Source organism: Alkalibacterium sp. m-11 (genome assembly GCF_054658155.1).
The window spans coordinates 1-46428 of the sequence record NZ_BAAGIR010000005.1; the positions used below are offsets into that span (position 1 = coordinate 1).

Annotated in this window: 39 protein-coding genes and 1 pseudogene; 17 read left to right on the forward strand and 23 right to left on the reverse strand. The window is 43.0% G+C overall.

The genetic code is table 11. The features are described 5' to 3' along the window. Nucleotides 1–788: 788 nt before the first annotated feature. The 6 genes from ACYQ2O_RS01190 to ACYQ2O_RS01215 form a co-directional block, all read right to left on the reverse strand. Nucleotides 789–1598 carry an MBL fold metallo-hydrolase gene (locus tag ACYQ2O_RS01190; RefSeq protein WP_459795844.1) on the reverse strand — a complete coding sequence of 270 codons (810 nt, stop codon included), beginning with the start codon at nucleotides 1596–1598 and terminating at the stop codon, nucleotides 789–791. Between the two features lie 101 nt (nucleotides 1599–1699). Beyond that, nucleotides 1700–2548 carry a two-component system regulatory protein YycI gene (locus ACYQ2O_RS01195; RefSeq protein ID WP_459795836.1) on the reverse strand — a complete coding sequence of 283 codons (849 nt, stop codon included), beginning with the start codon at nucleotides 2546–2548 and terminating at the stop codon, nucleotides 1700–1702. Beyond that, entirely contained in the window at nucleotides 2538–3854 is a 1317-nt protein-coding gene (locus ACYQ2O_RS01200; RefSeq protein ID WP_459795837.1) for a YycH family regulatory protein, read from the reverse strand. The genes ACYQ2O_RS01195 and ACYQ2O_RS01200 overlap by 11 nt, the downstream gene beginning before the upstream one ends. Then, on the reverse strand, nucleotides 3851–5716 hold the full coding sequence (walK, locus tag ACYQ2O_RS01205; RefSeq protein ID WP_459795838.1) for a cell wall metabolism sensor histidine kinase WalK: 1866 nt from the start codon (nucleotides 5714–5716) through the stop codon (nucleotides 3851–3853). Before walK ends, ACYQ2O_RS01200 begins: the two co-directional genes overlap by 4 nt. A 6-nt stretch (nucleotides 5717–5722) precedes the next feature. Then, nucleotides 5723–6436: a response regulator YycF gene (yycF, locus tag ACYQ2O_RS01210; RefSeq protein WP_091267093.1), complete on the reverse strand. Its 714-nt coding sequence runs from the start codon at nucleotides 6434–6436 to the stop codon at nucleotides 5723–5725. 118 nt (nucleotides 6437–6554) lie between these two features. Continuing rightward, nucleotides 6555–7067: a PTS sugar transporter subunit IIA gene (locus ACYQ2O_RS01215; RefSeq protein WP_459795839.1), complete on the reverse strand. Its 513-nt coding sequence runs from the start codon at nucleotides 7065–7067 to the stop codon at nucleotides 6555–6557. Nucleotides 7068–7244: 177 nt separating this feature from the next. Between ACYQ2O_RS01215 and ACYQ2O_RS01220 the strand changes: the two genes are divergently transcribed. Further along, the gene (locus tag ACYQ2O_RS01220) at nucleotides 7245–7745 is read left to right on the forward strand and encodes a hypothetical protein (RefSeq protein WP_459795840.1); all 501 of its coding nucleotides are present in this window, start codon (nucleotides 7245–7247) and stop codon (nucleotides 7743–7745) included. A 9-nt stretch (nucleotides 7746–7754) separates the two neighbouring features. Further along, complete coding sequence (locus tag ACYQ2O_RS01225; protein ID WP_459795841.1) at nucleotides 7755–8162, forward strand: hypothetical protein; 408 nt, start codon at nucleotides 7755–7757, stop codon at nucleotides 8160–8162. A 525-nt stretch (nucleotides 8163–8687) separates the two neighbouring features. Here the strand turns inward: ACYQ2O_RS01225 and ACYQ2O_RS01230 are convergent. Then, the gene (locus tag ACYQ2O_RS01230; RefSeq protein ID WP_459795842.1) at nucleotides 8688–10142 is read right to left on the reverse strand and encodes an alpha-amylase; all 1455 of its coding nucleotides are present in this window, start codon (nucleotides 10140–10142) and stop codon (nucleotides 8688–8690) included. A gap of 237 nt (nucleotides 10143–10379) precedes the next feature. Between ACYQ2O_RS01230 and ACYQ2O_RS01235 the strand changes: the two genes are divergently transcribed. Both ACYQ2O_RS01235 and ACYQ2O_RS01240 read left to right on the forward strand, forming a co-directional pair. Further along, a complete protein-coding gene (locus tag ACYQ2O_RS01235; protein ID WP_459795843.1) occupies nucleotides 10380–11768 on the forward strand; it encodes a TrkH family potassium uptake protein in 1389 nt (462 codons plus the stop codon). A gap of 12 nt (nucleotides 11769–11780) precedes the next feature. After that, nucleotides 11781–12449, forward strand: coding sequence for a potassium channel family protein (locus ACYQ2O_RS01240; RefSeq protein ID WP_459768764.1), 669 nt, complete (start codon nucleotides 11781–11783; stop codon nucleotides 12447–12449). 63 nt (nucleotides 12450–12512) lie between these two features. Here the strand turns inward: ACYQ2O_RS01240 and ACYQ2O_RS01245 are convergent, their stop codons facing one another. From ACYQ2O_RS01245 to rpsF, 8 genes are all read right to left on the reverse strand, one after another. Further along, nucleotides 12513–13808 (reverse strand): adenylosuccinate synthase, encoded by a 1296-nt coding sequence (locus tag ACYQ2O_RS01245; protein ID WP_459768766.1) that lies wholly within the window; start codon nucleotides 13806–13808, stop codon nucleotides 12513–12515. Between the two features lie 198 nt (nucleotides 13809–14006). After that, nucleotides 14007–14234 carry a hypothetical protein gene (locus tag ACYQ2O_RS01250; protein ID WP_459768768.1) on the reverse strand — a complete coding sequence of 76 codons (228 nt, stop codon included), beginning with the start codon at nucleotides 14232–14234 and terminating at the stop codon, nucleotides 14007–14009. A 387-nt stretch (nucleotides 14235–14621) separates the two neighbouring features. After that, nucleotides 14622–15986 (reverse strand): replicative DNA helicase, encoded by a 1365-nt coding sequence (dnaB, locus tag ACYQ2O_RS01255; RefSeq protein ID WP_091266698.1) that lies wholly within the window; start codon nucleotides 15984–15986, stop codon nucleotides 14622–14624. 188 nt (nucleotides 15987–16174) lie between these two features. Continuing rightward, nucleotides 16175–16624 (reverse strand): 50S ribosomal protein L9, encoded by a 450-nt coding sequence (gene rplI / locus ACYQ2O_RS01260; RefSeq protein ID WP_459768770.1) that lies wholly within the window; start codon nucleotides 16622–16624, stop codon nucleotides 16175–16177. Nucleotides 16625–16647: 23 nt separating this feature from the next. Next, the gene (locus ACYQ2O_RS01265) at nucleotides 16648–18642 is read right to left on the reverse strand and encodes a DHH family phosphoesterase (RefSeq protein WP_459768771.1); all 1995 of its coding nucleotides are present in this window, start codon (nucleotides 18640–18642) and stop codon (nucleotides 16648–16650) included. Between the two features lie 180 nt (nucleotides 18643–18822). Further along, entirely contained in the window at nucleotides 18823–19056 is a 234-nt protein-coding gene (gene rpsR / locus ACYQ2O_RS01270; protein WP_091266708.1) for a 30S ribosomal protein S18, read from the reverse strand. A 25-nt stretch (nucleotides 19057–19081) separates the two neighbouring features. After that, on the reverse strand, nucleotides 19082–19597 hold the full coding sequence (gene ssb, locus ACYQ2O_RS01275) for a single-stranded DNA-binding protein (protein ID WP_346025586.1): 516 nt from the start codon (nucleotides 19595–19597) through the stop codon (nucleotides 19082–19084). 55 nt (nucleotides 19598–19652) lie between these two features. After that, a complete protein-coding gene (rpsF, locus tag ACYQ2O_RS01280; protein WP_091266714.1) occupies nucleotides 19653–19952 on the reverse strand; it encodes a 30S ribosomal protein S6 in 300 nt (99 codons plus the stop codon). 277 nt (nucleotides 19953–20229) lie between these two features. Between rpsF and ACYQ2O_RS01285 the strand changes: the two genes are divergently transcribed. Continuing rightward, nucleotides 20230–21714 (forward strand): carbon starvation CstA family protein, encoded by a 1485-nt coding sequence (locus ACYQ2O_RS01285; protein ID WP_459768773.1) that lies wholly within the window; start codon nucleotides 20230–20232, stop codon nucleotides 21712–21714. Between the two features lie 171 nt (nucleotides 21715–21885). Here ACYQ2O_RS01285 and gyrA read toward each other — a convergent pair whose 3' ends face one another. The 6 genes from gyrA to dnaA form a co-directional block, all read right to left on the reverse strand. Then, nucleotides 21886–24375 carry a DNA gyrase subunit A gene (gene gyrA / locus ACYQ2O_RS01290; protein ID WP_459768790.1) on the reverse strand — a complete coding sequence of 830 codons (2490 nt, stop codon included), beginning with the start codon at nucleotides 24373–24375 and terminating at the stop codon, nucleotides 21886–21888. 75 nt (nucleotides 24376–24450) lie between these two features. Beyond that, the gene (gyrB, locus tag ACYQ2O_RS01295) at nucleotides 24451–26382 is read right to left on the reverse strand and encodes a DNA topoisomerase (ATP-hydrolyzing) subunit B (RefSeq protein WP_428830628.1); all 1932 of its coding nucleotides are present in this window, start codon (nucleotides 26380–26382) and stop codon (nucleotides 24451–24453) included. A gap of 16 nt (nucleotides 26383–26398) precedes the next feature. After that, nucleotides 26399–27520 (reverse strand): DNA replication/repair protein RecF, encoded by a 1122-nt coding sequence (gene recF, locus ACYQ2O_RS01300; RefSeq protein WP_346025156.1) that lies wholly within the window; start codon nucleotides 27518–27520, stop codon nucleotides 26399–26401. Further along, entirely contained in the window at nucleotides 27520–27753 is a 234-nt protein-coding gene (yaaA, locus tag ACYQ2O_RS01305) for a S4 domain-containing protein YaaA (protein WP_346025157.1), read from the reverse strand. The genes recF and yaaA overlap by 1 nt, the downstream gene beginning before the upstream one ends. A 648-nt stretch (nucleotides 27754–28401) precedes the next feature. Then, a complete protein-coding gene (gene dnaN, locus ACYQ2O_RS01310) occupies nucleotides 28402–29541 on the reverse strand; it encodes a DNA polymerase III subunit beta (protein ID WP_459768775.1) in 1140 nt (379 codons plus the stop codon). Between the two features lie 186 nt (nucleotides 29542–29727). Continuing rightward, nucleotides 29728–31062 carry a chromosomal replication initiator protein DnaA gene (gene dnaA, locus ACYQ2O_RS01315; RefSeq protein ID WP_091266733.1) on the reverse strand — a complete coding sequence of 445 codons (1335 nt, stop codon included), beginning with the start codon at nucleotides 31060–31062 and terminating at the stop codon, nucleotides 29728–29730. A 570-nt stretch (nucleotides 31063–31632) separates the two neighbouring features. Here dnaA and rpmH point away from each other — a divergent pair. The 7 genes from rpmH to treC all read left to right on the forward strand — a co-directional run bounded on the left by rpmH (nucleotide 31633) and on the right by treC (nucleotide 39712). Continuing rightward, the gene (rpmH, locus tag ACYQ2O_RS01320; RefSeq protein WP_034298896.1) at nucleotides 31633–31773 is read left to right on the forward strand and encodes a 50S ribosomal protein L34; all 141 of its coding nucleotides are present in this window, start codon (nucleotides 31633–31635) and stop codon (nucleotides 31771–31773) included. A gap of 317 nt (nucleotides 31774–32090) precedes the next feature. Next, the gene (rnpA, locus tag ACYQ2O_RS01325) at nucleotides 32091–32435 is read left to right on the forward strand and encodes a ribonuclease P protein component (protein ID WP_091266735.1); all 345 of its coding nucleotides are present in this window, start codon (nucleotides 32091–32093) and stop codon (nucleotides 32433–32435) included. 90 nt (nucleotides 32436–32525) lie between these two features. Then, nucleotides 32526–33371, forward strand: a complete 846-nt coding sequence (gene yidC, locus ACYQ2O_RS01330) for a membrane protein insertase YidC (protein ID WP_346025159.1) — start codon at nucleotides 32526–32528, stop codon at nucleotides 33369–33371. 74 nt (nucleotides 33372–33445) lie between these two features. After that, nucleotides 33446–34357, forward strand: a complete 912-nt coding sequence (gene jag / locus ACYQ2O_RS01335; protein WP_459768778.1) for an RNA-binding cell elongation regulator Jag/EloR — start codon at nucleotides 33446–33448, stop codon at nucleotides 34355–34357. A gap of 521 nt (nucleotides 34358–34878) precedes the next feature. Beyond that, a complete protein-coding gene (locus ACYQ2O_RS01340) occupies nucleotides 34879–36156 on the forward strand; it encodes a bifunctional folylpolyglutamate synthase/dihydrofolate synthase (protein ID WP_459768780.1) in 1278 nt (425 codons plus the stop codon). Between the two features lie 270 nt (nucleotides 36157–36426). Next, entirely contained in the window at nucleotides 36427–37884 is a 1458-nt protein-coding gene (gene treP, locus ACYQ2O_RS01345; protein ID WP_346025162.1) for a PTS system trehalose-specific EIIBC component, read from the forward strand. Between the two features lie 175 nt (nucleotides 37885–38059). After that, complete coding sequence (treC, locus tag ACYQ2O_RS01350) at nucleotides 38060–39712, forward strand: alpha,alpha-phosphotrehalase (protein ID WP_346025163.1); 1653 nt, start codon at nucleotides 38060–38062, stop codon at nucleotides 39710–39712. A 156-nt stretch (nucleotides 39713–39868) separates the two neighbouring features. On the opposite strand, the gene treR is transcribed toward treC, so the two are convergent. Next, nucleotides 39869–40594 (reverse strand): trehalose operon repressor, encoded by a 726-nt coding sequence (gene treR, locus ACYQ2O_RS01355; protein WP_346025164.1) that lies wholly within the window; start codon nucleotides 40592–40594, stop codon nucleotides 39869–39871. Nucleotides 40595–40737: 143 nt separating this feature from the next. Here treR and ACYQ2O_RS01360 point away from each other — a divergent pair, with 143 nt between their 5' ends. Beyond that, the gene (locus tag ACYQ2O_RS01360; protein ID WP_346025165.1) at nucleotides 40738–41874 is read left to right on the forward strand and encodes a M50 family metallopeptidase; all 1137 of its coding nucleotides are present in this window, start codon (nucleotides 40738–40740) and stop codon (nucleotides 41872–41874) included. 200 nt (nucleotides 41875–42074) lie between these two features. Further along, nucleotides 42075–42317: a hypothetical protein gene (locus ACYQ2O_RS01365; RefSeq protein ID WP_346025166.1), complete on the forward strand. Its 243-nt coding sequence runs from the start codon at nucleotides 42075–42077 to the stop codon at nucleotides 42315–42317. A 150-nt stretch (nucleotides 42318–42467) separates the two neighbouring features. Here the strand turns inward: ACYQ2O_RS01365 and aac(6') are convergent, their stop codons facing one another. Continuing rightward, nucleotides 42468–42908: an aminoglycoside 6'-N-acetyltransferase gene (gene aac(6'), locus ACYQ2O_RS01370; protein ID WP_459768782.1), complete on the reverse strand. Its 441-nt coding sequence runs from the start codon at nucleotides 42906–42908 to the stop codon at nucleotides 42468–42470. 226 nt (nucleotides 42909–43134) lie between these two features. On the opposite strand from aac(6'), the gene ACYQ2O_RS01375 reads away from it, so the two are divergent. From ACYQ2O_RS01375 to ACYQ2O_RS01385, 3 genes and pseudogenes are all read left to right on the forward strand, one after another. Beyond that, complete coding sequence (locus tag ACYQ2O_RS01375; protein ID WP_459768784.1) at nucleotides 43135–44469, forward strand: FAD-dependent oxidoreductase; 1335 nt, start codon at nucleotides 43135–43137, stop codon at nucleotides 44467–44469. After that, nucleotides 44459–45925 (forward strand): helix-turn-helix domain-containing protein, encoded by a 1467-nt coding sequence (locus ACYQ2O_RS01380; RefSeq protein WP_346025169.1) that lies wholly within the window; start codon nucleotides 44459–44461, stop codon nucleotides 45923–45925. The genes ACYQ2O_RS01375 and ACYQ2O_RS01380 overlap by 11 nt, the downstream gene beginning before the upstream one ends. Nucleotides 45926–46182: 257 nt before the next feature. Next, nucleotides 46183–46428: pseudogene (locus tag ACYQ2O_RS01385) on the forward strand (hypothetical protein); the annotation flags it as partial.

A 46428-nucleotide genomic window follows, 5' to 3' on the forward strand; every position in this document is an offset into this window, starting at 1 on the left:
TTTCTGATATAATTTGATTCATAAGAAGACCTCTTTCTCTAGCGTTGTCGTTATCTCTAGATTAAGGGTCTTCTTTCTTTTTGTCTAGGTCGAATTTCCCCTCTTCCGACATTAATTTTACACATAGCGATCTTTGACGCATTGTTTCCTCCCTTATTATAATAATTTTTCTTCGGTTGGCAAGAGTGATTTTCATGAAAATCACGTCCTTTTTTGTCCTGTTTTTCAGATAGTCAGGCTCACTGTCTGCATGCCCGTCGAATGGAATTGATCCAACTTGTTAACCGCACAGGACATAACTGAAGCTTGTCTAAAAATTAAGGGGGGAAAATGTCAGTAAACTGTTTCTACTTGTAGCTTATCCCCATTTCGATACTCGCAGCTGCCACTAGACCAGGTCTAGTTATACCTTATTCTCAAAAAGGATTCCAAACTGTCACTAGCCCCCTTTTAGCGACACCTTAATCTATCTACGGATCTCAAACTGCAGCTAAACGCGTTCTAATGACAGCTTATTCCTACAATAGATGCTAAACTATCATTAGATTCCCCCTAACGAGACCTTAACAGTACGTCTACCGCCTGAACTATAGCTAGACGACCAACTAACGGCATCTCAGCCAAGCGACTAAATCGTAAACTAAAACTAGCCCGCCCTACACCCACAAAGCCCTTCAAGATTGGAAGATTTGAGGCACTCAAATCTGACCCCTTAAAAAAAGCACTGGACGGCAGGAAAAAAGTCTTCCATATTGTCTGGTGCTCCATAAACTCTTATTCAGTTGTTCCTAAAGGGTGAACAGGTCGCACGGTTCCACCGGATCTGTGTCGAAAAGTCTGAACCGGTCATTGACGCCTGTGTCTTTTCTGACCAGGATGTCTTCTACAGTCGAGTGTGCGATTTCCTTGACGTTGTTTTCTTTGCTTAGATGCCCTAAGTACACGCGCTTGGTCCGGTCCCCGACAATTTCTGCCAGAGCCAGCGCGCCGTCTTCATTGGACAAGTGGCCTTTGTCCCCGATGATCCGCTGCTTCAGCGACCATGGATAACGCCCCATTCTCAGCATGCTCACATCGTGATTGCTTTCAAACAGATACGCTTCTGCATCTTTCACATAGTCGCGCATACGGTCGCTCACGTAACCCGTATCCGTCAGCATCACGAAGCGTTTATCGTCTTTCTGAAACGTGTAGAACTGAGGATCGATGGCATCGTGAGAGACGCCGAAACTGGTGACATCAATGTCACCGAGTGTCAATGTCTTGTCGATGGAAAAGTGATTCTTCTGTTCAACTTTCAGATTACCCAGTTTGGACTCCATTGCTTTCCAGGTCTTTTCATTGGCATAGACGTCCAGGCCATATTTACGCGCCAGGATACCGACGCCTTTGATATGATCTGAATGCTCATGCGTGACCAGGATCGCATCAAGATCTTCCGGTCGTCTGCCAATTTTACTTAATAATTCAATGGCTTTTTTTCCGCTGAATCCGCAGTCCACCAGAAGGCGGGTGCTGCCTGATTCAACGTAAGTGATATTACCGGTACTGCCGCTTGCCAGTACACTGATATTCAAGCCGGATTGTGCTGTTTCCATCATGACTACTACCTCTCCCTGCAAATACTCATTGTCCATCTTACACCATCTGTCAGCATCTAGGCAAGGTCATGCGGGTAGTCGTCACATTAACGTCCAAATTAGTCTTCAGAGTCGTCCAACTCTTCTGGATCGACCGGGATAACCGGTTCTGTTATGATTGTCCGCTCAATGGCATCCACTCTCAGCACACGCTCACCACCTGCATCTACAACTGGAATATACCACATCGGCCCATACATGCTCAAATCTTCAAGATGAAGCGTCCGCTGATAGGATAGAATCGGCTGTCTGACGGTTGTGTTGGAGCTGATAGCATTGTTCTGGAACAGGACTTCCACGGCCTGACGGTCAGTGATGATTTCCATCGGGCTGCCTTGCGTCGTCATGGGCCCGGCATAGCTCTGCTGGTAGGAAATGATGTTGCCGTCACCCCCGTAAAAGAGAGAAATTTCCGACGTACCGTCAGCTACCGGGATGCCTTCGACTATCTGAGCATACACGAATCGGTTCTCAGAGTTATCGTAACGCAGGAAGGTGTACTCGCTCCCGAAAAGGACCGCTCCACTGGTGATGAATTCATCCAGAACGTCATAATCGGCTGCTGTAAAGCCATCATCTGGATTCCCTTCTATTTCGATCGGATCGGACAGGATACTCGTATAAAGTGACCCGTCCTGAGCAATCGATCCGGCCTGGTTTTCGAGCTGATCGATGTTTTCCTCAAGCAAGTTGTTCCGGTCGGCCTGGACAAAGTAGACTTCTCTATCCTCTTCTGTCAAGTTCGGCAGATCGATCCCGATCTGTTCCATTTCTCTAATCAGGTTGACCTGGTCAGGTGCTGTCGATGCGTGCTGCAGATCGCTCCGGTTCAGAAAACTGATCAGCAGGTAGATGTTCAGAAGCATAAAGGTAATGAGAAAGATGTTTTCAATTTTCTTAAAGTCCATTATGCATCTCCTCCTGCAGCTGGATATAACGCGTCAGTTCATACCAGACATTATCTGACTGCACGTACCAATTCGGTTCAAAATGAACGACACGGCTGTCTTCTTCACTCTGGACCCAGGTCAGCCCTTTCCTGATATTCTGTACAGGATCCAGACCGGGGCCAGTATTCTCTAATTGGTCAACGACACTGACTCCACTTGGTAGAGTTTTCGTGGTTTCTCCCCCTAGTGTCAGAGGGGTCTGAACGACCCTCAGCGGCACTCTCAAATTACTCAAGCCACTTTCCACTACAGTAATGAGGACTGATGATTCCAGCTGCTGCGTACTGAAGACTGGATAGCCTTGAATATAGCGCTGAAAAGTTACTTCACTGGTTCCATGTGTGTACTGCTGGTAATGGATCGTTTCTGTCCAGTTCTCGACTTGTCTCAGTTCCTGGAAACTGCTGAGCAGACGCTCACTGAATGTCATCTGCCCCATGTCAGTCCGCTGCCTCAAATAAGTCAACGTGTTTACTGCATCATTGATTCGTACTTCCGTCGTCAGATCAATATAGCGCGTCGTCTGTCCAGTCCGTCTGGCATCGACCTCTGACGTATCCGCAAAGAACTGATTGATATACAGGTTGTTCGGCAGGCGTTCAACCAGATAGTCCTTGTACTCTATTTCTACTTCATCAGCTGATACGTAGGTGAATGAGTCGCCAAGAGCAACAGTTTCCACTTCAATAAACTGATTGTTTGCGGCGAACAGCAGCTCATTGATGATTTCCGAAGTGAAATTCGATTCAGACACTGTGTAGTTGATTTCATTATTGACATCGTAAAATCCGATATTCTCAATATTATCTCGGTTCAAATAGAATCGGTTGAAGATACGGTTCTCATAATCGGTCGGCAGATCATCGAAAGCTTCTTCGAACAGACCGAACGGAATGGGCGCATCAAAGACGAACTCCACCCACTCCCCCGTAGCTAGCTTGTCCTGATAGGCTTCCCGACTAAGGCGCTGAGGGTTGTTTACCTCACCAAAATTCATGGTATTGAAATACTCTTCGATCCACTCCCTTGCATGGAACGCATTGGCTTTCTGTTTGCTTTCATTGATCGAGCGGTGCCAGACAATCTGACTTGGTGCAAAGACCTCTGTCAATGTCCGGTCGACGAGGGAGGCTGGAACGAATCCACTTCCGCTTGAAGCAGGCTCTCTGAGTTCCCCGCCGGCAGTCCATAACTGAAAGCTCAGAAACAGGCTGAGGCCTATAAGTACGGTCAGCAGCACATGTTTAATTCTGGACCAGGTCATACCCACTCATCCTCCTCTTCAAATGGCACATAAGGAAGCGACAGATAAAAGGTCGTTCCTTTTCCTTCTTTACTTTCAGCCCAGATGCGGCCACCATGCTGTTCAACGACCTCCTTGGAAATCGCCAAGCCCAAGCCGCTACCGCCCATTGCGCGGGATCTTGCACGGTCGACACGGTAGAATCGGGTAAAGATCTTGTTCAAGTCGGCTTTCGGAATCCCCATTCCTTCGTCTGAAATGCTGATGATCACTGCATCGTCAGTCTTCTGCATGCGGCCAGTAATGGTTCCGCCATCCGGTGAATATTTGATTGCGTTGTTCATGATATTGTCGAGCACCTGAATCATGCGGTCAGGATCCACCTCAACGAAGATCGCTTCTCTAAGCAGCTCTTTATGAATACGATAATTTCTCGTCTCGTATTCCGCTGAATGGATCAGCATGTCAAAGCGGTTCAGGACATGATCGAGCATTTCAGTGATATCTACGATTTCAAGTTCAAGAGAACTCTTTCCTGAGTCGATGCGAGACAGGTGAAGCAGATCCTGGATCATTCGAATCATCCGGTCTGTTTCATTCTGCGTCACTTCCAGGAACCGCGGAGCAAGTTCAGGGTCTTCCCAAGCCCCATCTGCCAATGCTTCAATATAGCTGCGCATACTGGTCAGAGGTGTTCTCAGCTCATGAGACACATTGGATACGAACTGTTTTCTTTCTTCATCGATACGTTCCTGCTCAGTGACATCGTGTAGCACACAGACGATTCCGCTGATGAAGCCGGACTCTCTCTGGATAAGAGAGAAGGAAGCTCTCAGCAGTGTCGCTACGCCGCCTTCGCTTGCATTGACCAGGACATCATCCTGCTTTTCAAGAATCGTCCGGAGTGTAATTTCTTCTTCAACATTCAATACGGATAATAGATTTTCTCCAATGGCTTCTTCATCCGTTCGTCCCAGCATCGTCTGAGCCATATCATTGATAATGATGATTTTTCCTCGTCTGTCGGTCGCGACGACACCATCAGTCATATGAGTCAGGACACTGTTCAGACGGCGTCTTTCCGCATCGATAGACTCCTGAGCTTCAGCTACATCATCAGACAAGTCATTGATCAGCCCTGCAAGCTGTCCCAGTTCATCTTCGCCGTAGACCTTCAGCGTTCCTGAATAGTCCCCATCAGCGATCTGACGGGTCTGGATCTGCATCTCTTTGATCGGTTTAGTCAGTGCACGGGATACCATATTAGCCAGAACTAAAGATAGAATAATTGCGACTGCACTGGACTGCAGGAAAATCCACGTGATCTGAGAAATCTGTGCATAGACCGATTCGATGTTACTTTCCATTAAAATAGCGCCGATAAACTGTCCGTCATCCGCATCCGAAAAGACGGGTTCAACCACTTTCCATCTCCTGTTGTTCGTTACCGGATCGATCACCTGTCTAAGGACCGTCGATTCAGTAAACAGCGCCTGTCTCAAATCCACATCATCTGACAGCTGCCCGATGATGTTCTGTTGGGTACTGTCACTTGTTCCGACGACGACCAGATCATCCTTGACGACCTGAAGATCGGTGATGCCGCTGCCTGAAAAGTCGGCCAGTAGGCTGTTGATCTCCTGAACCGGATCGACTTCATTGTCCTCAGTGTTATTGGCTTCAAGCTCTAGCAAAGGCAAGATCGCACTTTCCAGAAAGCTCATCTGAACTTGTCTGTCTTCCTGGAAATTGGCGACCAGCTGTCTTTCAATCTGGGTAGTAAAATTCGCCCCGATTAGCTGCAGGGCGAATACAAGTAATAAGACTATAACAAAGACGATCTTTGTATTGATAGACTGATAAAATCTGATTTTTTTCTTCATAAATCACTACTTCTCCTGTTGTTCAGGACTTCTTAAATAATAGCCTACTCCTCGTCGAGTTACTAAGAACGTCGGGTGACTTGGGTTGTCTTCGATTTTTTCACGCAGACGTCTGACGGTCACATCGACGGTTCTGACATCTCCGAAGTAATCGTATCCCCATACTGTTTCCAGTAAATGTTCACGAGTCATGACCTGACCGATATGTCTGGCCAAATAATGAAGCAACTCAAATTCACGGTGAGTCAGTTCGATCGTATCTCCACGTTTGGATACGATATAGGCATCCGGGTGGACAGTCAAATCGCCAACTTCGATGTCATTGGTTTCTTCCTTGACCGGCTCATTGCTCTGAATAGACGACTGACGTCTGACATTCGCCTTTACGCGGGCAACCAGTTCACGGTTGGAAAACGGCTTGGTCACATAGTCATCTGCGCCCAGTTCCAGACCAAGGACTTTGTCGATCTCCTGATCTTTCGCTGTCACCATGATGATCGGCGTGTCTCTAGTCTTGCGTACTTCACGGCAGACTTCCAGGCCATCCATTTTTGGAAGCATCAGATCTAAAACGATCAGATCCGGATTCTCCTCTTCCACTTTTTCTACTGCCTCTTCACCATCATATGCGGTGACGACTTCGAATCCTTCTTTTTCTAAATTAAATTTCACTATATCTGAAATCGGCTTTTCATCGTCGACGACTAATATTTTTTTCAAAGGCGTTCCTCCTCAGAAACATTTTACTTGCTCAATCAAAAACATAGAATTTGTTCCTCTAGATTATACCGCACCTGAAGGTCAGGTTCAATTTAAGGTGAATCATTGATTCATCTGCTTAAACCAGATGAACGGTCAGTGCGACCGAGTCGTTGGCTTTGACCGCTTTTTCCGGTCTGATTTCCAGAGACGCGACAGACGGATGATCAAGAATAATGACCGGAATAACCGGCTGGAACCCTCTATCTTCAATTAACTGCTTGTCGAACTCGGCCAGCTTCTGTCCTTTTTCAACAGTCATATTCCGTTTAACAAACGTTTTAAAACCCTCACCGTTCAGCAGTAAGGTATCGATACCAATATGGATCAGTACCTTGATTCCTTCTTCGGTTTCTATATAATAGGCGTGTTTGGCATCGGCTACTTCGATCAGCTTGCCGCTTACCGGTGCATAAACTGAATCTGATGTCGGGATGATTGCAAAGCCATCGCCGATCATCTTCGCTGAAAACAGCTCATCAGGCACTTCTTCAATAGTGATAACCTCTCCATCGGTTACCGCAGACACGTCCATCGTATGAGCCGATTCACTGATTTCATGTTCTCCATATTCAGCTGGTTGATTCCCCATAGTTTTCTCCTTTTTCATTCAATAACAAACTGCATTGTAGATGCTACTATTCTAACAATTAAAGCCATTTCAAGCAATGTCTTTTGAAAATAGCATTTTGGTTGGTCTTCATTCGTCTTCGTGGTATTCTATTTATATAAAACCGCCGACAGGCAGCATATGCAAAGGAGGGGCAAAATGGATTTAGGATATATCCTTTCTCTCGTCATTTTAGGTGTGTCACTCGTTGTTCTTATCGTCATGGGCTTTTTAACTATGAAGAAAATGAAACCGACTTTGAAAAACATCAAAGACACCAAAGAAGTGGTCAACGGACACATCGATCATTTCACGCGTGAAGCAGAAGTCATGCAGGAAAAAATCGACCATATTATGGCTCGAGTCGATAACACCAAAAATGTTGCAGAGATTAAGATTCAAAATTTTGACGAACTTTCAGACAGTGCAGCCAGTCTTTCCGAATCTCTCATGTACCTGAAAGAGCACGGAGCTGAGTATTCAAAAGGCATCGCTGAAAACAGCTACAAGGAATTGAAAACAGACGGACCCCGTTTAGCCAGAACATTCAAACTGGCTTTCAAGAAAACGGTCGATAAACAGAAACAGCGGCATAAAACTGGACACGCTGATCAGCTGCCCGCTGTAGTCAATCATCAGTTAACTGAATTCGAAAGGTAGGAGACATCTATGCCAAAAGTAAGTTTAACCAAAGCCATATTTATGAGTGCCGCATCAGCCTTTACTGCTCTGCTGCTTGCACCGAAACCAGGAAAAGCATTCCGCCAGGATCTTAAAGAGGAAGCTCTTAAATTAAAGGACACCGGTGAAGAAAAAGCCCACGAGCTAGTGGATGACTTCAAAGCGTCTTACATGGAAGCTGAAAGAGAACTGGAGTCTGAACAAGCTAAACTGGATGCCAAGCAGGCTAAGCTCAGCCAGACGATTGAAGAGATCGAAAGAGATCTGGCTCGAAGTGAAGCTGAGAATCAGGATGACACCGTCGTTGTGAATCCGGCAGCTGCCAGTCATGCGATGTATGCAGATGACAAAACCGGTGACGTGAAGAATACACCGCTTGAACCTGAACAGGATTAGGCTATTCCTAAAGATAAAGTAGATGAAGCTCTACACGACAACTACTTGTCAGACAATGAAGACTTCCAGCTCGATAAAGACAATCTAGCTGACGAAGAAGATGCTTCTCACAAAACAAATCCGAATAACTAATAGAATAGAGTTTGAAATCAGGCACCGGACTGCGGATTACTGCAGTCCGGTGCCTTTTTGAATGTTTCGGGCTGGATTCCTGTATTGTCGGGTATGGTTGGATTTGGGGGACGAAAGGTCCATAAAAAGATATATGGACCTTTCGCACCACACACAAGGACTCCAATGCCTCATAAATCGGTATTATGAAGCACCTGACGAGTATGAGGCGTACCCAACACCTCACAACATGCAGATATGAGTCATTCGACTCATTCTATTCAGAAAACCCAACCAAATTAGGACTGAAAAATTCTCCATGAGATTTTTCTTCAGCCTTTTATGTCCTTGTCCTCTTTTACGCATAAAAAAGCGGGAGAAATCATCTGCTGACTTCTCCCGCTTTCTCTCTTATTATTCTGTTTTTTTGACCCATACGGAAATGGATTCTGCATTGACAGGGAAAGTGGCTTTCCCTTCTTCATCGATTTCGATTTCTTCATCTCTGTTGTTCATCAGGTCGACATAGACCTCATTAGCATGCAGTTCGCCAACAGACATTTCCTTGAATCCTTCGTCTCCATTTGACATGATGACCGCACACCCTTCAGGATGCTCGTCGTTTCCTGTTCGGGTAAAACCGATACAGTTGCCGTGATCCAGGTAATTGTACTGTTCGCCGTACGCGTAATCTTTTCTCGCTTTCAGAAGCAACTCAATTTCTCTGCGACATCCATCGTAGTCAACGTCTCCCTTGTACCCATAATAGTCACTATAGAATACACACGGGTAACCGTAGTAGCTTAATAGAATGAAGCCGTATGCCAGAGGTTTGAACCACGGCTCGACATACGATTCCAGAGACTGCCCCGGCTGAGAATCGTGATTCTCAACAAAAGTGACCGCCTGTTCAGCATTCGTCTTGTAAAGCGTACCGTCCAGAAGACGTCTCAAGTCGAATTCATTGTGCTGCTTGGATGCTTCATGAAGCGCATAGTGGAAACGTACATCCATCATGGAAATAGAATAATCATGTTCTTCCAGATAGTCCTCAAGATAATTAGAGCGCTGATGCCAGTATTCCGCTACGAAGAAGAACTCTTCGCCATGAACCTCTCTGACATCTTCGATCAGTTCTCTCATGAACTGACTGTCTATATGTTTTACTGCATCCAGCCTGATGCCATCGATATTTGTTTCTTCGATGAACCAGTGGATCCATTTTTTCGTTTCTTCAACGACTTCAGGGTGACTGTAGTCGATATCTGCAAACATCAGGTAGTCAAAATTACCGAACTCAGTGGAGACGTTGTCATCCGGTGCCCAGCCTTTGCCTTCTCCTTCGATTCTGTAAATGCCTTGCTCTTCTGTAATCGTGTCTTCTGATACCCCTGAAAAATGGTACCAGTGCCATTCAAAGTCAGAGTACTTGCCTTCCCTGCCTGGAAAGTTGAAATACGTCCAGGACTCGATTTCGCGTGTATCGCCTATGGCATCGTGACGATTCTCCGGATCGACAGGTGTGGCTTCGAACCGTTCAGTTCCATCTGCCCCTGCCTTATGGTTGAGCACGACATCGGCATAGACATGAATCCCCTGTTCGTGCAGTGCCTCAATTGCTTCCAGCAGTTCGTCCTTAGTCCCGTACTTGGTGCGTACCGTTCCCTTCTGATCAAATTCTCCCAAGTCATAGAGATCATAGATACCATACCCTACATCATCCTGACCGACTGATTTAAAACAGGGAGGAATCCATACTGCCGTGACACCAATCTCGCTCAGGTGCTCAGCATCCTCTTTCAGTCGTTTCCAGTGCTTACCATCATTTGGCAAGTCCCATTCAAAGTACTGCATCATTGTTCCATTCATTGTTATGTCTCTCCTTTTAGCTGTCTTCTAAATTAAAGACACACTATCTTTTAATTTTACCTTTGATTTCGATTTTTAACAAATGAAACCCCTTTGTCGCAGCTTTCATTCTAATCTAAAAGAAGTTTGTTAAATCCCTTGTTTTTACAGTAACAGAAAGGTAAAATCAAGCTATTCACGAATCAGACATTGCTCTGTTCTGACACTTATTTTTTTGGCAGGAAGGATTGTTTTTTTATGAGAGCACTTTTAAGTCGATTTTCTAATTGGCCGATTCCAATTAAAATCGTCATTAGTTTTGCATTTGTCATGTTTGCCGGTTCTCTAATCTTGGCATTACCCATCAGTCAACTTGACAGTTCTCAGGCGACTTACTTTGATCATTTATTTGGTGCGATATCAATGGTCGCTGTCACCGGACTTTATACAGTACCTGTTGCCCATACATATAATCTGTTCGGACAAATTGTCGTACTGGCTCTGATCAAACTTGGTGGTCTCGGAATAATCACTATTGTGTCTGCTGTCATTCTGCAGCTCGGGCGACGAGTCAGTATGAAAGAGGAAGTCACTCTTCAGCAGGCGTTGAACAGAAGTGACAGGATGGGATTTAAAAACTTTTTAATATCTGTTGTCAAGTATACAACCCTTATCGAAGCTGTTGGTGCTTTTTTTCTTGCTTTTTATATGATACCCACTTTTGGATGGGGGAGAGGTCTCTTCACCAGTATCTTCCTAGCTATCTCAGCCTTCAATAATGCCGGATTTGATAACTTAGGAACGACCAGTCTGCAGCAGTTTGTCGAAACACCTATAGTGAACATTGTCATTCCTATTCTGATCATTCTCGGCGGGATCGGATTTTCGGTCTGGTTCGATGTAGCTAAACACTTTAAAAAATTCATCGCTGTCCGAAGCTGGATTGATTTCAAGGGTACTTACAGACGCTTGAAGCTTCATACCAGACTAGTTATTAAGTGGTCTTTCTGGCTGATTGTTTCAGCTATGGTCCTATTCATGTTATCCGAATGGAATCATGCTGGTACTTTAGGTAACCTGAGCTTTTTCGGAAAAATACAAGCAAGTTTCTTTCAAGCAGTGACCTTGCGTACTGCCGGATTTGCTACCCTTGACTATACTCAGTTGCACATGTTCACGCTCATATTCTTTACGATCTATATGTTTATTGGTGGATCTCCAGGTGGAACTGCCGGGGGAGCGAAGACATCAACGGTCGCTCTTGTTGTTAAACTGATCAGCTCTGAAATACGCGGGATCGATAATGTGAACTACAAAAATCGCACCCTTCAAATGGATATTGTTAAACGTGCACTGGTCATAGTTGTTATGTTTGTTCTTCTAAACTTTATTGCCCTGGCTCTCATGACAATCTTTGATGAGCATATTCCACTTCAATACTTGTTCTTCGAATCCGTTTCGGCATTTGGTACTGTCGGTCTTTCGGCAAATCTGACACCTGAACTTTCAAGGTATAGCCAGAGCATCATCATGTTATCAATGTTTGTAGGTCGTCTAGGACCAATCACTATCTTTACTGCCCTAGGAAAGAAAGACAGAAAACAGAAAAATATTACGTACGCAACCGGAAATATCTTAATTGGATAGGAGTTTTATAGAATGATAAAAACAGTAGGTGTCCTGGGACTAGGAGTTTTCGGATCTACTATTGCGAAAGAATTAGGTGAGCAGCACTATGATGTTATCGCCGTAGATAAAGACCTCGTCGATGTCAACAGAGTAGAAGAATACGTAGTACAGGCTGTTCAAGGTAATATTACTGATCTTGAACTTCTCGAAAGCATAGGTCTAAGCAATTGTGATGCCGTAGTCATCGGTACCGGATCGAATCTTGAAGCAAGTGTTCTAGCTGTAATGAACTGTAAAAAATTAGGGATTAAAAAGATTATTGCTAAAGCAAAGAATCGCACGCATATGGAGATTCTTCTTGAAATCGGTGCAGACGAAATCATCCGACCTGAAAAGGAAATGGGCGATAAAGTGGCTCGTAATATCATGCGCAATAATATCCTGGATGTCATTAATCTGGATGAGGATAATTCAATCATTGAGTTTACTGCTCCAGAAAGATGGATCGGTCGAAGCTTGAAAGATCTGGATCTACGTAAGAAGTATAAAATCAATGTTATAGGCATGAAATCCTCTCCGGACGGTCCATTGTCAATCAATGTTCCACCCGAGCAGAAAATTGAACCTGACAGTTTCATCGTAGCCATCGGTAAGCCTGACACCTTTGAGCACCTGGACTACACAGATCAGCTAAGATAAATAGACAGAAACAGCCTGTATGAAGGAAAGATGTTCATACAGGCTGTTTCTTTATTATTGTAATTAGTTAACTGGTGCCCAGACATTTTCAAGAATGTTAGTCTGATCGCGATCCGGTCCGACAGAAAATGTAGAAATACGTACGCCCGTCAGTTCAGACACGCGGCGGATGTAGTCCCGTGCATTTTCAGGCAGTTCTTCTAACGTTCTGCATCCAGTGACATCTTCATGCCATCCCGGCAGTTCTTCATATATCGGCTGACATTCACCCAGCTCTTTCAGGCTTGCAGGATAGTGAAGGATTTTCTTTCCATTACGCTCGTATGCCGTACAGATCTTGACAGTTTTCAGTCCTGACAGAACATCGATCGAGTTTAATGAAAGATTGGTAATCCCCGATACGCGTTTTGAATGACGCATGACAACACTGTCAAACCATCCAATACGTCGCGGACGTCCAGTTGTCGTGCCGTATTCATTTCCGGCATCTCGGATCTGCTGACCGATCTCATCATGCAGTTCAGTCGGGAACGGGCCGTCTCCGACACGTGATGTATAGGCCTTACATACGCCAACGACTTTTTCAATTTTAGACGGGCCGACACCACTCCCGATTGTCACGCCTCCAGCTACAGGGTTGGAAGACGTAACGAATGGATACGTTCCCTGATCGATATCCAGCATAACTCCTTGTGCGCCTTCAAACAGCACTCGTCTGCCGCCATCCAGTGCATCATTAAGGACCACGGATGTATCACAGACATACTGCTTGAACTGCTGTCCGTATGCATAATAGGTTTCAAAAATATCTTCAAAATCAAGAGCTTCTGAACCATAGACATTGGTGAAGAATGAGTTTTTCTCAGCTAGGTTGATTTTCAGACGTTCTCTGAAGATATCCTTGTCCAGCAGATCCGCAATACGAATACCAACTCTGGACGCTTTATCCATGTAGGCAGGACCGATTCCTCTGATTGTTGTTCCGATTTTATCGTCACCTTTGGCATCTTCCTGAAGCTGATCCAGTTTGATGTGATAGGGGAGTATGACGTGTGCGCGGTCGGATACTCTCAAATTATCTGTCGAAATGCCTCTGTCATGCAAGTACTTCAATTCTTTAACCAGTGACTTGGGATTGATGACTACACCATTACCGATGACACTGATTTTATCCTGAGCAAAAATACCTGAAGGAATCAGATGAAGCTTGTATGTGACCCCATCGAACTTGATGGTATGTCCGGCATTGTCTCCTCCCTGATAACGTGCAATGACCTCTGCACTTTCACTCAGGAAATCAGTAATCTTTCCTTTTCCTTCGTCTCCCCATTGTGTCCCTACTACTACGACCGATGTCATTTATCCACCTCTTCTATAATTTTCCAACAAAAAAAGAGAATCCCCCGTTCGTCTATTAAAGTATACAAAGAGACTTTCAGCTCAATTGTATCCTTTTTCAACATAGACGGAGGCATTCTCCTAACATTAATTGATTTAGTTTTAACAATGTTCATTATTTTACCACACATCTGTTAAATGTGAACCCTAAATCGTCAATTAAAGTGTAATTTCGAAATCAAGATCGTCGTCAGAAATTACTGTACTCACTAGAATAGCGGAGATGAAAATACCTAAGTTACTAGCCATCGGCATACCGAATACGCCTGATAACTCCGCTGTAGATACGCCGAAACCCATCATGATCGCTCCACCGATCATATTAGACCCAATGATTCTAAAGGGATCTCTGAACGCATAGGGAAGGGTTGATTCTGTGATTCCCACCAAACCTCACAAAATAGAAGTCGGATAAGCCATGATCAGATAAAGCAGCCAGACAAAACTGGTATTAATAAAGTTCTCTTGCTTGAATTGAGAAATAATGGCACTTTGATTTTAGGTAGATACAGGACGAGATAGCCGACGATAAATCCTGTAATGATAGCTGGCTTGTCTGAGAGATCATGCAGTCAATGCGATAGTCATACTAGAAAAGACAATGAACGGCAACATGTAGCACAAGCCGGTCATTATTAGTCATAACGATCACCCCACAAATCAAATGTATGATTTATCATAACAGTTGTTTTCAAATTTGCGTAAATATTTGTTTCAAAAAAACAGATTCCATTCGGTCTTCTGTTCTAAAGGACCGTTTGAAATCTGTTTGACCTATGATATCTGGTTTTCAGGGTAATAAGACATGGAAGAGAACTTGTTGTATTCTTTTATGAACAGCAGCTTGCAGGTTCCCCTGGCTCCCGATCTGTTCTTCTCAAGAATGACTTCAACAACATTATCTTCTGTCTCATCGTCTTCTTCGTCGTCTTCACTTCTATAGTAGTCATCTCTATACAAGAATGCCACGATATCGGCATCCTGCTCAATTGACCCGGATTCTCTCAAATCACTTAAGATTGGACGCTTATCCTGTCTCTGCTCCACTCCGCGTGACAGCTGAGACAAGGCAATGACCGGTACTGAGAGTTCTTTGGCCAGTTTTTTCAGCTGACGGGAGATCTCTGATACTTCCTGCTGCCTGCTCTCTTTTCCGCTGCCTTCAATCAGCTGCAGGTAGTCAATGACAATAAGGCCAAGATCCCCTTTTTCCTGTTTCAGTCGACGACATTTTGCCCGTATTTCAGCTGTCCTGATTCCAGGGGTATCATCAATATAGATGTTAGCTTTAGATAAGCTGCCCATGGCAACGAAGAGTTTCTCGAATTCTTCTTCAGTAAGCTGTCCGGTTCTAAGATTGGAGGCATTGATCGTTCCTTCAGCACAGAGCATTCGGTTTACCAGCTGCTCCGCTCCCATCTCCAGACTAAAGATTGCAACATTTTCATCCGTTTTCGTCCCAATATTCTGAGCTACATTTAAAGCGAAAGCTGTCTTTCCAACGCCGGGACGGGCTGCAAGAATAATCAACTCATCCTCATGGAGGCCTGCAGTCATCTGATCAAGCATCTTATATCCAGTGGATATCCCAGTAATATCATCATCATTCTGAAACAGTTCATCTATATTGTTAATTGTGTCTCTTAAGACTGATTCGATCGAGACGAATCCACTTCGGCTGCGTTTTTCCGATACTTCGAGAATGCTTCTTTCTGCTTCATCAAGAAGATTAGGAACATCATCAGCTTCCTGATACCCCTTCGACGCAATATCAGTTGCTGTCTGGATCAATTTACGCAATATGGAGCGTTCCTCGACGATTTTGGCATAATAGTCCACATTCGCAGCAGTCGGCACCATGCCCGCTATTTCAGCCAAATAGGGGGTCCCGCCAACATCCTCAAGCAAGCTCTTCGTTTCTAGACTATTTGCAATAGTCACAACGTCTATTGCTTCATTTTTTTCATTCAAGTCTACCATGACCTGGAAAATAAGCTGATGAGCGCGTCGATAAAAATCAGACGCTTCAACATATTCCATCGCAGGTATTAATGCTTCCGGATCTAATAGTACGGACCCTAAAACAGACTGTTCAGCCTCTATATTCTGTGGAGGTAAGCGATCGCCTATCATTTCCATTCTTCTGGTAGCTCCTTTTCTTAACTTAACTGTTTCTCTATTTTACATCATATTCATATAATTGTATATAAGGGAACATACGTTTAATATTTAATGTTTCACGTGAAACATTACTGCCAGGTTCCAGATACGTCTTGAACAAAAAAAGATGACCTCAGTCGGGCCATCTTTTAATGGTATCACATGCTTTAGCTTATTGCTGTTACTCTAACTGTCAGCTCAGCAGATACTTTTTTATGAAGTTTAATTTCAACGTGCTGAGTCCCTACAGAACGCATCGGAAGTGACTGATTGATTTTGCGTTTGTCGACCTTTATTCCAAGCTGTTTTTCAAGTTCTTTTGCAATCTGCTTAGTGGTCACTGAACCGAACAGTCGGCCATCATCTGCAGCTTTTTCTTTTATTTCAATCGAGCCGTTTTCAATCGTTTCTTTATCTTTTTCTGCAGCTTCAAGAATTTCCTGTTCTTCTCTTTTCTGAGCTTTCTTCTTCATATTCAGTTCCTGCTTAGCTCCGGAAGTTGCTTCCTTAGCCAGACCTTTCTTCAGCAAAAAGTTATTGGCGTATCCGTCAGATACATTCTTAACTTCACCTTTTTTTCCCGTTCCTTTAACATCTTTTAATAGAATAACTTCCATAGTCAAGTCTCCTTCTCTGTTCTTTAATCGAGTTGAGCATTTATAACTTCTTTTAATTCTTCTATTATTTCTGAAACACTTTTTCCGTCAATTTGTGTAGCTGCATTGGACAGATGTCCCCCGCCACCCATTTTTTCCATGATGATCTGTACGTTGATCTTACCTAAGCTTCTTGCACTGATTCCTACCATATCTTCAGAGCGTCTAGTAACGACGAATGCCGCTTCTACTCCTGACATACTCAGCATCGTATCTGCCGTCTGAGCAGAGGTGACAGTTTGGTAAATCGTCTCGTTGTCTCCGCTGGCAATGGCTACTCCATCTCGAACAAACTCAATTGTTTCGATCAACCTGCTTCGCTGCAGGTACTTCTCAGGGTCTTCTTTCAACAGTCGCTGAATCATAGTAGAATTCGCTCCTACAGACTGAAGATAACTTGCTGCATCAAACGTTCTGGATCCTGTTCTTAAACTGAAGTTGTTTGTATCAACGACGATTCCGCCCAGCATAGCTGTAGCTTCTATTCGATTGATCGGATCACCGTCTGTTGAGACATACTCAAACAATTCAGTGATCAGTTCAGCTGTTGATGAAGCATATGGTTCAATATAAACAAGAAGTGGATTCTCTGTAAATTCTTCTCCTCTTCTGTGATGGTCGATAACCATATTCTTCTTAGTTTTCTTAAGCAGGTTCGGTGCAATTGAGAGCACAGGTTTGTGATGATCGACCAGTACGACCAGATCATTGGGACCTATCCGCTTCTCGGCATCGGCAGGAGAAATGATGTTCTTCTTCACCTGCTCGTGTTTCTGAATCTCGCTCATCAGTTTGGCTACATCATCACTTAAGTCACCCTGATCTACTACGACGTATACCGTTTTCTTAAGCATCATTGCTATCCTGGCAACGCCCAACGAAGATCCTATAGCGTCTAGGTCGGGATTCTTGTGTCCCATGACGAATATCTGTTCACTATCGTTCATCAGTTTCTGCATGGCCTGACTGATCATGCGCGACCGGACACGGGTCCGTTTTTCCATAGGATTTGTCTTGCCCCCATAGTATCTGGGTTCTTCATCTACAGCTTTCACTATTGCCTGATCTCCACCTCGGCCTAAAGCCAAATCAAGATTACTTTGCGCAAGGTCTGCCAGCTTGTCAAAGGTAGCATCCCCGTAGGAAAGTCCCAAGCTGATTGTTAACGGCAAGTTCCTTTTGGATGTGCGATCTCGGATATTATCAATAATATTGAACTTCTCTTTTTCAAGACGTTCCAGTTCTTTTCTGTTCAGTAAGAGGAAGTAACGATCTGAAGATATCCGCTTATAGAATATTCCGTGCTGCCTGCCCCAGTTTGAGAAATATGTGGTCAGCATGCTGTCGAATCCAGATACGCCTCTGTCATCAAGCCCTTGAGTAATTTCGTCATAGTTATCCAGAAATAACCAGCCGACAACTGCACGGGCATCTTCATACTTTTCCTTAATCGTGGCATATTCAGTAATATCCATAAGATAAATCGCATGGATGTCTTTCTGAACAGTAACCTGGTAGATTTTATTTTCCCATTCAATCAGATTATTGTGGTTCGATGAATCGCTGTAACAGTCGAATAATTCTTCATGGATTTCTTCAAGTGTCTCACCCAGAACATTATCAGTCTTTGCCAACTGTGTCTGCATATAGGGGTTCAACCACTCGACCTGATTCTTTTCATTCAATAAAAGGATTCCAATAGGCATCTTAATCAGAGCTTCCTGCTCACCACGCTTAATTCGGTAAGAAAGATTCTTGATGTATTCATTGAGCTCTTTTATATAGATATTCCCTATACGCCAGAAAACTATTAGAGTAATGACAAAGAGAACCAGCATGATTGCTCCAAGCCACAGATACGCGATAAAACTCATTAGCGTCATAATCAATTGTATGGCAAGGGCAAAAAATATAATCAGACGTAATGACGGGTCTTTCAGAAACTTTGGAAGACTGTCTTCCTTCAATTTATTGTTCATAGTTTCTCCTTTTAGCCCATTTTCCTTTATTCTATCATCTTTCGCCCATCTATTCTATATGTGATAAGCATTTGACGAGAATGTGTTTCACGTGAAACAACTTATGCCAACGAAAAAAACAAGAAAAGAAAGAGCTGCAACAGTTATTACACTGTCACAGCTCGATAATGTTAATTTAGTTTAATCTTCAGTTACAAATGGCAACAAGCCCATGATACGAGCACGTTTAATTGCTTTTGTTAATTTACGTTGGTTTTTTGCATAAGTTCCAGTTACACGACGTGGTAAAATTTTACCTCTGTCTGAAATGAAACGTTTAAGCAAGTCCACATCTTTATAATCGATATATTCGATGTGATTTGCTGCAAAGAAATCTACCTTACGGCGTTTTCTTCCGCCTCTGCGTCCAGCCATGTTATAATCCTCCTTTTATCTTGAATCAAAATGGTAAATCGTCATCTGAGATATCGATGGAGTCATTGTTACTTTCAAATGGATCTTCATCGAAGTTAGCATAATTGTTCTGATTATTATTTCTTGGAGCCTGATTCTGGTTGTTTTGTTGAGAATAATTACCGCTGTTATTGTTTGAATAATTTGATGACCCATCATTCTGCGCACGTTTCTCAGTGACAGATTTCGGTTCAAGCATCTGGAAATTCTCACAAACGATCTCTGTTACATAGACTTTTCTTCCTTCGTTGTTCGTATAATTACGAGTCTGGATACGACCAGTCACGCCTACTAACGAACCCTTACGAGTAAAGTTAGAAATTGTTTCTGCTGTCTTTCTCCAGGCAACACAGTTTACAAAGTCCGTCTCGCGTTCTCCTTGAGCATTTGTGAATGGACGCTCTACTGCTACGGAAAAAGTTGCTACTGCAATCCCGCTTCCAGTATAACGCAATTCTGCATCTCTGGTTAATCTTCCCACTAAAACGACATTATTAATCAATCAAAGGTCTCCTTTCATCAAAAGGCAATCATATTTATTGTTTCACGTGAAACAATTAGTCTTCCAGACGTACGATCATATGACGAAGAATATCGTCATTGATACGAGCTAGGCGCTCAAATTCGTTGATTGCAGCTGCATCATTGGACTGTAGGTTTACCAGACGGTAAGTTCCTTCACGGTATCCTTTGATTTCATATGCAAAACGACGTTTCGCCCAGTCTTTTGATTCAGTAACTTCAGCACCGTTATCTTTAAGAATAGTTTCGAAACGCTCAACAAGAGCTTTCTTTCCATCTTCATCAAGATCAGGACGGATAATATACAATAATTCGTACTTAGCTGTTTGACTCATCTTTGACTGTCACCTCCTTATGGTCTTTGGCCCTTTCATTTGAAAGAGCAAGGAGAGTATTCATTTAAGAGTACTCACTCCGAAATATTATAGCATACAGCGACTTACAAAACAAGTCCTTATTGAGGTTTAATGTAAGTATCTACTGTATCTACTGCCTTTATCACTCCTAACCTATTTCTCATTTAATTATAATGAAAAATTAGTATTATATTACGACGATTATAGTAAGCTATGTATAAACCGCTTACAAACTAAAGCAATGGAGGTATTTAAGTTGATAACATTCATATTGGGTATTACAGCACTTATATTGGGTTATATTTTTTACGGTAAATTTATTGAGAAAAATTTCGGAATTGAGCACAAGCGTACCACTCCTGCCTTCGAACTCGCAGATGGTAATGACTATGTCGTTATGGGTACAAGGAAAAATGCTCTTATTCAGCTGCTTAACATTGCAGGTACAGGACCTATTTTTGGACCTATTATGGGGGCTTTATACGGACCGGTAGCATTTATATGGATCATTTTCGGCAATATATTTGCCGGCGCCGTCCACGATTTCATGCTTGGAATGATCTCACTTCGTAATGAAGGGGCTCACTTACCCGAACTGGCTGGACGTTATCTTGGAAAAATGATGAAGCACGTCGTTAATGCCTTTGCTGCTTTACTTCTTCTCTTAGTAGGTACAGTATTCGTGACATCACCGGCGAACCTCTTAGCTAATCTGACGCCTGGATGGATGGGAGCTGGACTTTTAACCATAGTTATATTTGTTTATTATATTTTATCAACTCTCCTGCCAATTGATAAACTTATCGGAAAAATATATCCGTTCTTTGGTGCTCTGCTTATTATCAGTACCTTTGCGATTTTTATTTCATTGCTTGGTAGAGGAGAATCTATTCCCAACTTAACTCTCACTACGCTGAGAAATACACACCCTAGTGGGGTGAGTCTATTCCCTGGTATTTTCTTTACGATTTCATGTGGGGCTATGTCAGGATTCCATGCTACACAAACACCAATCATATCCCGTACACTCGATAGTGAATCAGATGCCCGATTCGTCTTTTATGGCATGATGACTATCGAGGGAATTATCGCTATGATCTGGGCAGCCGCAGCTATGGCTTTCTATCAAGCTCCTGTTTTAAGTGGAGTCATTGCAGAAGGTACAGCTTCTCTAGCGGTTGAACAGATTGCTCGTCATTATTTGGGGGCTGTCGGTGGTACATTTGCAATACTTGGTGTAATAGTCTTACCGATTACTTCTGGAGATACAGCATTTAGAAGTCTGCGAATGATTATTGCCGATTACTTGAATATCTCTCAAAAAGAAATTGCTAAACGTTTAATGATTACTATCCCAATTTTTATTTTATCAATCATGCTGACATTTATGGACTTTAACATCTTATGGCGTTACTTTAACTGGGCTAATCAATCGACAGCTGCCATAGCTTTACTTGTTTCGACTCGTTATCTATTTTTGAAAGGTAAAAACTATCTGGTTACTCTTGTTCCAGCTTCATTCATGGTCTACGCTGTAACTGTCTATATCCTCAATGAACAAATCGGATTAGGTCTAAACTACACACCTTCATTGATTATTGGTCTGATTATTACCATAGGACTACTCGGTCTCTTCTGGTACTCTGGACTTAAACAAAAAGGGCAATTGGACTCTACTCATGTTCTTTTAAACGATCATCTTTCTATTCAGGAAGTACGCGCAGCAAGAGAACGAGTGTAACTCAGTCGACTAAAATAACGAGCTAATTTAACATCAGGCAGTTGCTTTACTTAAGCAGCTGTCTATTTTTTTGCTCATTGACTTATCTAGATATTGATTCTTCGCTCCTATACTGCTGTATCTAAAAAACGCACCCTGGATTCAGGATGCGTCATAAGTCTATTTAACTGCTTAGCTTTTTTCAGACGATTCTTGATCAGATACTTCTTCGCCGTTATCTTCCTCATTAAGTGGTTCGTCCACTTCTATTTCGTCTTCCACTTCAACTTTAGCTAATGTTGAGACGTAATTACCTTCTTCAAGTCTCATCAGGCGAACCCCTTGAGTAGCCCGTCCGGTTTTGGAGATGTTTTTCGCATGGAATCGGATTACTACACCACTTGTGGTGATGAGCATGATATCTTCTTCTCCAGACACTGTCTTCAAGCCGATCAGTGGGCCATTTTTCTCCGTGATGTTGGCTGTTTTGACGCCTTTTCCTCCACGTCCGCGAATCGCGTATTCTGAAGCTTCAGTACGTTTTCCATAACCATTCTCAGTAATGACCAGAACTTCAGACTCAGGACCCAGTATATCTGTCCCCACTACATAGTCATCTTCTCTCAAACGGATTCCCCTGACACCAGACGCCGCTCGTCCCATGCTTCGGACTTCATTCTCATGGAAACTGACAGCATAGCCCTGTCTCGTTCCAATAATGATGTGGTCGTCGCCGTGAGTAACCGATACGTTGATCAGTTCATCATCATCTTTAAGAACGATAGCCTTCAGTCCGCTCGTACGGATATTTTCGAAGTCAGACAATGCTGTACGCTTGACCGTTCCTTGACGAGTAGTAAAGAACAGCTGATCTTTTTCATCTGTTTCGCCTCGAGTGTTTATGATGGCCTGGATCTTCTCATCATTTTCGATTCCGAGGAAATTGATTGCAGGAATCCCTTTAGCTGTGCGTCCATATTCAGGGACTTCATAGCCTTTTGCTTTGTAGACTTTACCGGTATTGGTAAAGAACAGCAGAAGATCATGAGTCGAGCAGGTTAGAAGAGTCTCAACGAAGTCATCCGTATTCGTACCCATCCCTTTAACGCCACGTCCACCACGGTTCTGAGCTTTGAATTCAGAGATCGCCATACGCTTCATGTAGCCGTTATGAGACAATGTGACTGCTATTTCTTCTTCTTCGATCAAGTCTTCATCCTCAATACTCAATGCTTCACCTATAAGAAGTTCTGTTCGTCGATCGTCGCCGTGCTTCTCTGCGATTTCTTCGAGTTCAGTCGCAATGATTTCGTGGACCCGTTCCGGTCTGGCAAGAATATCTTTCAAGTCTTCGATCGTTGCAAGAAGATCCTGATATTCGCCTTCGATTTTTTCGCGTTCCAGACCAGTCAGACGAACCATCCTCATATCAAGAATGGCTTGTGACTGGCGATCACTCAGACCGAATCGCTCCATCATAGCCTGTTTCGCTGCATCACCTGTCTGTGATCCTCTGATGATCGATATGATTTCATCTATATGGTCAAGAGCAATACGCAAGCCTTCCAGAATGTGAGCTCGGGCTTCCGCTTTTTTCTTGTCAAATTCAGTACGTCGTCTAATGACGACTCGCTGGTGCTTGAGGTACTCGGTCAGAATCTCTTTTAATCCAAGTGTCTTAGGAATACCGTCAACGATTGCCAGCATATTGAACCCGAAAGATGTCTGCAGAGGCGTCATTTTATATAGATTGTTCAGTATGACACTCGCTGATACATCTCTTCTGACATCGATAACGACACGCATGCCGTCTCTGTCGGATTCATCATTAAGATCAGTAATACCTTCAATTCGCTTATCTCTAGCCAGATCGGCAATACGCTCAACCAGCTTGGCTTTGTTTACCAGGTAGGGTATTTCGTCTACGATAATGCGTTCTTTTCCATTGGGCTGAACTTCGATACGTGCTTTCGCGCGTATTTTGATCGATCCTCGTCCGGTTTCATAAGCTTTTCTTATCCCAGACTTGCCCATGACCATGGCGCCTGTCGGAAAGTCCGGCCCTGGCAGTACATCCATCAAATCGGCAATGGTCGCTTCTTCGTTCTCCATCAGTACACGGCAGGCCGCGATAACTTCTCGCAGATTATGTGGAGGAATATTCGTCGCCATACCGACTGCAATACCGGAAGCCCCGTTGACTAACAGGTTCGGGAATCGCGCAGGTAGAACATTCGGTTCTCTCTCTGAGCCATCATAGTTGTCGTGATAATCCACTGTATCTTTGTTGATGTCCCGAAGCATTTCCATAGCGATCTTACTCATTCTTGCTTCTGTGTAACGCATAGCTGCCGCGCTGTCTCCATCGACGGAACCAAAGTTTCCGTGTCCATCGATTAGAGGGTTACGGAAACTGAAGTCCTGCGACATACGGACCATCGATTCATAGATGGCAGAATCCCCGTGCGGGTGGTATTTACCCATAACGTCTCCGACGATACGAGCTGATTTCTTGTAAGCTTTGTCAGGCGTCATGCCCAGTTCATTCATGCCGTACAGAATACGGCGGTGTACAGGTTTCAATCCATCACGTACATCCGGCAGGGCACGTGACACGATTACGCTCATTGCATAATCGAGAAACGACTTTCTCATTTCACTCGATAGATTGATTTTGTCCATTCGTGCTTCTCTTTCTTCAGCCAAGTCTTTCTTCCTCCTTAAACTCCCTCAGTGCTCTTTTCTGGTAGGCAGGTATTAAATGTCGATATTCTGAACGTACTGAGCATTTTCTTCGATAAAGTCGCGTCTTGGTTCGACTTTTTCGCCCATCAGCATATCAAAGATCAGATCGGCTTCGATTGCGTCATCAACAGTGACCTGAAGTAGACGTCTGTTTTCTGGATTCATTGTCGTTTCCCATAGTTGTTCGGCATCCATTTCCCCTAGTCCTTTATAACGCTGAATTGATGGCTTAGGCGTCGCCGGGATCTCTTTAAGGTATTCCTCCAATTCCTTATCAGAATCAAGGTAGACCTCTTTTTTGCCCTGTTTAACTTGATACAGAGGAGGCTGGGCAATATAAACGAATCCTGCTTCGACAACTGGACGCATATAACGGTAAAACAGCGTCAGAAGAAGCGTACGAATGTGCGCACCGTCGACGTCCGCATCGGTCATGATGATCAGTTTATGGTAACGGGCTTTTTCAACTTCAAATTCTTCTCCAAATCCCGTTCCCATAGCAGTAAAGAGCGAACGGATTTCTTCGTTGGCAAGGATTCTGTCTAGAGACGCTTTTTCCACATTCAGGATCTTCCCTCGAATAGGCAGAATAGCCTGGAACAGACGAGACCGTCCCTGCTTGGCTGATCCACCGGCAGAGTCTCCCTCAACGATGAAAATTTCAGATTTTTCCGGGTCTTTTGACGAACAGTCCGCCAGCTTGCCTGGAAGATTGCTGATCTCCAGTCCATTTTTCTTACGCGTTACTTCTCTTGCCCGCTTGGCTGCCAGTCTGGCTTTAGCCGCAAGCAGTGCTTTTTCAACGATTTTCTTAGCAGTCTGTGGATTTTCCATCAGGAAGCGTTCGAAATGCTCACTGAACAGACGGTCCGTGATCGTACGGACTTCAGAATTACCCAGTTTGGTCTTCGTCTGCCCTTCAAATTGAGGATCCGGGTGCTTGATGCTTAATACGACGGTCAGACCTTCTCTCACGTCTTCCCCGCTGACATTGTCCTCGTTTTCCTTGATGAATTTGTTTCGACGAGCGTAATCATTGATGATCCGCGTCAATGATGTCTTGAAACCTGATTCGTGCATCCCCCCTTCATAGGTGTGGATGTTATTGGCAAAACTCATGATGTTCATGTGATAGCCGTCTGTATGCTGAAGAGCAACCTCAACAGCAATGCCGTCCTGCTCGTCTTCCAGATAGATAGGCTCTTCATAGAGAACCGTCTTGCTCTGGTTAAGGTACTCGACATAGCTCTTGATTCCGCCGTCGTACTGATACTCGAGACGGACCGGTTCAGCATCTCTCTGGTCTTCGATTGAAATCGACAGACCGCGGTTCAGGAAAGCCAATTCTCTGATACGGGTAGCCAGTTTATTGAAGTCGTAGACTGTTGTTTCTTGGAAGATTTCAGCGTCTGCCTTGAAACGGACCACTGTACCGGACTTGTCTGTCGTACCGATTTCTTTCAAGTCGTACATGACCGCACCGCGCTCATAACGCTGATTATAGACCTTGCCATTTTTATGAACATCCACTTCAAGGAATTCTGACAACGCATTAACAACGGATGAGCCTACCCCGTGAAGTCCACCGGAAACTTTATACCCGCCGCCACCGAATTTACCTCCTGCGTGAAGGATCGTAAAGACGGTCTCAACAGCCGGTCGGCCAGTTTTCGCCTGGATATCGATCGGGATTCCACGACCGTCATCCTTGACCACAATCAGATTGCCCGGTTCAATAATAACTTCGATGTTTTCAGCATGCCCAGCCATCGCTTCGTCAATAGAGTTATCTACGATTTCCCATACCAGGTGATGGAGTCCTTCAGAACTTGTCGATCCGATATACATCCCTGGTCGCTTACGGACGGCTTCCAGACCTTCAAGGACCTGGATCTGACTCGCATCATACTCTTCTCTTAATTCTACTACTTCTTTAGGTGTCAATTGTTCGTCTGCCACTCTATTCACTCTCCATTTCGATTTGACCACTGCGCACATTGAAGATGCGCGGATGATGAAGCAATTCTTTTTTCACGCCGTCCAGACTTGTCGTTGTCAGAAAGGTCTGGACTTTATCTTGTATGGTTTTCAGTAGATGAGTCTGTCGCTCATCGTCCAGTTCACTCAGTACATCGTCCAATAATAAAACGGGGTACTCCCCCGTCATCTCGTTCATTAATTCAATTTCAGCCAGTTTTAGACTCAGCGCAGTTGTCCGCTGCTGTCCCTGGGACCCGTACGTCTGAATATTCTTCTCATTGACGAAGAAACGGATGTCGTCCCGATGAGGACCGTAGAGCGTCGTACCCTGTTCCTTCTCTCTCTGCTCATGCTTTTTATACTGCTTTAGCAGATCGTTCATCAGCTGCTTTTTATCCGTTTCTGATGTCACAGAAAAAGAAGAGGCATACTCCAGCGTCAGCGTTTCTTTACCCTGAGAGATATCTGAATGAATGGGGCGTGCCCAGTTCTCCAGTCGTCTCGTGAAGGAAAAGCGCTGAGCAAGCAGTTCAGCCCCTTCGGCCGCCAGCTGTTCATTCAGGATACTTAAATAGGTCTGGTCCAGTTTTCCGCTTTTTCTATGCTGTTTTAAGTAAGCATTACGCTGTTTCAGGACTTTCTGGTACTCAACGAGGTGATACAGATAAATGGAACTCATCTGACCCATTTCCATATCCAGAAACTTCCGTCTCACAGAAGGGGATCCTTTGACGAGAGACAGGTCTTCCGGAGCAAACAAAATTACATTCAGATGTCCGATATAGCGGCTGAGTTTCTTCTGCTCAAGATGATTAAGCTTTGCCCTCTTCCCTTTTTTTGAGAGGATGATTTCAAGAGGATACTCTCCGCTTGATTTCTCGACCGTTCCGGCTACCCGGGCAAAATCCTGATCCCATCCGATCAGCTCTTTATCGTTGGATGTCCGGTGGCTCCTCGTCATAGCCAGCACATAAATACTTTCCATGATATTCGTTTTTCCTTGAGCATTTTCGCCCAAAAAGACGTTGATCTGGTTGGAAAAAGTTACCTCTGCATCAGAATAGTTGCGGTAACCCTTCAACGTCAGTTTCTTTAAATACATCAGTTATCCTCATTTTGAGCTGATTCTAAAAGATAGGTCCCGAAGCCTTCCACCTTGATGACATCTCCAGGATGCAGTTTGCGGCCGCGGCGGTTATCCGCTTCATCATTGACCCAGACGGTATAGTCCATCAGGAAAGGCTTGGCCATTCCTCCGCTTGATATGATTGTCGCATGCTTCAGAAATTGTCCCAGTGTAATGACTGATTGATTGATTTGTATTATTTCCGGCACTATAATTGGCTCCTTTAAAAAGCAAAGACGCGGATCAGATCATCCACGTTCTGCATAATTTCTCTTCTTATATTATACCTTATTTTGGAGTGTGAAACAAATTTTTATGGGAAAAAATCCGTTCTCATCGATTTTAAGGGTAAAATGACAAATCCTTCTTTTTTATTCAAATTCGCTTAGAGTCTTTATATTTAAATTTTTGGCTTATTTAAGGGGAATATGTATCTGAGAGCCAGCAATAGATCGTTCAATTTTAAAATAAGAGTCAAAATTGCGGAAAATTCCTTTATTTGACCGACTAGCTGGTACTTTATCCAGCTCGAGAGCCACTTTAAAGTTGAGTAGTCATTAAGTGAGACATTATTGACCACTCAACCGATCAATTCATTTGGGTAGACAGAGATTATTGAATTATTGTCCACTCATCCGAATCTACTGCTCCGGGTGGGCATAGATCTGCCAACTTCTGCCCACTCAGATGACTAATCATGGCGAGTGGACACTTGAAGCCAAATAACTGGCATTTTACTTCAATCGTCACTCCTTCTCTTCTAGAACGATCCGCATAAGAGCAAATTTGCCTGTTATATAACAAAAAAAGACCCGACAGCATTGGGTCTTTTCAGCTTTATTCACTTTATATTCATTTTATGTGGATGTACGGATCGGTGTGATCAGCTGAATGAATTCATTCTTGTCTTCACTTGGAACCAGAACAAATGGACGCAAGGTAGAAATCAGCTTAAGTGTGATATCCACAGGCCCAAAAGTTGTCAAAGCAGCTTTCAGATAGTCCGGATTGAAAGAAATCTCCATTTCTTCACCGGAAATTGACTGAGTGGTGACCTGTTCGTTTACTCGCCCGACTTCTGGAGAATTACCGGTGATTTCTACAGTATCATCTTTCACAGAGAGTTTAACGACGTTATTTTTACCTTCGTGGGAAAGAAGAGAGGCTCTTTCCACTGCTCCAAGAAGAATCTGTGCTTCCAAAGTCACTTCTGTAGCTGAACTATCAGGAATCAGACGGTCCGTGTCCGGATAATTTCCTTCAAGCAGTCTTGAGTAGAACAAAGTATCTTCGGTCTTGAAGAGGATCTGGTTCTCAGCGATCGCTACTTCTATTTCATCCAGGCTGTCGTCGAGCAGTCGAGTCAGTTCCTGAAGGCTCTTACCAGGAATGACCAGATTGTAAGACAGGCTTTCAGTTCCTTCAACAGGAATGACACGCTGACTTAATCGGTGACTGTCTGTAGCAACAGCTTTAAGCTTGCCGTCACTGATTGTCAGGTGAATACCTGTCAGGATCGGACGACTTTCGTGAGTTGATACGGCAATAACTGTCTGTTTAATGATTTTTTTAAGTAAGTTGACCGGAAGTGTAAATGACTGGGTCGTATCGATTTCCGGGAGATGCGGATAGTTAGCAGCATCCAGTCCGTTAATGATAAAAGAAGATGATGCAGACGTGATAGCTGTCTGAACTCTGTCTTTCACTTCAACAGTAAAGGTTTCATCTGGCAGTTTATTGACGATATCACTGAAGAAACGTGCAGGCTGAAGCACGATCTGACCTTCTTCTTCTATAGTCAGACCAGACTGTTCATCTGATTTTCTGACGAACGTTTCAATAGAAATATCAGAGTTGCTGCCTGTCAGTTGAATCCCTTCTTCTGAAGCAATAAGTTTAATTCCTGTAAGAATGGGAATAGTTGATCTAGATGATACAGCGAGTTGAACATCTTTTAATTTTTTTAAAAACGCTGATCGATTAACTGTAAATTTCATATGCATCCTCCAATAATAAATTGAGTACCCGTTTATAATTATATAGTAAATAAATTCTTAGTAATAGTAGTAGGGCCTGTGTATACTGTGGAAAACGTAAATTTCATCTGGAACAGAAGGTTTTCCACTTGTGGATAAGTTGTGAATAAAGATGTGCATGACTTGAGACTTTATCCACAAGAGCGATTAGAGACTTTTCTTGATTTCTTCGATCTGGTCTCTCAATTCGCTGTCGTTTTCTTCATTAAGAGCTTTCTTAATCTTTTCATGAGCATGAATGACCGTAGTATGATCTTTGCCGCCGAATTCTTTTCCAATTTTAGGAAGTGACGTGCTGGTCAGTTCTCGTGAGAGATACATAGCGATCTGTCTGGGTAAAACAATCTGTCTGACCCGTTTCTTCCCTTTCAAGTCAGCGAGAGAAATCTGATAGTACTTGCAGACTTTCTGCTGAATGGAAGCAATCGACACATTCTGCTTGGAATCATTCTTGACCATGCTTTTCAGTGCATCGGCAGCCAGACTGGTCGTGATGTCATTGCGCTGGATTGCTGAATAAGCCTGTACGCGGACAAGGGCACCTTCAAGTTCCCTGATATTCGAATCAATCTGTCCGGCAATATAGCTTAAAGTGTCGTTTGGTATTTCCAGACCTTCTGCGTTGGCTTTCTTACGTAAAATCGCGATACGGGTTTCCAGATCTGGTGGGGTAATGTCTACAGATAATCCCCATGCGAAGCGTGATACCAGACGTTCCTGGAGTTTAGGAATTTCGTTTGGCAGCCGGTCACTTGTCAGTACGATCTGTTTCCGGTCGTCATACAAGGCATTGAATGTATGGAAGAACTCTTCTTGAGTCCCTTCCTTGTCAGCAAAGAATTGAATATCGTCTACTAATAATAAGTCCACATTACGGTACTGCTGACGGAATTTTTCCTGAGTTCTGTTCTGGATCGAATTGATGAAATCATTCGCAAAATTTTCACTCGATACATATTTGATCTTTGCATTAGGGTTGATCTGAAGGTACTGGTGGCCGATCGCATGCATCAGGTGTGTTTTTCCTAATCCAACGCCTCCGTAAAAGAACAGCGGATTATAGATCGTACCAGGTTCTTCAGCAACGACTAAGGCAGCAGCATGGGCCATCTGATTGCCTTTTCCGATGACAAACGTATCAAAGGTATATTTACTGTTCAATGTACTTGAAACGGGTTGAGTTTCGAAAGCCTGAACAGTCTGTGTGTCTTCCTGTTCCTCATGGGCTGCCTGCTCCTCTGCTGTGACAAATAAAGGAGAGATTTCACGTCCCAGAAATTCATAAAGATATTCAACGACTCTAGTCGAGAGATTATTCTTCCAATACTCTTTATGTAATGTAGAAGGCACTTCGATCGTGACTGAATTATTCGTTATCCGGACGAGGTTAGCACTATGTATCCAAGTGTCGTAACTGACTTTTGACAAGGTTTCTTTAAATTTTTCCTGTAGATAACTCCATGTTGACTGTAAATCGTCCATTTTTTTCCTCCTCGCCGATAAGATGCTTTTTACAGTTTATCATGTATGATTTAAGTTTTCCACAATAGGTTTTATTTGTTGATAATCTTTCCCCAGGATGTACAAAAAGATATCCACAGACTTGATCCGACTGTGAATAACTGAAAATAAAGCTATACTTTTTTACAGGAAATGTGGATAACTATTACATAATCAAGACTGATATACCAGCTTAAATAAGAGTTATACACAAGTTGTATCTGACTGTGCATGACTCTTATAAACACACTGTGGAACTGTGGAAAACCTGTTGAAAGTGATGTGGGTTACTATTGTGTGGATGAACGGTATCAAGAGGCTGTGGACAAATAATCTGTATAATTAGCTGGCAAAAATCTGAATGTGTGACATAAATGTGTGGAAAAAAATGATTATTATATCTTATATAAAGCAGCAATTGCTCAGAAATACTTGACAAATGGTCAGATGTTTTCTAAAATAACATAGTCTGTCTAGATATTAATGCAGTCACTAACTTTATGCTTATTGATAAGTCAGAGGACAAAGGAAAGATTCAGGAGGTGTTTCTCAATGGCACAAGGACTAACATATCAACCCAAAAAACGTAAGCGTCAAAAAGTACATGGATTCCGTAAACGTATGAGTACAAAAAACGGACGTAGAGTATTAAAAAACAGACGTCGTAAGGGAAGAAAAAGAATTTCAGCTTAATGACGACAGGCGACGGGAGCTTCTTACTGATAGCTATAGTGAGAGCACGTTGCCTTTTTTTATTTAATGTCGAATTGTTTCAAATCGAATGATGTCTAGCTTAACGTGCCAGCCTCTCGAGAAAAAGATAAATTTACCCATTGCGCAGGATGCTCATTCAGGGCAAATTTCCTCTACTCGCTATCGCTCCGGCGATCTCAAGTATATCTGTAAGAGCTGAACCTCAAACAGATACTAAGGTATTTTCTTGTCGAGGCTTAACGGCACGTGAAGCTTTTCTATTTAATCAATGCTTAGCTTAGAAAGATGGGACAGGAATGAAGAAAGCTTATCGAGTAAAAAAGGAAGCAGATTTTCAAAAGGTCTTTCATCAGGGTGAATCCATGGCTAACAGGCAGTTTGTTGTTTACTCTTTAAACAAAGAAAACCAGTCTCATTTTCGTGTCGGGCTTTCCGTAGGGAAGAAACTTGGAAATGCGGTCAAAAGAAATGAGATCAAAAGAAAAATCAGGCACGTGCTTATTGAAATGGATCATGAAGACCTGATCAGACCTGATGTCGACTTTGTTGTGATCGCAAGACAGCCGACAAAGCAGATGTCTTTTAATGAGATGAAAAAAAGTCTGCTGCATGTTATGAAGAAAGCTGGTTTATTTGTTTAGTACTATGCAGTGAACCGGATATGCTTCGACTTTCAAAATAGATGTAATTAGAAGATTTTAGTTATTAGTAGAAGAAGAGAGGGAACATGATTGAATTTTTTAAGAAAACGTAAGCGATTGCTCCTTGCAGTCAGTATGCTTGCTTTAGTTGTATTTTTATCTGCCTGTGGAACGGATCCAGTTTCTGCAGAGAGTACGGGGATCTGGGAAGGTGTCATTATATATAACTTCGCCCGTGCGATTATCTGGGTATCGAATCTCTTCGGTGAAAACTATGGAATAGGAATCATTATTGTTACAGTCATCATTCGTGCAATGCTGATCCCGTTCACGCATTTTCAGCAGAAAAATATGCAGCAGATGAATGACATTAGTCCTCAGATGGAAGAGTTGAAGTCAAAGTATTCAGCTCGAGATGCTGAGACACAGGAAAAGCTGAAAGAAGAGCAGCAGCGCCTTTATAGTGAAGCAGGAGTAAACCCATATATGGGCTGTCTGCCGATGCTGATTCAGATGCCGGTATTCATTGCCCTTTATCAGGCAGTTAACCGTACACCTATCCTGGCTACGGGCGACTTCCTGTGGGTCAACTTAGGTCAACCCGATCCGTATTTCATCTTACCTATACTGGCAGGGGTATTCACCCTTGGACATTCGGTATTGATGAGTATGGGACGCGCGACTGAAGGAAACAAAGTGATGACATACGTTATGCCGTTATTCATCGTCTTCATTACCTTCCGTCTTTCAAGTGCTCTAGCATTATACTTTACTGTATCTAATGGATTTTCAGTAGTACAGACACTTCTCTTCCAGAATCCGTTCAAGATCAGAAAAGAGCGGGCTGACAAAGAGGCTCAGGAAAGAGAAGCGGAACGTCAGAGAAAACGGGCAATCAAGAGGGCTCAGAAGTACGGACGTAATGTGAAAAAATAAAAATCTTCTGACTTATTGTTTCGAATTTGTTAAAATAAAGGAGAAACAGAGATTGTGAATGGAGGATAGCGTTTATGAAGGATAAATACACAGCACAGGCGCCAACCACTGAAGAAGCGATTGACAAAGGACTTAAAGCATTAGGCATCAAGCGAGATAATGCGGATATTACTATTTCACAGGAATCAAAAAAAGGCTTCTTGGGTATTGGACAGAAAGATGCAGTGGTCGTTGTCAAAAGAAAAAATGCAAAGAATCCGGTGGAAGATCTCGTCTCTAAAGAAATCCTGCTTGGAGAGAAAGAGCCATCTACGATCGAGCCAGAAATCAAAGAAGCAGCTGAACCAGATGATAAGGTCAGTTCACTAGAGGAGTCGACTGATCCGGTCGAAGAAGGTGTTGAAGAAACCGATACGACTCATCCTGTACGTGCAGATGATGAAGAAAAAGTAGAAGGCACAATGAAAAAACCTGAGCCGGAAGAAAAGAAAATCATCGAACTGAATGAAAAAGACGAGGCAGCTATTCAAAATGTGGCTGACTATATCAAACGTATCGCAGATAAGATGGGTGTTGATGATGTGTCTGTTACCATTAATAGAACAGATCGTCGCGTTCAGTACATCATTGACACAGAAGATGCCGGTCTGATCATCGGGCGACACGGAAAAGTGCTCAACAGCTTACAGACACTTGCGCAAGTTCAGCTTCATCAGGAAGCAGACAATAAACTGTTTGCTAAAGTAGATGCTGAGAATTATCGTGACCGTCGTCAGAAAACTGTCGAACAACTGGCTTACCGTACAGCTGAAAAAGTAAAGAAGACCAAACGTCCAGTTATTCTGGAGCCTATGCCGGCACATGAGAGAAAACAGATTCATCGTTACCTCAACCAGCATAAAGGCGTACAGACTCATTCTGAAGGGAAAGAGCCGCACCGTTACTTAGTGGTCGAACCTTCAAAGGACAATCAGTTTAAAATTTAATAGACAAAACAAACGAGCCTGCGGTCCCAAACGCAGGCTCGTTCTTCACTATGTCGTAAGTTAGGGCATTAGAGCAAGGAAAAGAGTCTCTGACTTCAGCCAAGGTAAAATAGAATACGGGAATCTGTTAATGAGTCTGGTGGGTGTGGGGATTAAATAATTGAGATAATTAAATCCTTGCTGGAGGTTCAAGTTTAGAAAGAGGGTAAAGAAAAGTAGTGGGAAATCAGACATGAAATAAGAGATACATATGAAGTAAACCATGGGTTAAGAAAAGACTGTATTGGTTAGATTGAAATTGATGGGTGAAAAGAATAAAATGGTGAAGGCAAGTTTAGTCGGGTCAGAAATGGTTGTGAGACCAGCACGTGAGAGTGCTTATAAACGGTGAGAGTTGAGTGATAAGCATGAGGTTGGGTTGAAATCTTACTGTAAGTATAGGGGATTGTTGCCAGAATTGCAACTGGCAAACTTACGCTCTCAATAAAAAGACAGAATTAATAAACAGGAGGACAATAAGAATGAATATGACTGAAGTGATCGAGCTGGTCAATACGAATAGGGGAACAGGTCAGAAAGAAAATCTTAATAGAATGCGTCTGTTGATGAGTAAATTGGGTAATCCACAGGACAGCCTGCGGGTCGTTCATATCGCCGGCACAAACGGAAAAGGTTCAGTCAGCGCCTTTTTGTCATCGATACTCAGTCAAGCGGGGATCAAGTCAGGCGTCTATACCTCTCCGCATCTGGAATCTATCAATGAACGCATTAAAATTTCAGGGCAGATGATCACTGACGACGTATTTATTGAAGCCACCGAAAAAGTAGCTCCTTTTGTTGAACAAGTGGAGGAAGAAACGGGAGAACGTCTTTATTCGTTTGAAATTCTGTCGGCGGTAGCTCTGCTGCATTTTTCAGTCTGTGGGTGTGAGCTGGTCATTCTGGAAACCGGAATCGGAGGAAGACTGGATGCAACGAATGTGGTCAGCTCATCAGAAGCTTCTATTATCACATCGATCGGGTATGATCATATGAAAGTTCTTGGAGACACGATCGAACAGATTGCAGCAGAAAAAGCCGGAATCATTAAATCGAACGGTTTGGTCGTCTTCCCGGAAATGTCTGAAGAAGTGGATGCAGTCATCAGCAGGAAAGCAGAGGATGTGCAGGCTGATATGATCAGAGTCACTCCAAATCATATATCCTCTGTCAGTATGACCGACATTTACAGTTCGTTCTCGTATAAAGAGATGGATGGGCTTGTAATCCATTTATTAGGGAGACACCAGATCACAAATGCAGTATTGGTTGTCGAAGCCGCGCAGGTACTTGAACAGAGAGGTTTTGCTATTACCTCTGAGCATATTAGAAGAGGGCTGGAGCTGGCTGCCTGGCCCGGACGCATGGAAAAAATCAGCGAACACCCGACTATCCTGATCGACGGTGCTCATAATCCAGAGGGAGTAGCTGCATTAAGAGAAAACATCGGTTACCTTTTTCCGGATGAACAACTAATTTTTGTGGTAGGTATGATGAAAGACAAGGCATACAAGGAAATGATTGAACAGATGCTGCCCTATGCAGAAAAAGTCCTGACCGTTTCTCCGGACCCTTATAGAGGATTTGATGCAGAAACTACAGCTGAATGGCTGAAAGATAAGGGACAGGATGCTCAAGCTTTTAAATCTGTAGACGAGCTGATTGTTGAGTTGAAAAGTCAGTCCTACCTCAACCGCAAAGTGATTGTATTCGGCTCTCTTTATCTGATAGGAGATATGAGACGGTTGTGGCAGAACTGAAAATTGAATGTTTGAACGTAGAGAAACAGGCCAAATGATGGGTCTGTTTTTTTATTAAGTATTGAAAACGGGTAAGGGCTTTTATTATTAGAGGAGAATGGTTCAGTGGTAAAATAACTATAAGGATTGAGTGAGCTGAAATTAGAGAAAGGAGAGGATATGAAAAAATAAAAAAAGTAAAATGAAACGCTTGCATTTTTTGATTCAGTAAAGTATAGTAAAAATGCAAACAACTTGTATATACAAGTTAAGATAAAGGAGGAAATAAAAGTGGCAGATTTCAAACAAGATGCACAGGAGTTGCTGGATGCAATAGGCGGTAAAGAAAACGTCAATGCCGTCACGCACTGTGCTACACGTATGCGATTTGTACTGGATGATCCCTCAGAAGCGGATAAGGATAGAATTGAAGATATCCCGTCTGTTAAAGGAACATTCACCCAGGCAGGTCAGTTCCAGGTTATCATCGGGAACAGAGTAGCAGATTTTTACAACGAGTTCTCAGCAATTTCGGGACTTGAGGGTGTGTCTAAAGATGACGTGAAAAGTGCAGGGAAACAGAACATGAACAGCCTGCAGCGTCTGATGGCGGCACTGGCAGAAATTTTCACCCCATTAATTCCAGCAATTATTATCGGTGGTTTGATCTTAGGTTTCAGAAACGTATTGGAAGCAGTAGAATTCGGTGCCCTTGGTGGCCAGACAATTGTCGAAACATCGCAGTTCTGGAGCGGAGTCAATGCCTTTCTATGGCTGCCGGGAGAAGCGATATTCCACTTCCTGCCTGTCGGTATCACATGGAGTGTGACGCGTAAGATGGGGACGACTCAGATTCTGGGTATTGTTTTAGGTATCACATTAGTGTCACCACAGCTGCTTAATGCTTTCGGTGTACAGGATATTTTAGCAGGGGATGTAAACCAGTGGGACTTTGGATTCTTCCAGCTGGATATGATCGGGTATCAGGCTCAAGTTATTCCGGCCATGATGGCAGGGTTCCTGCTCGCCTATCTTGAAAAATGGCTGAGAAAGTTCATACCTGAAGCCATCTCAATGATTTTTGTTCCATTATTCGCTTTAATACCAACAGTATTTGTCGCTCATGCAGTTGTCGGACCGATTGGATGGCAGTTGGGCATCTGGCTATCTCAGGTCGTTCAATGGGGACTGACAGGTACATTCAACTGGGTCTTCGGATTTATCTTTGGTGGATTGTATGCACCGCTCGTAATTACTGGACTGCACCACATGACTAATGCGATCGATCTTCAGTTGGTTGCAGATTTCGATCAGACCATTCTATGGCCAATGATTGCTCTATCAAATATTGCTCAAGGTTCAGCTGTATTAGGTATCATCTGGCTGCACCGTGGGAATGAGAAAGAACAGCAGATCTCTATCCCAGCAATGATATCGGCTTATCTTGGTGTAACAGAACCGGCTCTGTTCGGTATCAACATCAAATACGTGTATCCATTCGTTGCAGGCATGATCGGATCCGCTTTTGCGGGAATGACTTCCGTAGCCTTAAATGTGGCATCTTTCAACATTGGTGTTGGGGGTCTTCCAGGAATCCTATCAATCATTCCTGAGTATTGGATTGGTTTCTTGATCGCTATGGCAATTGCTATCGTAGTTCCTATTGTACTAGTTGTTGTTTTTGAGAAAAACAATATCCTGACTAAATGGGAAAATGATCATCTGCCAATTCCAAAACTGGGTAACTAAGAGGCGTATCGATTGTTTCGCTTCACATAATTGAATAAACTTAAAGTGTCATTACTCTATGGAGGAAGGGTGTTTCCTGATATTCTTTGATTCTGGTCGATAAAACTGGAAAAAGAACATCTGACGGAATGCCCTTTTTCCTATGTTAAGAATAAAATTGGAAAGGACGAAAGATATGAGTACATTTCATGATAAAGTCATTTACCAGGCGTATCCTAAATCATTTAAAGATACCAGCAGCAACGGCATAGGAGACCTGAACGGAATAAAGGAGAAACTGCCTTATCTAGCGGATCTGGGCATAGACATGCTCTGGCTGAACCCGTTCTATAAATCTCCTCAAAACGACAATGGATACGACGTGGCCGATTATACTTCCATAGACCCAATATTCGGGACGTGGGATGACTTCGATGGATTGATTTCGGAAGCTAATTCGTACGGCATCGACTTGATGCTCGATATGGTATTGAACCATACGTCAACTGAGCATGAGTGGTTCCAGAAAGCGTTAGCTGGAGACAAGAAATATCAGGATTATTATATTTTAAGAGAACTGCAGGAAGACGGCAGCTTGCCGACGAACTGGGAGTCCAAGTTTGGAGGGAAAGCCTGGTCCAAATTTGGTGATACAGACAAGTACTACCTTCACCTGTATGATGTGACCCAAGCTGACCTGAACTGGCGTAACCCTGAAGTCAGAGAAGAATTATATAAAGTCGTCAACTTCTGGCTGGAAAAAGGGGTCAAAGGCCTCCGCTTCGATGTCATTAATGTAATTGGAAAAGATGAAATTCTTGAAGATGCTGAAGACGGCGTCGGTAAGTCCCATTACACAGATACACCGATCGTCCATGACTATATACAGGAGTTGAACAAGGAAACATTCGGCAGGTATGAGGATATCGTGACTGTTGGAGAAATGAGTTCGACCACTGTAGAAAACGGTGTGAAATATTCAAATCCTGAGCGTAATGAATTGTCCATGATCTTCAGTTTCCACCATCTGAAAGTCGATTATAAAGACGGTGAGAAATGGTCAATAATGCCTTTTGACTTTATTGAACTGAAAAAGATCCTGCATGAATGGCAGGAAGGCATGGTTGAAGGAGGAGGCTGGAATGCACTGTTTTGGAACAACCACGACCAGCCGCGTGCCAACAGTCGTTTTGGGGATGTAGAGAATTATCCAGTTGAAACCAGTACGATGCTGGCACAGACTATTCATCTGCTTCGAGGGACACCGTATATCTATCAGGGTGAAGAGATCGGCATGACCAATCCTAACTACGAGGACTTGGACGAGTATGTCGATATCGAAACGCATAATGCATACAAGAAGATGCGGGAAGACGGGATTTCTCATGATGAAGCCATGGCCATCATCAAAGAGAAATCACGTGACAATTCCCGTACACCGATGCAGTGGGACGATTCAAAAAACGCCGGTTTTTCGGACGCTGAACCATGGCTGAAGGTGGCTGACAATTATAAAAATATCAATACAGAAAACACTGATGTCAGCCAGGCGATCCGTGACTACTACAAAACGTTAATCCGTCTGCGTAAGGACATTCCGATCATTCAGGAAGGGTCTTATGACGTGTTGGAGCTGGAACACCCCAGTATATTTGCTTACGTTCGTGAATACGAAGGCGAGAAGCTGCTGGTGCTGAACCACTTTTACGGAGAAGACGACACGATCACTATCCCGGATGAGCTGCTGAATATGGATGCGTCGTACCTGATAGGAAACGGCAGTGAGAGAAAGCTGGAAAAAGAGTTTAAACTGGGGCCATACGAAACGGCTGCTTTTCTTCTTAAATAAAAGTAATTCCTTTAACTGAAAAAAGCGGAAGCCTTCTATTCATCAAAGAAGACTTCCGCATTTTTTATTATCAGGCAAACTGTAAGGCTTGTGACCTGTTGAATATGGACTATATTTGAAGGATAAAATGTAGTATAGTTGCTCTAAATAGACTAATCAGTCGTAAGAAACAGGCCCGCGTCTTCTGGCAAACTCGACGAATCTGAAGCGGTCCAGTCGGTGACGTGATTCAGTATACTGGAACAATGTAGCGTCTTCCAGATGGACTTCACTACGGGTAACGACAACATGCGTATCATTATGAAGCGTCATCAGTTCACGGTCTTCCTGGGTGGCCGGCTCAGCGATGAATTCTTTTCGAGCAAAACCGATGACAAGACCTAATTTGTTTTCAATGTAGTGATAAAGTGAATGACGAGCTTCATCATCCGGAATCGATTCGATGATTGATGTGAACAAGTAATCCTTATCTAGAATGACGACTTCTCCATCGACTTTTCTGGCACGTATGACACAATGCACTTCAGTGTCATGAGAAACCTTCAGAAAATTTGCAATGTGCTCCGGAATAGTCATCTTCTTGTTTTCAACGAGAATCGTTTCGCTGGACATGTTCTGAGCATCCTGAAGTTCTTTGTAACTGGTCAGGCCGGATATCGGAAAATCGAAGCGTTTGACATCGAGCACGATCGATCCCTTACCTTGTTTCTTCTGTATGTAACCACTTTCAAGCAAGAGGCTAAGGGCTTTTCTAATTGTTTCACGCGAAACATTGTACTTTATTGACAACTGGTTTTCGCTCGGTAGAAGTTCACCAGGTTTGTACTGCTGGTTTAATATATCGGATTCGATATCTAGAAATATATCCTGAAATCTGCTCATATTTTCCATTCCTTTTACTATAATCATTCGATACAGACCCTTTAAGTTTAAAAGAAAATGAACAGTAACTCAACAGTTATAAGATTAGAAGACTATTCATAATTTTTAGCTAAATTTTGAAGAAATTTAAAAAGGAGTATTTAATGAAGACACAAATAAAACAAGGATTGAAGCAACTGGAAGCCATACTGGTATACATTATCGTGCTAGGTGGAGTGGGTTTTATCGGATACCGGATTGGGATGGAAAGCACGCCTTTGACTGCTGAAGGAAATCTCGATGTGGGACGTCTGCTTATACGTATCGGAATTGTAATGGTAATTGCCGGAGGGCTGGTCTATGGGCACGTCATTATCCATGAATTGGGTCACCTGCTTGCCGGGAAACTATCGGGGTACACATTCATGCTTTTTAGAATCGGTCGATTTGGGCTGATAAAGGAAGACAGTCAGTTCAAGACCATTTTATTTACGATGAGCGGCACGATGGGTCAGTGTCTGATGCATCCGCCTGAGAATAATGACAGACGGCCTTACCGTTTCTACTTGCTTGGCGGGGTATTGGCAAATGGAATAACCGCGCTGATTGCGGGTACTTTTTATTTAATATACCCGTCTGAGTATATTATGATTTTTATTGTCATCGGTGTGATGTCTGCAGCTATGAACGGCATTCCATTAAGCTTCAATGATGGAAAAATACTGAGGAAACTAGGCAGGAGTTCAGTGGCTCAGGATCAGTTCTTTCAGCAGCTGAAATGGAATGGAGATTTTGTCCGTCATAACAAGACATACTCTGAGGCAGCCGAAGATCAGATGACGTTCAATCCTAATGAACCGGTAACGGAGCAGTTCAATATCTATAATAAGCTGATTGAAATCAATGCCAGCCTTGAGCAGAAAAATTTCAAGCAAGCTGAAAGTAGCCTGAGTGATTTGTATGACCAGAGAAGTGAAATCATTCCGGCTTACCGCATCGAGATCCTGCGAGAGTATGTGTACTGTCTGCTGATTGAAGATTCAGGTACGCCGGAGCTTATTGAGCGAATTCTTTCTGATAAGCTTCTGAAGAGTCACTTGAAAATGAAACAGGCAGATGTCTGTCGTGTAAACTGTGTGATTGCTTATTTTGTAGACAATGACCGGACTGAAGCCAAGCGATGGTATGATCTGGCGAGGGAACATCTGGATAAACTGCCATCTTATGCGGATAAACGAGTAAATACTAACCTTCTGGATCATCTTGGAACAGTTATGTCATTTGTAACACATAATAGTTGAGTAACGATAAACTGAACCTTCCTGGAAGGGATAAGAAGATAAAAAAGGAAACGAACCTTCTGCGACATTGTCTTGTAGAAGGTCGTTTCCTTTTTATTGTTAAAATGCGTGCAACTAGTCTGCTTCTGGAAAAATAAACTGAAGTTATCTGATTGTCAGGACTTGCCCCACACGAATGAGGTAGAGTCTGTAAAATCCGATTGATACTTGTCCCATCAGACCCGTCATCAAAAGTCAGCGCAACGACTTTCTCTGTGGTGGATCCTCTGGTCACTGTCTGTGCTGGAGCGGCTGATACTGGAACAGCAAAGGTCAAACTGATGATTACCCCTAAAAACAGACAAGCGACTTTTACGATTAGTGATCGCATGCTTTTTGTGCTCATTTCACTCACGTCTTTCCTCATGCACCAAAGACGTTTAAGTGTTATAAGCGAACAGTAGGCACATGAGAGCACGACCTTATTTTTCACCTTTATTATAAATCTAAACCATAGAAAAAGTACCAGTCAGTACTCAAAAAACAGTTATAAATTAGGGGATTTAAACGAAAAAAATGACGGATATTCCGCCATTTTCAGATGCATATTCACTTTAAATAGTCTTAGTGTAGCAGATGATCCGGTGGGCTTCCTTGAAGCCGATTTTCTCATGGAAGGCTGCACTGGTAGTGTTGTGGAGCTCCACGTCACTGGCAAATTCGGTTGCGTTCATAAAACGGGACCAGTCTTCGCAGACCTCAACCAGCTTTCTGGCAATGCCTCTTTTTCTGTAAGCCTCCTTGACATATATGCCTTCAAGATAACCTACTGGAGTGGTTCTCGTCCCTTCTACGTAGTCGAATCTCAGCTGGACATGTGCAAAGCCTACAACCTGGTCATCAGTTTCACAGACAAACAGCTCAGCCGTACTATCCTCCTGATACCTCGTCATTTCCCGCTGAAGTTCGTCGTAATCTTCGCTGGGCCATAGCAGTAAAGCGAGTTGAGTAATGTTTTCAATATGTATGTCTCTGGCTTTGACAATTTTATGCATAAGTATTCCTCCAGCTCAACTGTAATGAAAGAAATGAATGATTGTAGAAATAGTGTACCACAATTTGTGGTCAAACGCTTTCAGATAAAGCCTTAATCCAGTACGAATTACAGAAAGTCTCAAAATATATACTTAAGTAAGCATGAAGCATAAAGTTAGGAGGCGCATCTTAAATTCATTTCTTTATGTTATACTGATTCAAAAATGACTGATGAGGAGGACAAAAATGAGAGTAGTCATTATAGGCGCATCTTTTGCTGGGGTAGCTGCTGCTTTTGAAGTACGTCACATTCATCCGGATGCAGAAATTTTGTTGCTTGAAAAGCAGGATACCCTGGGATACATACCAAGCGGCCTTCATTTATATTGGGATAAGAAAATTACTGACTTGGATGAGGCCCGGTTCGTTACAGAAGGCCAGCTGGATAAGCATGGAATCGTGTATCATCTAAATGCTACTGTACAGAAGGTAAACACGACTCAAAAAATAATCACTTATGACCAGCACGATTTATCAGACCAGCTGTCTTATGACAAACTGATTATAGCGGCGGGATCGAGACAGTTGTCTGAGAAAATTATCGGCAGTGCCCAGGAGAGTGTACTAAAATACAAGCGGTACGATGAGGCTCAGGCGGCTTTGATTAAAGTTGAGGAAAGTGAGCATATTACGATTATCGGTGGAGGGCAAGTTGGGGTAGAGGCTGCAGATCTACTGACCGCAATGGAGAAACAAGTGACTCTGGTAGAAAGTATGGATTATGTTCTATTCAAGTATCTGGACGAGGATATGATTAAGCCGATCGAGAAGAATATGACTGAAAAGGGCGTTGATCTGAGAATGAGACAAACGGTCTCTTCCATAGAGATGGAATCAGACCAGAAAGTGACTGTCTACCTTGGCGAAGGATCTGTCACCAGTGATGCTGTTATCATGGGAGTGAATGTCAGACCGCATCTGCCTTTTCTGGATGAAACCATCAAGCAGCATACCGATCAGACAATTGCTGTCGACCGCTATTTAAGAACATCAGCCGAAGATGTATTTGCCGTGGGGGATTGCATTCAATTGTCAGGACCGGGAGAAGACAGGGTCTATGTTCCATTGATCAATAATGCTGTTCGGACAGGTATTGTGGCAGCAGCCAATCTGATTGAGCCATCCCAAACTTTTAAAGGTTCGCTACGTACGATTGGTACCCGTGTCTTCGGCAAGTATATAGCCAGCACAGGTATGACCGAAACCGAGAGTCTGTTTACTGACCGGACTGTTGAGTCTCACAGACAGGAGGTACGTCTGACCAGCCTGGCGGATTCTGATACCGTGACTCTGAAATGGGTCTATGATGCCAAAACACATGAGCTGCTGGGCGCTCAAATGATATCAGATGCCAATATACTTGAAAAAATAAATGTGCTGGCGTTGGCTATTCAGTCCAAGCAGACCCTAGAGGATCTGCAGCAGACCGATTACTTCTTTAATCCAGCTTATTCTCAGGTGACTGCCACCACAAATCTGATAGCCTGGATGGATGAGGGGGCGGACGAAGATGAAAATTGAACACTTTCTCGAGAAAAATGAAGTAAGAGAAATCACCATCTTCAATCAGCTCGTGCTGAATGGCGGGACGTTGTCTTATGGAAAGATGCTGAATCATTTGGGGGTATCGAAGGCGTCTCTTGAAAACGACTTGTCATCCATTGCTGTTAGAATTGAAGGTTTTGATCAGAAGGTCCAGCTTCAGTATGACGGACAGACGATTGTGCTCAGCATGAGTGATGATCTGTCGCTCCAGCAGATTTACCGACTCTATCTCGATCAGTCTATCAAGCTTCAAATCATCACTTTTCTTTTCAAGCATCAGGAGTTCTCGATTACACAGCTGACGCAGAAACTGGCAATCAGCGAGAGTTCATTATTCCGAAAAATTAAAGAACTGAACAGCCATCTTAAAGAGTTCGGCATTAAAATACGTAACGGACAGATGCAGGGTGAAGAGCTTCAAATCCGGTATTTCTATTTTCAGTTCTATTGCTATATAGAAGACAAAGCAACTTTTCTTACTGAACATCCTAATGACCGGCTGAGGCAGATGATCGACGCAATGGAAAAGTTCCTGAATGTAACGATTACTCCTGAAAACAGAGAGCGTCTGACAATTTGGCTGATTATCAGCAATGCACGTGTATCAATCATAGACAAGCAGGCCAAACGTCTGAGAACACAGATGAAGGCGTACAGAAAAGATCCCTTTTTTCATAAAATCCAAGTCTTTGTTCTACGCTATTTCAGCCGGTATTCTATTGAAGTAGATGAAGTTGAGTCCATGATTCATTATGCTTTTCTACTGGCATTTCCTGTTCTCACAGAACCGGATTTCCACGAATACAGATTGCTTCGGGACCGCCATGCACCTATCGCTTCAATGGACACACTGATAGCGGAAACGATCATCAATCATTTTAAGTACCGCAGATTACCTTATATGCTTGAACGGGACATGTCCTACCATCTCACTCATATCCATACCCGGCTATACTTTTTCCAGGGTGATATTGAAATCTACGAATATGAAGGAATTATATCGAAGGAAAAGCAAATCGTAGGAACGAATGTTGTATCGTTCGCACGCAAACTTTTGAAAACCAGTACCAAAACCCTCGCAGATAAGATGGGCGAGAATAACAGTCTTTTGAAGATGGAGCTGCTGAAATACATCAGTCTTCTTGTTCTCATCACCTTTAAAATGGCCAGTGTCATACAGGTGGGAATTGATCTGAAAATGGACGGCTTGTATAAAGAGACTCTTGGAGAGTTGCTCATACTGAAATTAAAGCCGATCAAAGGGGTCCGGGTAGAGCACTATGACCCTACAAAAATCTATGATCTCATACTGACCAATGAAGAACCGAAAGACCAGGCGAATTATGATGATGCCAGGATATATATACTTTCAGAAATTCTTTCTTCATTTGACATGGTGAATATACAAAGAATCATTCAGGAGCTAAATTAATAGAGCTGACATCATTAAGAAAGCTTATAATTGAGAAAATATGTGTATATCAATGTATGTAAGAGTCTTAGACAAAAGTAATAATCAAGTGAGATTCCAACCATTAGTTGATAACTCAAGTTTTGCAGTTGAATATCCAGGTTTAACCCTTGCGGTTATTGAAACTTCTTATAAATAATTATCAAAAAACACACAAAAAGACACCTCTCTTTGGTAAAATGTAGTCACCATAACAACATTCAAAGGAGAGATGTCTTATGACTAATATTTTACCAGAAAAATCAGAAAATCACGAGGTTGAATCGACCGTTTCCCACTTTTTTAAAGAATTCAAAATTGGAACACTCTTGAACCGAGCGAATGTAAAAAAAACTCGCGGTGTTAGTCCTGTGGTACTCTTTCAGTTCTTGTTTACTCTAGTCTTCACCTCAAAATCTGGAAACCAGGCTATCCTTTCTTCAAAAGCACCTGAAGAAATTAGTGTTTACACTGTAAACCGGTTC

Excerpts from the sequence above, each read along its gene's own strand:
- ACYQ2O_RS01190 (WP_459795844.1), bottom strand. The coding sequence starts at position 1,598 with ATGGAAACAGCACAATCCGGCTTGAATATCAGTGTACTGGCAAGCGGC.
- ACYQ2O_RS01195 (WP_459795836.1), bottom strand. The coding sequence starts at position 2,548 with ATGGACTTTAAGAAAATTGAAAACATCTTTCTCATTACCTTTATGCTT.
- ACYQ2O_RS01200 (WP_459795837.1), bottom strand. The coding sequence starts at position 3,854 with ATGACCTGGTCCAGAATTAAACATGTGCTGCTGACCGTACTTATAGGC.
- walK (WP_459795838.1), bottom strand. The coding sequence starts at position 5,716 with ATGAAGAAAAAAATCAGATTTTATCAGTCTATCAATACAAAGATCGTC.
- ACYQ2O_RS01215 (WP_459795839.1), bottom strand. The coding sequence starts at position 7,067 with ATGGGGAATCAACCAGCTGAATATGGAGAACATGAAATCAGTGAATCG.
- ACYQ2O_RS01220 (WP_459795840.1), top strand. The coding sequence starts at position 7,245 with ATGGATTTAGGATATATCCTTTCTCTCGTCATTTTAGGTGTGTCACTC.
- ACYQ2O_RS01225 (WP_459795841.1), top strand. The coding sequence starts at position 7,755 with ATGCCAAAAGTAAGTTTAACCAAAGCCATATTTATGAGTGCCGCATCA.
- ACYQ2O_RS01230 (WP_459795842.1), bottom strand. The coding sequence starts at position 10,142 with ATGAATGGAACAATGATGCAGTACTTTGAATGGGACTTGCCAAATGAT.
- ACYQ2O_RS01235 (WP_459795843.1), top strand. The coding sequence starts at position 10,380 with ATGAGAGCACTTTTAAGTCGATTTTCTAATTGGCCGATTCCAATTAAA.
- ACYQ2O_RS01240 (WP_459768764.1), top strand. The coding sequence starts at position 11,781 with ATGATAAAAACAGTAGGTGTCCTGGGACTAGGAGTTTTCGGATCTACT.
- ACYQ2O_RS01245 (WP_459768766.1), bottom strand. The coding sequence starts at position 13,808 with ATGACATCGGTCGTAGTAGTAGGGACACAATGGGGAGACGAAGGAAAA.
- dnaB (WP_091266698.1), bottom strand. The coding sequence starts at position 15,986 with ATGGAAATGATAGGCGATCGCTTACCTCCACAGAATATAGAGGCTGAA.
- rplI (WP_459768770.1), bottom strand. The coding sequence starts at position 16,624 with ATGGAAGTTATTCTATTAAAAGATGTTAAAGGAACGGGAAAAAAAGGT.
- ACYQ2O_RS01265 (WP_459768771.1), bottom strand. The coding sequence starts at position 18,642 with ATGAACAATAAATTGAAGGAAGACAGTCTTCCAAAGTTTCTGAAAGAC.
- rpsR (WP_091266708.1), bottom strand. The coding sequence starts at position 19,056 with ATGGCTGGACGCAGAGGCGGAAGAAAACGCCGTAAGGTAGATTTCTTT.
- rpsF (WP_091266714.1), bottom strand. The coding sequence starts at position 19,952 with ATGAGTCAAACAGCTAAGTACGAATTATTGTATATTATCCGTCCTGAT.
- gyrA (WP_459768790.1), bottom strand. The coding sequence starts at position 24,375 with ATGGACAAAATCAATCTATCGAGTGAAATGAGAAAGTCGTTTCTCGAT.
- recF (WP_346025156.1), bottom strand. The coding sequence starts at position 27,520 with ATGTATTTAAAGAAACTGACGTTGAAGGGTTACCGCAACTATTCTGAT.
- dnaN (WP_459768775.1), bottom strand. The coding sequence starts at position 29,541 with ATGAAATTTACAGTTAATCGATCAGCGTTTTTAAAAAAATTAAAAGAT.
- dnaA (WP_091266733.1), bottom strand. The coding sequence starts at position 31,062 with ATGGACGATTTACAGTCAACATGGAGTTATCTACAGGAAAAATTTAAA.
- rpmH (WP_034298896.1), top strand. The coding sequence starts at position 31,633 with ATGGCACAAGGACTAACATATCAACCCAAAAAACGTAAGCGTCAAAAA.
- rnpA (WP_091266735.1), top strand. The coding sequence starts at position 32,091 with ATGAAGAAAGCTTATCGAGTAAAAAAGGAAGCAGATTTTCAAAAGGTC.
- jag (WP_459768778.1), top strand. The coding sequence starts at position 33,446 with ATGAAGGATAAATACACAGCACAGGCGCCAACCACTGAAGAAGCGATT.
- ACYQ2O_RS01340 (WP_459768780.1), top strand. The coding sequence starts at position 34,879 with ATGAATATGACTGAAGTGATCGAGCTGGTCAATACGAATAGGGGAACA.
- treC (WP_346025163.1), top strand. The coding sequence starts at position 38,060 with ATGAGTACATTTCATGATAAAGTCATTTACCAGGCGTATCCTAAATCA.
- treR (WP_346025164.1), bottom strand. The coding sequence starts at position 40,594 with ATGAGCAGATTTCAGGATATATTTCTAGATATCGAATCCGATATATTA.
- ACYQ2O_RS01360 (WP_346025165.1), top strand. The coding sequence starts at position 40,738 with ATGAAGACACAAATAAAACAAGGATTGAAGCAACTGGAAGCCATACTG.
- ACYQ2O_RS01375 (WP_459768784.1), top strand. The coding sequence starts at position 43,135 with ATGAGAGTAGTCATTATAGGCGCATCTTTTGCTGGGGTAGCTGCTGCT.
- ACYQ2O_RS01380 (WP_346025169.1), top strand. The coding sequence starts at position 44,459 with ATGAAAATTGAACACTTTCTCGAGAAAAATGAAGTAAGAGAAATCACC.